This window comes from Stenotrophomonas sp. Pemsol (genome assembly GCF_003586545.1).
Classification (GTDB): Bacteria; Pseudomonadota; Gammaproteobacteria; order Xanthomonadales; family Xanthomonadaceae; genus Stenotrophomonas; species Stenotrophomonas sepilia.
On record NZ_CP025780.1, the window covers coordinates 2,091,134 to 2,147,926 of the forward strand.

51 protein-coding genes (2 of these 51 only partly in view) are annotated in these 56,793 nt (G+C 67.2%); 25 read left to right on the forward strand and 26 right to left on the reverse strand.

What is annotated here, in order from left to right; translation table 11 throughout:
- The 4 genes from PEM_RS09760 to PEM_RS09775 form a co-directional block, all read left to right on the forward strand.
- Positions 1-1,039, forward strand: partial view of a DUF802 domain-containing protein gene (locus PEM_RS09760; RefSeq protein WP_111129140.1) — the end only. It extends 1,226 nt beyond the left edge of the window; 1,039 of the gene's 2,265 nt are visible here — the last part of the coding sequence; the start codon falls outside the window, past its left edge; the stop codon is at positions 1,037-1,039.
- Positions 1,036-1,674, forward strand: a complete 639-nt coding sequence (locus PEM_RS09765) for an OmpA family protein (protein WP_111129142.1) — start codon at positions 1,036-1,038, stop codon at positions 1,672-1,674. The genes PEM_RS09760 and PEM_RS09765 overlap by 4 nt, the downstream gene beginning before the upstream one ends.
- Positions 1,664-2,041, forward strand: coding sequence for a DUF2894 domain-containing protein (locus PEM_RS09770; protein ID WP_111129144.1), 378 nt, complete (start codon positions 1,664-1,666; stop codon positions 2,039-2,041). The genes PEM_RS09765 and PEM_RS09770 overlap by 11 nt, the downstream gene beginning before the upstream one ends.
- A 186-nt stretch (positions 2,042-2,227) precedes the next feature.
- Positions 2,228-2,749, forward strand: a complete 522-nt coding sequence (locus PEM_RS09775; protein WP_240431618.1) for a YrhA family protein — start codon at positions 2,228-2,230, stop codon at positions 2,747-2,749.
- Positions 2,750-2,850: 101 nt separating this feature from the next.
- Here the strand turns inward: PEM_RS09775 and PEM_RS09780 are convergent, their stop codons facing one another.
- From PEM_RS09780 to PEM_RS09820, 9 genes are all read right to left on the reverse strand, one after another.
- The gene (locus tag PEM_RS09780; RefSeq protein ID WP_095377098.1) at positions 2,851-3,609 is read right to left on the reverse strand and encodes a 2,3-dihydro-2,3-dihydroxybenzoate dehydrogenase; all 759 of its coding nucleotides are present in this window, start codon (positions 3,607-3,609) and stop codon (positions 2,851-2,853) included.
- The gene (locus tag PEM_RS09785; RefSeq protein ID WP_111129149.1) at positions 3,600-7,490 is read right to left on the reverse strand and encodes a non-ribosomal peptide synthetase; all 3,891 of its coding nucleotides are present in this window, start codon (positions 7,488-7,490) and stop codon (positions 3,600-3,602) included. Before PEM_RS09785 ends, PEM_RS09780 begins: the two co-directional genes overlap by 10 nt.
- Positions 7,487-7,744 (reverse strand): phosphopantetheine-binding protein, encoded by a 258-nt coding sequence (locus tag PEM_RS09790; protein WP_019659922.1) that lies wholly within the window; start codon positions 7,742-7,744, stop codon positions 7,487-7,489. Before PEM_RS09790 ends, PEM_RS09785 begins: the two co-directional genes overlap by 4 nt.
- Positions 7,744-8,376 carry an isochorismatase family protein gene (locus tag PEM_RS09795; RefSeq protein WP_005416909.1) on the reverse strand — a complete coding sequence of 211 codons (633 nt, stop codon included), beginning with the start codon at positions 8,374-8,376 and terminating at the stop codon, positions 7,744-7,746. The genes PEM_RS09790 and PEM_RS09795 overlap by 1 nt, the downstream gene beginning before the upstream one ends.
- On the reverse strand, positions 8,376-10,028 hold the full coding sequence (locus tag PEM_RS09800; RefSeq protein ID WP_111129151.1) for an AMP-binding protein: 1,653 nt from the start codon (positions 10,026-10,028) through the stop codon (positions 8,376-8,378). The genes PEM_RS09795 and PEM_RS09800 overlap by 1 nt, the downstream gene beginning before the upstream one ends.
- Entirely contained in the window at positions 10,025-11,218 is a 1,194-nt protein-coding gene (locus tag PEM_RS09805; protein WP_111129153.1) for an isochorismate synthase, read from the reverse strand. The genes PEM_RS09800 and PEM_RS09805 overlap by 4 nt, the downstream gene beginning before the upstream one ends.
- Entirely contained in the window at positions 11,215-12,411 is a 1,197-nt protein-coding gene (locus PEM_RS09810; protein WP_111129155.1) for an MFS transporter, read from the reverse strand. The genes PEM_RS09805 and PEM_RS09810 overlap by 4 nt, the downstream gene beginning before the upstream one ends.
- A 154-nt stretch (positions 12,412-12,565) precedes the next feature.
- Entirely contained in the window at positions 12,566-12,877 is a 312-nt protein-coding gene (locus tag PEM_RS09815; protein ID WP_005416915.1) for a DUF3817 domain-containing protein, read from the reverse strand.
- A 177-nt stretch (positions 12,878-13,054) separates the two neighbouring features.
- A complete protein-coding gene (locus PEM_RS09820) occupies positions 13,055-13,990 on the reverse strand; it encodes a TIGR03571 family LLM class oxidoreductase (RefSeq protein ID WP_111129156.1) in 936 nt (311 codons plus the stop codon).
- Between the two features lie 66 nt (positions 13,991-14,056).
- Between PEM_RS09820 and PEM_RS09825 the strand changes: the two genes are divergently transcribed.
- The 5 genes from PEM_RS09825 to PEM_RS09845 all read left to right on the forward strand — a co-directional run bounded on the left by PEM_RS09825 (position 14,057) and on the right by PEM_RS09845 (position 18,099).
- Positions 14,057-14,506 (forward strand): GNAT family N-acetyltransferase, encoded by a 450-nt coding sequence (locus PEM_RS09825; protein ID WP_111129166.1) that lies wholly within the window; start codon positions 14,057-14,059, stop codon positions 14,504-14,506.
- A 96-nt stretch (positions 14,507-14,602) separates the two neighbouring features.
- Positions 14,603-16,123 (forward strand): thioredoxin family protein, encoded by a 1,521-nt coding sequence (locus PEM_RS09830; RefSeq protein ID WP_111129158.1) that lies wholly within the window; start codon positions 14,603-14,605, stop codon positions 16,121-16,123.
- A 439-nt stretch (positions 16,124-16,562) separates the two neighbouring features.
- The gene (locus PEM_RS09835; protein ID WP_111128010.1) at positions 16,563-17,192 is read left to right on the forward strand and encodes a superoxide dismutase; all 630 of its coding nucleotides are present in this window, start codon (positions 16,563-16,565) and stop codon (positions 17,190-17,192) included.
- Entirely contained in the window at positions 17,189-17,767 is a 579-nt protein-coding gene (locus PEM_RS09840; RefSeq protein ID WP_053498541.1) for a flavin reductase family protein, read from the forward strand. The genes PEM_RS09835 and PEM_RS09840 overlap by 4 nt, the downstream gene beginning before the upstream one ends.
- Positions 17,764-18,099 carry a tetratricopeptide repeat protein gene (locus PEM_RS09845; protein WP_053498539.1) on the forward strand — a complete coding sequence of 112 codons (336 nt, stop codon included), beginning with the start codon at positions 17,764-17,766 and terminating at the stop codon, positions 18,097-18,099. Before PEM_RS09840 ends, PEM_RS09845 begins: the two co-directional genes overlap by 4 nt.
- 5 nt (positions 18,100-18,104) lie before the next feature.
- Here the strand turns inward: PEM_RS09845 and PEM_RS09850 are convergent, their stop codons facing one another.
- Together PEM_RS09850 and PEM_RS09855 are read right to left on the reverse strand one after the other, a co-directional pair.
- Positions 18,105-19,253: an acyl-CoA desaturase gene (locus PEM_RS09850; RefSeq protein WP_005416924.1), complete on the reverse strand. Its 1,149-nt coding sequence runs from the start codon at positions 19,251-19,253 to the stop codon at positions 18,105-18,107.
- Positions 19,254-19,264: 11 nt separating this feature from the next.
- Positions 19,265-20,335, reverse strand: coding sequence for a ferredoxin reductase (locus PEM_RS09855; RefSeq protein WP_069138334.1), 1,071 nt, complete (start codon positions 20,333-20,335; stop codon positions 19,265-19,267).
- A gap of 92 nt (positions 20,336-20,427) precedes the next feature.
- Here PEM_RS09855 and fabR point away from each other — a divergent pair, with 92 nt between their 5' ends.
- The 3 genes from fabR to PEM_RS09870 all read left to right on the forward strand — a co-directional run bounded on the left by fabR (position 20,428) and on the right by PEM_RS09870 (position 24,058).
- On the forward strand, positions 20,428-21,084 hold the full coding sequence (gene fabR / locus PEM_RS09860; RefSeq protein ID WP_111128007.1) for an HTH-type transcriptional repressor FabR: 657 nt from the start codon (positions 20,428-20,430) through the stop codon (positions 21,082-21,084).
- A gap of 276 nt (positions 21,085-21,360) precedes the next feature.
- Positions 21,361-23,520 carry a TonB-dependent receptor gene (locus PEM_RS09865; protein ID WP_111128006.1) on the forward strand — a complete coding sequence of 720 codons (2,160 nt, stop codon included), beginning with the start codon at positions 21,361-21,363 and terminating at the stop codon, positions 23,518-23,520.
- On the forward strand, positions 23,510-24,058 hold the full coding sequence (locus PEM_RS09870; protein ID WP_065179192.1) for a thioredoxin-like domain-containing protein: 549 nt from the start codon (positions 23,510-23,512) through the stop codon (positions 24,056-24,058). Before PEM_RS09865 ends, PEM_RS09870 begins: the two co-directional genes overlap by 11 nt.
- Before the next feature lie 78 nt (positions 24,059-24,136).
- Here PEM_RS09870 and mntR read toward each other — a convergent pair whose 3' ends face one another.
- Positions 24,137-24,601: a manganese-binding transcriptional regulator MntR gene (gene mntR, locus PEM_RS09875; protein ID WP_005416934.1), complete on the reverse strand. Its 465-nt coding sequence runs from the start codon at positions 24,599-24,601 to the stop codon at positions 24,137-24,139.
- A gap of 117 nt (positions 24,602-24,718) precedes the next feature.
- Here mntR and PEM_RS09880 point away from each other — a divergent pair, with 117 nt between their 5' ends.
- Positions 24,719-26,050, forward strand: coding sequence for an Nramp family divalent metal transporter (locus PEM_RS09880; protein WP_111128004.1), 1,332 nt, complete (start codon positions 24,719-24,721; stop codon positions 26,048-26,050).
- A gap of 90 nt (positions 26,051-26,140) precedes the next feature.
- Here PEM_RS09880 and PEM_RS09885 read toward each other — a convergent pair whose 3' ends face one another.
- The 4 genes from PEM_RS09885 to PEM_RS09900 all read right to left on the reverse strand — a co-directional run bounded on the left by PEM_RS09885 (position 26,141) and on the right by PEM_RS09900 (position 30,407).
- Positions 26,141-26,467 (reverse strand): thioredoxin family protein, encoded by a 327-nt coding sequence (locus PEM_RS09885; protein ID WP_005416939.1) that lies wholly within the window; start codon positions 26,465-26,467, stop codon positions 26,141-26,143.
- Entirely contained in the window at positions 26,439-26,906 is a 468-nt protein-coding gene (locus tag PEM_RS09890; protein WP_080375118.1) for a flavodoxin, read from the reverse strand. The genes PEM_RS09885 and PEM_RS09890 overlap by 29 nt, the downstream gene beginning before the upstream one ends.
- Positions 26,907-26,931: 25 nt before the next feature.
- Positions 26,932-27,972 (reverse strand): ribonucleotide-diphosphate reductase subunit beta, encoded by a 1,041-nt coding sequence (locus PEM_RS09895; protein WP_111128003.1) that lies wholly within the window; start codon positions 27,970-27,972, stop codon positions 26,932-26,934.
- 71 nt (positions 27,973-28,043) lie between these two features.
- Entirely contained in the window at positions 28,044-30,407 is a 2,364-nt protein-coding gene (locus PEM_RS09900; RefSeq protein ID WP_111128011.1) for a ribonucleoside-diphosphate reductase subunit alpha, read from the reverse strand.
- A 433-nt stretch (positions 30,408-30,840) separates the two neighbouring features.
- Here PEM_RS09900 and PEM_RS09905 point away from each other — a divergent pair, with 433 nt between their 5' ends.
- The 3 genes from PEM_RS09905 (at position 30,841) to PEM_RS09915 (ending at position 34,985) form a co-directional block, all read left to right on the forward strand.
- Positions 30,841-31,818: a zinc-binding dehydrogenase gene (locus tag PEM_RS09905; RefSeq protein ID WP_065179191.1), complete on the forward strand. Its 978-nt coding sequence runs from the start codon at positions 30,841-30,843 to the stop codon at positions 31,816-31,818.
- A 45-nt stretch (positions 31,819-31,863) separates the two neighbouring features.
- On the forward strand, positions 31,864-32,190 hold the full coding sequence (locus PEM_RS09910; RefSeq protein WP_095377111.1) for a hypothetical protein: 327 nt from the start codon (positions 31,864-31,866) through the stop codon (positions 32,188-32,190).
- Between the two features lie 167 nt (positions 32,191-32,357).
- Entirely contained in the window at positions 32,358-34,985 is a 2,628-nt protein-coding gene (locus PEM_RS09915) for a TonB-dependent receptor (protein WP_111128001.1), read from the forward strand.
- Between the two features lie 66 nt (positions 34,986-35,051).
- On the opposite strand, the gene betT is transcribed toward PEM_RS09915, so the two are convergent.
- From betT to PEM_RS09935, 4 genes are all read right to left on the reverse strand, one after another.
- On the reverse strand, positions 35,052-37,031 hold the full coding sequence (gene betT, locus PEM_RS09920) for a choline BCCT transporter BetT (RefSeq protein WP_005416952.1): 1,980 nt from the start codon (positions 37,029-37,031) through the stop codon (positions 35,052-35,054).
- Between the two features lie 196 nt (positions 37,032-37,227).
- A complete protein-coding gene (locus tag PEM_RS09925) occupies positions 37,228-37,608 on the reverse strand; it encodes a VOC family protein (RefSeq protein WP_021204273.1) in 381 nt (126 codons plus the stop codon).
- Between the two features lie 96 nt (positions 37,609-37,704).
- Entirely contained in the window at positions 37,705-38,028 is a 324-nt protein-coding gene (locus tag PEM_RS09930; RefSeq protein WP_111128000.1) for an SMR family transporter, read from the reverse strand.
- Positions 38,028-38,381 (reverse strand): SMR family transporter, encoded by a 354-nt coding sequence (locus PEM_RS09935; protein ID WP_069138326.1) that lies wholly within the window; start codon positions 38,379-38,381, stop codon positions 38,028-38,030. Before PEM_RS09935 ends, PEM_RS09930 begins: the two co-directional genes overlap by 1 nt.
- A 160-nt stretch (positions 38,382-38,541) precedes the next feature.
- Here PEM_RS09935 and PEM_RS09940 point away from each other — a divergent pair, with 160 nt between their 5' ends.
- Complete coding sequence (locus PEM_RS09940) at positions 38,542-39,393, forward strand: LysR family transcriptional regulator (protein WP_005416961.1); 852 nt, start codon at positions 38,542-38,544, stop codon at positions 39,391-39,393.
- A 33-nt stretch (positions 39,394-39,426) separates the two neighbouring features.
- Here the strand turns inward: PEM_RS09940 and PEM_RS09945 are convergent, their stop codons facing one another.
- Positions 39,427-40,347, reverse strand: coding sequence for a M14 family metallocarboxypeptidase (locus tag PEM_RS09945; protein ID WP_111127998.1), 921 nt, complete (start codon positions 40,345-40,347; stop codon positions 39,427-39,429).
- A 131-nt stretch (positions 40,348-40,478) separates the two neighbouring features.
- Here PEM_RS09945 and PEM_RS09950 point away from each other — a divergent pair, with 131 nt between their 5' ends.
- The 3 genes from PEM_RS09950 (at position 40,479) to PEM_RS09960 (ending at position 45,213) form a co-directional block, all read left to right on the forward strand.
- Positions 40,479-42,560 (forward strand): TonB-dependent siderophore receptor, encoded by a 2,082-nt coding sequence (locus PEM_RS09950; RefSeq protein WP_111127997.1) that lies wholly within the window; start codon positions 40,479-40,481, stop codon positions 42,558-42,560.
- 62 nt (positions 42,561-42,622) lie between these two features.
- A complete protein-coding gene (locus PEM_RS09955; RefSeq protein WP_194441940.1) occupies positions 42,623-44,395 on the forward strand; it encodes a chloride channel protein in 1,773 nt (590 codons plus the stop codon).
- A 101-nt stretch (positions 44,396-44,496) separates the two neighbouring features.
- Positions 44,497-45,213: an MgtC/SapB family protein gene (locus PEM_RS09960; RefSeq protein ID WP_005416969.1), complete on the forward strand. Its 717-nt coding sequence runs from the start codon at positions 44,497-44,499 to the stop codon at positions 45,211-45,213.
- 73 nt (positions 45,214-45,286) lie between these two features.
- Here PEM_RS09960 and PEM_RS09965 read toward each other — a convergent pair whose 3' ends face one another.
- Positions 45,287-45,694 (reverse strand): MerR family transcriptional regulator, encoded by a 408-nt coding sequence (locus PEM_RS09965; protein ID WP_111127994.1) that lies wholly within the window; start codon positions 45,692-45,694, stop codon positions 45,287-45,289.
- Between the two features lie 63 nt (positions 45,695-45,757).
- On the opposite strand from PEM_RS09965, the gene PEM_RS09970 reads away from it, so the two are divergent.
- The gene (locus PEM_RS09970; protein WP_111127992.1) at positions 45,758-46,585 is read left to right on the forward strand and encodes a class I SAM-dependent methyltransferase; all 828 of its coding nucleotides are present in this window, start codon (positions 45,758-45,760) and stop codon (positions 46,583-46,585) included.
- A gap of 80 nt (positions 46,586-46,665) precedes the next feature.
- Here PEM_RS09970 and PEM_RS09975 read toward each other — a convergent pair whose 3' ends face one another.
- The 4 genes from PEM_RS09975 to PEM_RS09990 form a co-directional block, all read right to left on the reverse strand.
- Positions 46,666-46,956: a hypothetical protein gene (locus tag PEM_RS09975; RefSeq protein ID WP_111127991.1), complete on the reverse strand. Its 291-nt coding sequence runs from the start codon at positions 46,954-46,956 to the stop codon at positions 46,666-46,668.
- Between the two features lie 121 nt (positions 46,957-47,077).
- On the reverse strand, positions 47,078-47,914 hold the full coding sequence (locus PEM_RS09980) for an OmpA family protein (protein ID WP_111127989.1): 837 nt from the start codon (positions 47,912-47,914) through the stop codon (positions 47,078-47,080).
- A 61-nt stretch (positions 47,915-47,975) separates the two neighbouring features.
- Positions 47,976-53,210, reverse strand: coding sequence for a YadA-like family protein (locus tag PEM_RS09985; RefSeq protein WP_119706099.1), 5,235 nt, complete (start codon positions 53,208-53,210; stop codon positions 47,976-47,978).
- 235 nt (positions 53,211-53,445) lie between these two features.
- Positions 53,446-54,426 (reverse strand): helix-turn-helix domain-containing protein, encoded by a 981-nt coding sequence (locus tag PEM_RS09990; RefSeq protein WP_069138320.1) that lies wholly within the window; start codon positions 54,424-54,426, stop codon positions 53,446-53,448.
- 692 nt (positions 54,427-55,118) lie between these two features.
- Between PEM_RS09990 and PEM_RS09995 the strand changes: the two genes are divergently transcribed.
- The 4 genes from PEM_RS09995 to cpaB all read left to right on the forward strand — a co-directional run.
- Positions 55,119-55,307, forward strand: a complete 189-nt coding sequence (locus PEM_RS09995) for a Flp family type IVb pilin (protein WP_005416979.1) — start codon at positions 55,119-55,121, stop codon at positions 55,305-55,307.
- A gap of 89 nt (positions 55,308-55,396) precedes the next feature.
- On the forward strand, positions 55,397-55,942 hold the full coding sequence (locus PEM_RS10000; RefSeq protein ID WP_111127986.1) for a prepilin peptidase: 546 nt from the start codon (positions 55,397-55,399) through the stop codon (positions 55,940-55,942).
- A complete protein-coding gene (locus tag PEM_RS10005) occupies positions 55,939-56,415 on the forward strand; it encodes a TadE/TadG family type IV pilus assembly protein (RefSeq protein WP_111127985.1) in 477 nt (158 codons plus the stop codon). The genes PEM_RS10000 and PEM_RS10005 overlap by 4 nt, the downstream gene beginning before the upstream one ends.
- A gap of 25 nt (positions 56,416-56,440) precedes the next feature.
- On the forward strand, positions 56,441-56,793 hold the beginning of the coding sequence (gene cpaB / locus PEM_RS10010; protein WP_111127983.1) for a Flp pilus assembly protein CpaB. The gene runs 685 nt beyond the window's last position; only the first 353 of its 1,038 coding nucleotides appear in the window; its start codon is at positions 56,441-56,443; its stop codon lies beyond the right edge, outside the window.

Below are 56,793 nucleotides of genomic sequence, written 5' to 3' on the forward strand. Positions count from 1 at the left end.
GCAGCAGGCGTTGATCGCCGCCAGCGAACATCTGGATGCGCGTGCGCAGGCGCTGCTGCAGGCACTGGAACAGCAGCACAGCGCCAACCAGTCACTGCTGCAGGATCATGAAGCGCAGCGCTCGCAGCAGTGGCAAGCCGCCCAGGCTGCCGCCGCGACTGCGCACGCCGAACTGCAGGCCAGCCTGGACAGCCGCGAACAGCAGCGCCAGGCGCGCTGGGACGCGGTCAGCGCCGAACTCCAGCAGGCCCACGCCACTCTGCATGCGCAGCTGCAGGCTGGCGACGAACAGCGCCTGCAGCGCTGGAGTGATGCCCTGCAGCACGTTTCCACCGAGCTGGCCGAGCGCCTGCAGGCCAATGGCGAACGCCTGGCTGCACAGCAGCAACAGGTCTGCGACACGCTGGCGGCGACCGCACAGCAGATCGGCGAGAACGGTCGCGCGCAGGCCAGCGCCACGCTGGCCGAAGTGTCCACCCTGCTGCAGACCGCGGCAGCGGCACCGAAAGCTGCTGCCGACGTCATCAACGAGCTGCGCAGCACGCTCTCTGAAAGCCTGGTGCGTGACAACGCGATGCTGGAAGAGCGCGGTCGCCTGCTGGCCACCGTGCAGACCCTGCTGGATGCAATCAACCACGCATCGCACGAACAGCGCACCGCGGTGGACGCACTGGTTGGCGGTTCGGCCGAGCTGCTGGAGCGTGTCGGCAACCGCTTTACCGACCATATCGCGGCCGAGACCGGCAAGCTGGATGGCATTGCGGCAGCACTCACCGGCAGCGCGGGTGACGTCGGCCAGCTGGCCGGCGCCTTCGGTGAAGCGGTCGCGCAGTTCAGCAACGCCTCCACCGAGCTGTCCGGCCGTCTGGAACAGATTGGCGGCGCGCTGGATGCCTCGCTGGCCCGTAGCGATGAGCAGCTGGCTTATTACGTGGCGCAGGCGCGCGAGGTGGTCGACCTCAGCCTGCTGTCGCAGAAGCAGGTGATGGAAGAACTGCAGCAGCTGGCCACGCGCCGCGGCAAGGCCGGTAGCGCATGAGCGACGAGCTGGAGGTCGATGGCGGCTCGCACGCACCGATCTGGGCCGCCTTCGGCGACCTGATGTCGGTGCTGCTGGGTGCGTTCGTGCTGATCCTGGTGGGTGTGGTCGCGGTGCAGCTGGAGCTGTCGCAGCGGCTGGACCAGGAAATGAAGCAGCGCCAGGCCGAAGCCAAGCGCCTGCAGACCCTGGAACAGGCGCTGGCCGGCCCACTGGCCGCCGGTCGCGTGACCCTGGTCGATGGCCGCATCGGCATCAGCGGCAGCGTGCTGTTCGCACTGAACTCGGACCAGCTGCAGCCGGAGGGCCAGGAGCTGCTGCGCAGCCTGGCCGCACCGCTGGCCGCCTATCTGGGCAGCCGCGAAGAGATCCTGATGGTCAGCGGCTTTACCGATGATGCGCCGGTGCGCGAAGGCAACCGCCGCTTCGCCGACAACTGGGAGCTGTCCGCGCAGCGTTCGCTGACCGTGACCCGCACCCTGATCGCCGATGGCGTACCGGCTGACGCCGTGTTCGCCGCCGCGTTCGGCAGCGAGCAGCCGGTCAGTTCCAACGCCAATGAGGAAGGCCGCGCGCGCAACCGTCGCGTGGAGATCGCGCCGATTCCCAAGCCCAAGGCCCCGGATGCCAAGTAAGCCGCCCGCGCTGGAAGGCCTGCGCGCATTGGTGCGTGACCTCAATGCGGGGTCGCGCTCGCTGCCGTATTACCCACAAGTGCCGATGCTGCAGCAGGTGCAGCGCGAGTGGTCGGAGCTGCGCAGCGAACTGCAGGTGCGCCGCTCGCTGCGCGCCGAGGCCCCGGCCGATGGCGGCCCGCTGAACTCGGCGGTACTGGTGCAACGCATGCTCGACACGATGCAGGCCACCAGCCCCGGCTACCTGCGCCACTTCATCGACTATGTGGACACCTTGTCCTGGCTGCAGGCGCTGCAGGATGGCGCCGCCAGCGGCGGTGAGACCGCAAGGCCGAAACGGACACGAAAGCCGCGCAGCGCGGGTTGAACACATTACGCCGACCTCGTTCGGCGCCCCTTGGACACGACAATCCTGATCCACGCTGCTGGTTACGCCAACATTGCTTGGCGCTTATCGACTCCCAGCAGCGCTGCTGTCCAATCGCTACCGCGAGCCAACCACGTCAATGGTTGACCAACTTGAACAGCTTGGGGCGACTGCCATTGACGTCGAATGACGAATTCCACAGTGTCTGACTGCCCTCATTGCACACGAATTCAATCTCAACAAATGCAGCCTTCAGTAGAAGCCAGACTTCTCAAGCTCCGCGCGAATCTCAACGAAGCCGAGATGTACCTTGGCCCTCCACTTGGACGTTCTGACGTCGACGCGCTCCAGAGCTTGGTGCTTTCTACGCTAGGTATCACCCTGCCGGAGTCCTATCTGGGCTTTCTTTCACGCCACGATGGCTTGGCAGCAGCGGGAGTCTTCCTCTACTCGAGCACTTCACGCTCATACCGCGATGGCGGGTCAGCGCTTGCTTTGGTGGAAATGAACCTTCTCGCTTGCGACCAGGGATCCATGGGCGGCTATGTAGAACTCGGAGAGAGCGATATGGATTGCTACGTCTTTGAATTCGCAACAGGGCGGTACCAGGTCCGTGACAAAGTAGCGTTCGATAATGTCTACGAAGAATTCACTTCATTAGATGGCCTACTCTGTCACATCATCGGTTTGATCGAACAGCATTGCTGAACAAACAGATTCAAGAATGCCCATGCCACGCCGGGTTGGCATTCACAGCTACACCGGCTGCCTTCTGAATCAGCCGAGTCATGGGTTCGGCTCTGAGGACCTCAGCCGCGCAGGGTGGCGCCGCCGTCCACGTACAGGTCGCTCATCGCTACGTGCCCGGCCTGCTCGGAGAGCAGGAACATCACCGAATGGGCGATATCCTCCGGGGTGGCGAGCTTGCGCAGTGGGATGCCGGCCTTGTAGGTCTCCAGGTTGCCGGCGATCACCCGTTCGGCGCCGTGCTCGTCCTGCCACATGCCGGTCTGCATCGGGGTCAGCGTCGAGCCCGGGGCGACGATGTTGCAGCGGATGCCCAACGGCGCCAGCTCCAGCCCGAGGCAGCGGGTGAACATCGTGGCGGCGGCCTTGGATGCCGCATAGGCGGCCATGCCATGCCTTGGCACACCGGCTGCATTCGAGCTGACGGTAACTATCGCGCCCTGCCCGCGCGGCGACATCACCCGCGCCAGGGCACGCCCGACATGGAACACCCCGTCGGTGTTCACCGCGAACACCCGGCGCCAGTCGTCATCGCCGGTCTCGGTCACGCCGCCCACATGCAGCACACCGGCTACGCTGGCGGCCAGCATGATCGGCCCGATGCTGGACTCGACCTGATCCACCAGGCCGTCCACGGCGGCACTGTCGGTCACGTCGAGCGCAAAGGTGTGCACACGCACATCGGCCGTAACAGGCGCCTCGCGATCGGTCGCCACTACGGTGCAACCGGCCTCGGCCAGCAACCGCACCAGTGTCTCGCCGATGCCACCGGCAGCGCCGGTCACCAACGCCACGCGGCCTTTGAAACCGGTCAACTGCATGTTGCGATCTCCTGTTGTTCGTCCCATTGGCGCAAGCGTGCCGACAACCACGGCGCCAGCTGCGCCACTGCATCGCGTCCGGTCAGCTCTGCGTGCAGGAATGGCAGTTCCAACGACTGCACCCTGCGCGCGTGTGCCCGCCACAACGCCGACCGCAACTGTGGCCGCGCCTGGTGATCTCGACCGGCACGCACATGCACCAGCGTGCCATCGAACGGCCGGTGGATATGTTCACGGATCAGTCGATTGGTGCCGGTCACGGCGCGCACCACGCCATCCAGCACGACATCCGGCAGGCTACCCAGCGCACTGCCGCCACGACGCAGGAACGCGAGAATGCGTTCCCGGCTGTCCAGTTCCGGATGCGCATCCGGGTCATGACCGGCAATCGCCAGCAGTGCCCGCAATGCGGCGATGGCATCGGGCTCCGGCTCGGCCCGCCAGCACTCGCTGGGATAGGCGTCCAGCAGTACGAGTTCGCCGACCTCGCGCCCGATCTCATGCAGTCGCACCGCCATCGCCTGGGCGAGGATGCCACCCACCGACCAGCCCAGCAGATGCACCGCCCCCGTCGGCTGCAATGCGACCACACGCTGTACGTAGTCGTTGACCATCGCCTCGATACTGCTCGGCAGCGGCTGCCGCGCGTCCAGTGCCGGCGACTGCAGGCCATATACCGGGCGTGCCGGCTGCAGTGCCCGGGCCAGGGCGCGGTAGTTCCAGGCGATGCCGCCGGCCGGGTGCAGCACGAACAGCGGCGTAGGCCCGGCAGCGTCGGTCGCGGCCAGCGCGATCACCGGCCCCAGTGCGTGATCGGCCAGCGCCGGCGGCTCGGCAATACGAACCGCCAGCGCGGCCACGGTGGGCTGGGCAAACAAGGCCCCCAGACCGAGATCGCAGCGCCAGCGCTGTTCGATCGCCAGCAGCAGGTGCACCGCCGACAGTGAGTCACCGCCGAGACTGAAGAAATCCGCATCCACCGCCACCGGCGCTTCTCGCCCCAGTGCCTGGGCAAACAGCGACGCCAGCTCCTGTTCCAACGGCGTGCGCGGCGCCAGCCCGGCGATCTCCTGCCGCGGTGGTACGGGCAGCGCGTTGCGATCCAACTTGCCGTTGGCGGTCACCGGCCAGTGATCCACGCCAACGAAGGCGGACGGCACCATGTAATCCGGCACGCGTGTGGCCAGATGACTGCGCAGCATGCTGGCGTCGGCCAGTGCCGACGGCACATAGGCTACCAGCCGGGCATCGCCGGGTGCGTCGTGGCGCAGGAGCACTTCCACCCGCTCCATGCCCGGCAGTTCGCGCAAAGCCGCCTCGATCTCGCCCAACTCGATGCGCAGGCCGCGCAGTTTCACCTGATGGTCGCTGCGGCCCAGGTACTCCACCGCGCCATCGCTGCGCCAGCGCGCTATGTCGCCGGTGCGGTAGATGCGCTCGCCCGCCAGGAAAGGATCGGCAAGGAAGCGTTCGGCAGTCAGGTCCTCGCGACCGAGATAGCCACGCGCCAGCTGCGCACCGCCCAGATAAAGATCACCGGCCACACCGACCGGCACCGGCTGCATCCGCGCGTCCAGCACGTAAAGGCGGGTATTCCAGACCGGGAAGCCGATCGGCACCGGCCGCGATCGATCCTGCGCCGACGCCGGCCAGTAGCTGACGTCCACCGCGGCTTCGGTCGGGCCGTACAGGTTGTGCAGCTCGGCGTGCATGCGCGCGTGGAAGCGGTCGCGCAACGCGGCGTCCAGCGCCTCGCCACTGGTGAATACCCGTCGCAGCTGCAGGCCTTCGGAGGCCGGTGCAGCGAGGAAGGCATCGAGCATCGACGGCACGAAATGCGCCGTGGTGATGCCATGCCCGCGGATCAGCCGCGCCAGTTCGGTGGGGTCGCGATGCGCATCGGGCCCGGCAACCACCAGCGTGGCCCCGCACAGCAACGGCAGGAAGAACTCCCAGACCGAGACATCGAAGGTGGCCGGGGTTTTCTGCAGCACGCGGTCATCGGCGCGGATGCCGTAGTGCTCGCGCATCCACAGCAGGCGGTTGACGATGGCACGGTGTTCGACGACCACGCCCTTCGGTTCCCCGGTCGAACCGGACGTATAGATCACATAGGCCGCATCGCTGGGCGCCGGATCGGACCACGGCGCGGCGAAGCTCAGCGCGGTCCACTGCTCCGGCGCGAGCACCGGTACGCCGGCCGTGCGCGCCGAAATCTCCGCCGCAGCCAGAACGCACACCGGCTGCGCCGAGGCGAAGATGCGCGCCAGCCGCTCATCGGGATGGGCAAGGTCCAACGGAAGATAGGCCGCGCCTGCACGCAGCACCGCGACCAGCGCGATCACCAGCTCCAGCGAGCGCGGCAATGCCACCGCCACCACGCTGCCTGGGCCGACATCCATTGCACGCAGCTGTGCCGCCAGCGCGAAGCTGCGCGCTTCCAGCGTTGCGTAGTCCAGCGTAGTGTCGCCGAACACCAGTGCCGGCGCGTGCGGGTCCCGATCCATGCCCTGCTGCAGCAATTCAACCAAGGTGGTCTCAGGAAGCGCGTGCGCGGTGGCGTTGAAACCCTGCAGCAGCTGCTGCGCCTCCGCGGGCGTCGCCAGGGGCACGGCGGCGATATCGTCAGCCTGCAGCGCCGCCGACACGAAATGCAGCAGCCTCACCGCGTGCGCCTCGACATCCTCGCGACTGTACAGCGCGGGATTGGCCTCGATCTCCAGATCCAGCAGGCGCTGGCCATCGCCACGGAAACCCAGCGCCAGGTCATCCACCGGCCCGGTGCACAGCACCTCCAGCGCCGCCTGCACGCCAGTCAGCGCCAGCGGCCTGTAGAACGGCTGCACATTCACCAGCGGGCCGTGCAGGCGCTGCTGCGTGCCGACCAGGCCCAGGTCCCGGCGCAGCTGCTCGCCCCGGTAGCGGCCGTGCCTGCGGCCTTGACTGAGCTGGCGACCCAGGCCCCGGGCAAAGGCCTCGACGCTGCCCTCGCCGGCCGCCACGCGCAGCGGCAACACATTCATCACCATCGCCGGCACCCGCGCCGACGCGTTGCCCAGCCGCCCCATGTAGGGCACGCCCAGCACCACTTCATCGGCGCCACTCATCCGCCGCAGGTACTCGGCCGCCAGCGCGACCAGCACATCCGGCCAGGGCTGCAGCCAACGCACCGAAGCCTGCAGCAACAGCTCACGGAATGCCGCATCGAGCGGCTGCACCCAGCGCAGCGCGTCGTCACTGGCCGCGAGCGTGCCGGCCAGGCCTGCGCCTGCCGGTGCGCCCTGCATGTGCTCACGCCACCACTGCCCGGCCTGCACGCGGCGCGGATCGGCACGAAACGCGGCATCATCGGCCAGCACGCCCGCCAGCCCCGGCAGTGACTCACCGGTACGACCGGCATACAACGCGCACACCCGATCAGTGAACAGCGCCATGCCGTAGCCATCGGCCGCCAGATGATGCACGCGCAGGTACCAGACCCAGCGCAGGCCACCCAGATCGAACAGCACCTGCTGGCTGATCCGGTCCCGGGTGGGATCGACCGCGCTCAGCCGGTCGGCGTGCATCAGGTTGCGTGCCGCAGCGGCGGGATCCGCCTCGGCAGACACATCGCGTACCGAAAGCAACGGCACGTGTACCGGGTCATGCCACTGCAGCGGCTGGCCATCGGCACCTTCGGCAAAGCGCAATGCGAAAGCCTCGGCCTCGCGCGCAGCCTGGTCTGCGGCTGCGACGAACGCGTCCACGTCCAGCGGGCCGTCGATCCATACCGCGTGCGCGGTATTGAATGACGGATTGTCCGGTGCCAGCCGCTGTGCGAACCACAGCCCCGCCTGGGCCTCGGTCAACGCCACCGGCGTGGCCAGCGCTGCGGCGTTCATGCGTTCTGCGCGGCCTGCAGTTGCTGCACCACACCCCACCACTGGCGCAGCGTGGTGTGCTCGGCCAACTGCGAGAACTCCAGCGGCAGGCCAGTGTTGCCCCAGGCCAGGACCAGGCCGAGCATGCGCATTGAATCCAGGTCCAGGTCGATCAGGTTGTCGTCGTCACCGATCTCGGCCGGCGTGCACTCCAGCACGCGCGCCACGTCGGCGCGCATCCGCTCCAGATCCAGCGCCTCACCCATGGCAGCCATCACAGCACCTCCAGCAGCTGATCGGTGGTCATCGGCACACCACAGGTGCGCGCGATCCAGTGCAGCGCCTGATCGTGATCGGCACGCGAGAAGTCCGCCACCGCATCAGCGGCGATGAAGGCCTCGATATCACGCTGGAAGGCATCGACCACGGTCGCGGTGCAGCCGATATGGGCGTACACGCCGGTCACCAGCAACTGGTCGCGCCCACGCACCCGCATCAGCGTCTCCAGGTTGCTGCGCTGGAATGCGCTGTAGCGGTGCTTCACCAGCACGTGCTCGCCCGGTTGCGGTGCCAGCGCCTCGATGATCGGCTCATGGTCGGCGCTGCGACGCATGCCCGGCCCCCACAGGTCGGCCTGCAGGCCACGGTCGCGACGGTCCTGGTCACCATGCTGGGCGGTGTAGAACACCGGAATGCCCTGCGCACGGCAATGCGCCAGCAGGCGCACGATGTTGTCCACCGCAGGCCGCAAGGGCGTACTGCCGGCGTCGAATGCGGCCAGGAAGTAACGCTGCATGTCATGCACCAGCAGCGCGACACGATCGCGCCGGGGACGCCACGGTCCGCGCGCCTGCGGTAGCTCAGCGGCGGTCGGCAAGGGGTAATCGGTGATACGGGGCAGCGCCATCAGCGCGTTCCTCCTGTCTGTTGCAGATGACGCGCACGCAGCTGCGCACGCAGTTCGCGGCGGCTGATCTTGCCGACCGCAGTGGTATCGAAGCTGTCGACGAACACGACCTGATCGGGCACCTTGAACGCCGCCAGGCCGCGCCCGCGCATCCAGGCCTTCAGTGCCGGCGCCTTGAACGGCTCGCCCTGCGCGATCACAAAGGCGCAGCTGCGCTCGCCCAGATACTCATCGGGAATGGAGACCACGGCGGCATCAAACACGCCGGGGTGCGCCAGCAGATGATCTTCGATCTCTTCGGCGGAGATTTTCTCCCCGGCACGGTTGATGTGGTCACCGGCGCGGCCCTGCACCACCAGGTAGCCTCCGGGCAGCTGCTGCACACGGTCGCCGGTGCGATAGAAGCCGTCGTCGGTGAACGAGCGCGCATTGGCCACCGCATCGTTGTGGTAGCCACGGATGGTGTACGGGCCACGGGTGAGCAGATGCCCCACCTCGCCTTCGGCCACCGGCTGGTCATGGTCATCGACCACGCGCACTTCGTCGTCCGGACTGATCGGCCGGCCCTGGCAGGCCACGAGCAGGTCCTCCGGATCATCCAGCCGTGTGTAGTTGACCAGGCCTTCGGCCATGCCGAACACCTGCTGCAGCGTGCAGCCAAGGCCGTCGATCACCCGCCGTGCGGCTTCCGGCACCAGTTTGGCGCCGCCCACCTGCAGTACCCGCAGGCTCGACAGGTCATGCTTGCCGGTAGCGGCGGCCTGCGCCCACAGCAGCGCCAGCGGCGGCACCAGGCCGCAGCAGGTCACCTTTTCGCGGGCGATCAGCGGGAATGCGGCCTCCGGCCCGGGGCCGGGGCTGAGCACCACGCGGGCACCAGCGTACAACGCGCCGAAGAAGCCCGGCGAGCTCATCGGGAAATTGTGCGCGGCCGGCAGCGCGACCAGGTAGACGCTGTCGCGGTCGATGCCGCAGATTTCATTGCTGGCACGGAATGAATAGATGTAGTCGTCGTGCGTGCGTGGAATCAGCTTGGACAGCCCGGTGCTCCCACCGGAAATCTGCAGGAACGCCACAGACTGCGGGTCCGGATCGGCCGGCAACCGGCTGCGATCGCCCTGCAGTGCCTCCAGCCCAATGAACTCCGCCGCATCGCCGTCGATCACTACATGGCGAACCGCCGGCACGTCGGCCTGCAGCGCCCGCGCCAGTCCGCGATGGTCGAAGCCATCATGCAGCCCGGTGGTGATGTAGGCACTGGCTTCGGCCTTGCTGGCGAAGTGCACCAGCTCGGTGATGCGGTGTGCCGGCAACGCGTACACCGGCACCAGTCCGGCGCGGAACAGACCACAGACCGTTGTGACGAAGCCTGCCGTGTTGCCCAGCTGCACCAGCACCCGCTCCCCTGGCTGCAGGCCGAGCGTCAGCAGGCCGGCACCGATCCGCCCGGCCTCGTGCCACAGCTGCGCATAGCTCAGGCGCACGTCGCCGGCGACCACCGCAATGTCATCGGCATAGCGTTCTGCACGTTCGCGCAGGAACCCCGGGAAGGTCTCGCCACGCCAATGCCCAGCCTCGCGATAGCGTGCCATCAGGTCATCCGGCCACACCTGCTGCAGTGCCAGGCGGGAAGCGTCAGTGGAGGTAGTCATGCGGCAGGCTCGATCGCAGGCGCGGATTCATGGACACCCAGCGCATTCAGCAGGGCGGCGAACTTCGCAGCGGTCTCGGCCACCTCGGCCTCGGGCTGCGAGTCGGCAACGATGCCGGCGCCGGCGAACAGGCGCAGCTGCATTCCCTGCAGGCGTGCGCAGCGGATTGCCACATACCAGTCGCCGTCACCCTGCGCATCCAACCAGCCCACGGCGCCGGCATAGAAGCCGCGCGGCACCGGTTCCAGCTCGCGGATGCGCTGCAGCGCCGCCAACCGCGGCGTACCGCAGACGGCCGGCGTGGGGTGCAGCTGCGCCAGCAGCTCGGCGGCCGACGTGTGCGGATCCTTCAGCGTGGCATGGATGCGTGTGCCCAGATGCCACATGCTGGCGGTGGCATGCAGCGCCGGCCGCGGCTGTGCATCGATGTGGCTGCAATACGGCGCCAGACCCTCGACGATCGCCTCGACCACATGACGGTGCTCGTCATGGTCCTTGGTCGAGGCCAGCAGGTCCTGCGCGGCGCGCTCGTCCTCGGCAGCGTCGGCGCAGCGCCGCGCAGACCCCGCCAGCGGGTGCGACAACAGCTCGGCGCCACGCTTGCGCAGGAGCAGTTCCGGGGTCGCGCCCACCAGCCACGCTGGCGCCTGACCCACTTCCACCGGCAGCGGAACCGCATAGGTCGCCACCGAAGGATCCGCGCCCAGCCGTGCCAGCAGCACGTCCGGAGACAGCGCCCGGTGGGTGCGTGCCACCAGGCTGCGCGCCAGCACCACCTTCTGAAGGTCCAGTTCGGGCGCGCGCAGTGCCTGCACCGCCGCAGCCACCGACGCCGCGTACGCCTGCGCCGAAGGCTCGGCCTGCAGGGCACCCTCCAGCGCTGGCGCGGCCTGTGGCTGTAGTGCCAGCGCTGGCAGCAGGCGCTCGGGCTGGTACAACGCGTCGTCGGCACGGGGTTCGAATGGGACTGCGCCGACCAGCAGGCCCGGGCCGCCGCGCTGCTGGGCAAAGAACACCGAAACGCGTTCCGCCAATGTCGCCAGCGCACCTGCCGGCAGCGTGGCGCGGCAACCGCGTGCGTGCACGTGCTGGCCAGCGTGCTGCAGCAGGAACAGCGTCGCGTCGTCGCTGCTCTCCTGCGGCGCTGGCGCAGCCTCCGGCCACGCGCCCTGCATCAGGGAATCGTTCATGGGGTCTCCTTCATCCGATGCACTGCGGCCAGCGCGCACAGCAACAGCAGCAACGCGCCGACCAGGAGGTATGGCAGGCTGGGCCCGCCGCGATACACCAGCGTGCCGAGCATCGGCCCGGCCACCATGCCCAGTCCCTGCGCGGCAGCGACAGTACCGGCGGCGGCGCCCTGCTCGTGCGCCTCCACCGCGTCGGCGGCCAACGCCTGGAACGAAGGGAATACGAAGCCCATGCCGAATGCAGCCAGTGCGTAGGCCGCAGGCAGTTGCCAGGCCTGCTGCACGCCCGCCACCGAAGCAAAGCCGATGCCTGAGATCACGGCGCCGAGGACGATCCAGCGCCGCGGATGAACCTCCAGCTTCATCACCAGCGCCTGCGCCAGGATCAGGCCAACGCCGACCGCCGTCAGCGCGATGCCGGCCATGCGCGCACCGGCCGCCGCATTCAGGCCCAGGCGATCAATCGCGAAGAAGCCAACCGTGACCTGCGCGATGGTCACGGAAACCATGGCGATGAACGCCGCCAGCTGCGGCAGGCGCAGGCGCGGGTCGAGGCGGCTCATCGGCGCGCGGCGCTGGGCGGAAACGCCCATTACAGGCGGTGTGGCCGGCAGTCGCCAGGCCAGCAGCGCCAACGCCAGCAGTGGCAACAGTGCGGCCACGTACAGCGCCAGCGACAGGTTCGTATAGGCCAGCCAACCCGCGGCAGCCGGGCCCAGCACCATGCCCAATGCGTTGGCGCTGCCCAGGCGGGCGAGGAACTTCGCACGCTGCCCGGTCGGTGCCTTGTCGGCGATCAGCGCAGCTGCGGTAGGAGGCACCGCTGCGTAGAACAGGCCGATCAGGCCGCGCGCAGCGACCAGCACCAGCACTGACACCAGCACCGGCGGCACCGCCTGCAGGGCCACGTCGATGAACACCGCCAGCGCGATGTAGACCACGGTGTAGGCACTCATCGCCAGCATCAGCACGCGCTTGCGGCCGATGCGGTCGCTGAGCTGGCCCCAAGGGCGCGCGGCCAGCATCCACAACACGCCTGCGGCGGTGACTGACAGCCCGGCATGCCACTCGGACAAACCGAGCATGCGGACCACCGGGCCGATCACGGCGACGAAGGACATCATCGCCATGGTGCCAATCAGGGCAGCCAACACCAGCGCCGGCAAGCCGGGAACGACGGGACGTGCGTGCATGAAACACCAGCCGTAACAGGAAAGGATTGGCCGGGCGCGCCTGCGCGCCCCACCCGGCACCGACCCTGCTCAGGGCCAGATGCCACCCTCAAATGATAACGGCTCGTATTTGCATTTGATACCCATTCTCTTGAATGGGCGCGCAACACTGGGTTCAGCGCATTGCACGCAGGCCGAGCAGGCCACGGCGCTTGAACCACCACTCCAGGGGCAGCGTCACCAGCGGCGGGATCGCTGCCAGCAGGGCCAGGGCACTGGCCCACCACGGCCAGCGCAGGCGCACCGCCGCGAGCAGCGTCACCGCCACATACACGAGGAAAGCCACGCCGTGCAGCGGCCCGAACACCTTCACCAGGGCCACGTTGGCCATCGGGCCGTACTTCATCCACATGCCGATGAGCAGGCCGGCCCAGGTCACGGCCTCGATGAAAGCGACCGCAGCGAACAGGCGTCCGGTCGGGTGCATGGGGGAACGTTGGGTCACGTGGGGCTCCGGCATCGGGGTATCAAATGCGAATGATACGCAGATGCACGCTGCATGTAGAGTCGAGCCGTGCTCGACTGCTTCTGCCTCGGCCACTGCAGGAAACACTCAGCAGTTCAGCGGGCGCAGCGGCGAGAGCGTGTCCACCAAGGTGGACACCTACCCGGGCATATCCGGCAGAACCTGCTCCCCGATCTCGCGCAGCACGTCATCCATCGTCCGCCCGTTATCGATCAGGTTGAACATCACGTGCGCCACGCCCTGCGCATGCACGCGCAGCAGATACTCACGCAGGCCATCGCGGCCGACCTTCAGGCCCAGCGGCAGCGGCTCGGGCGGCGCCTGCGGATCTGCCTGCAGGTCCAGCAGCATCGACTGCACGAACGGCTTGCCTGGCCCGCCACGCTGCGCCAGCGCCTGCTGCCACAGGCCGATGCGCCCTTCCTGCGCGGCCTCTTCGCGGTGATAGGTGGCCCAGCCTTCGGCCTCACGCGCTATCCACTGCAGGCTCTGCCGCGCGGTACCCACCACCAGCATCGGAATGCGGGTTGCCGGCGCTGGCAGCACGTCGAAGCCACCAGTGGCCTGCAATTCGGCGGTGCGCTCATCGGCGGCCGGTGACAGCGCCGCCCGCAACAACGTCCAACGCTCACGGAAGGTCGCCGCCCTGCCCTCCAGATCCTCGCCGAATGCGGCGAACTCTTCCGGGCGGTCACCCGAACCCAGGCCCAGTACGAAGCGTCCGCCGCTGATCCGGTCCAGGCTCAACGCCGACTTCGCCACCTGCAGCGGCTGGCGCAATGGCAGCACGATGGCCGCGGTGCCGATCACGATGTGCCCCGTCGCGGCCGCCAGCATGCCCAGCCACAGGAACGGATCGTCCAGCGCACTTGCTGTCGCGTCCGGACCCTGCGGCACCATCAACGGCACGTCGCGCGCCCACAACGCGGCGAAACCAAGATCGTCGGCCAACCGCGCGATGCGCCGCGCCTGATGCGGATCGGCCAGCCCCTGCGACGCCACCGGCGTCATCAGGCCCAGGCTCAAGCCCTGCCCTGGAAACAACGCAGCGTACGCGGGATTGAAATCACTCATGCCTGCAGCTTAGCGTGCAGGCACGGGGCAGCGATGACGCGCAGCCCGCCACGGGAAGAACACTGCATGCCGAACATCCGCCCTGCCCGCGTCGATGACCTGCCCGCGATCAGCGCGGTGTGCCTGGCCGCGTTCACTGCGGCGGTGGCGCCCTCGCTCAGCGCAGCCGGCATCGCCACGTTCGGCAATGTCGCCGCCGCCGATGCGTTCGGTGAACGCCTGCACGGCGACAACCATATCCTGGTGGCCGAGCAGGACGGCCGTATCGTCGGCGTGGTCGAGCTGAAGGAAGGCCGCCACCTGGCGATGCTGTTCGTCGATCCCGGCTGCCAGGGACAGGGCATCGGCCATGCACTGTTCGAGGCGGTGCTGCCGCAGGTACGCGAGCCGGTCCTGACCGTACGCGCATCGCTCAATGCTGTGCCGACCTATCTGCGCTATGGCTTCGTGGTTGACGGTGAGGCCGGCGAGTTCAACGGCCTGGTCTACCAGCAGATGGTGCGGGCGGCCGCCTGAAGGCAGCGGGTGTCATGCCCAGCTGCCCAGCCGATATAAGCAAACTGAATCAGCACACTCCCCGGCCATTCCTACAATGGACTGTCCCCCTTCAAGATGCCGCCGATGCGCGTCGCGCTTTCCGTGTTGCTGCTGGCTTCGGCGCTGAGTGCCTGCGCCCCGGCCCCGGTTTCCACCGCCAACTCCGCCGAGGCACCTGCGCCGGCCAAGGGAATCGCGTGGCGCCAGGGTGACGTCGATGATGCCTTCGCCGAAGCCGCAGACAGCGGCAAGCCGGTGCTGCTGTACTGGGGCGCGGCCTGGTGCCCGCCGTGCAACCAGCTCAAGGCCGGCCTGTTCAAGGACCCGGCCTTCATCGCCTTGACCGGCAAGTTCGTGCCGGTCTACCTGGATGGCGACGAGGAAGGTGCGCAGGCCTGGGGCGAACGCTTCGGGGTGCGCGGCTACCCGACCCTGATCGTGCTGGACCCACAGCGCAATGAACTTACACGCGTGGCCGGTGGCAACGACGCCGCCGAACTGACCCGGGCATTGACCGTCGCCGCCGGGCGCCGCAGTGCAATCGCTGCCACTCTGGCCACCGCCCTGGCCACGCCGGAGAAGTTGGCTGCAGAAGACTGGCAGGTACTGGGCGACTACGGCTGGGAAGTCGACGCCAACCGTCTGGCTGGCGGGCGCAGGGGCCAGGATGTACTGCGCCAGCTGTCCAAGGCCGCACCCGACGCAGCGCTGCAACGCCGCTTCGCCCTGCTGGCCTTGGCCACCGCCGACACGCCCGCCAGCTCGCCTACCGAAGTACGCGAGCTGCTGCAGGCCGTGCTGGCGCAGCCGGCCGAAGTCCGCCGCAACCGTGAGTTGCTGGGCTATGCAGGCGCACAGTTGGTCCAGCAGGCCAGCGCCGGCCCGGCCACCCGCAACACGCTGGGGCAGCAGCTGCTGGTCGCGCTGGAGCGCGCAGATGCCGAGCGCGGCGACCGCGCCGACGACGCATTGTCGCGCGCACTGACGGAAGTATCGCTGGCCCGCCAGCAGCAGCCGAAGGGCGCACTGCCCGCGCCGCTGGTTGATCGGGTCAAGCAGCGCGTGGCCGCGGCCGACGCCACCGCCACTGATGCGCATGCACGCCAGGCCACGATCAGCAGCGCGGTCTACGCACTGCGCCAGGTCGGTGACGACGCCGGTGCCGAGGCGTTGTTGCTGGCGGAGCTGAAGCGCAGCGAGCAGCCCTACTACTACATGCCCGAGCTGGCCGAACTGGCCGAGCAGCGCGGCGACACTGCCGGTGCGCTGGAGTGGTTGAAGCGTGCCTACGACGGTGCGCAGGGCCCGGCCACCCGCGTGCAATGGGGCGTGCTGTACGTGGAAGGGTTGCTGAAGCTGGCGCCGAACGACGCGCGGCGCATCGAGCAGGCCACCGCCTCGCTGATCGCCGAACTGGAGGCGCAGCCGTCGGGTTACCACCAGCGCACCCGCCAGCGTTTCGAGCGGCTGGCCGGGCAGCTGAAGGCGTGGAGCGGGAAGCACCAGGGTGCCGAGACGCTGGCGCGGTTGCAGCAGAGGATGCAGCAGGCGTGCGGTGAACAGGTGGATGGCGCGTGCAAGGACTGGTTGAGTTGAGTTGATGAAAACGCGGGCGGCTGGTTCGTCTGCCGGCGCTTTTGTTGATATCGGTTGTGGCGGGGGAAGGGGCTGGCCGGGACACGCCGCAAACCCATCCTTGGGGGCTCGATGGCGCCATCCATGGCGCCAACGGTCCCGGCCAGCCCCTCCCCCCGCCACCGGACGGTTTCCTGCGAGCGCGGGCAGCACTTCAGCGCGCCGGTGAGGTTAGAAAAGCGGGTTCTGGTAGTGCCGGCCGCTGGCCGGCAACCCGACCTTGCCGGCATGCCGGCCAGCGGCCGGCACTACCATTCCGCTCGTGCTGTCCTGCAGGAAGAATCAAAGCGATGAACGCGCACGCACCTCAATCCCGCCCCTTGACCTCAACCAATGTTGAGGTGCGATAACGATCTCCCCACGGCCAGCCCCTCTGGCCTTCCCCACGGAGATTGCTTCGATGTCGTACTCGCTTCCCCCGCTCCCCTACGCCTACGACGCCCTCGAGCCGCACTTCGATGCGCGCACGATGGAGATCCACCACAGCAAGCACCACCAGACCTACGTCAACAACCTCAATGCCGCCATCGAGCAGGCCGGCATCGCCGAGCAACCGGTCGAGGCGCTGATCGCCAACCTCGATGCCGTGCCCGAGGCGCAGCGCGGCGCGGTGCGCAACAACGGCGGCGGCCACGCCAACCACAGCCTGTTCTGGACCGTGCTCAACCCCACCGGTGGTGCACCCGATGATGAACTGGCCGCCGCCATCGACCGTGACCTTGGCGGCTTCGATGCCTTCAAGGATGCCTTCAGCAAGGCCGCGCAGACCCGCTTCGGCAGTGGCTGGGCCTGGCTGACCAGCGATCGCGATGGTCGCCTGCAGGTGGAAAGCAGCGCCAACCAGGACAGCCCGCTGATGGGTGCAGCCGTGGGCCTGTCCGGCCACACCCCGATCCTCGCACTGGATGTCTGGGAACACGCCTACTACCTGCACTACCAGAACCGCCGCCCGGACTACATCGGCGCCTTCTTCAACATCATCAACTGGGCCGAGGTCGGCCGGCGCTACCACCAGGCCCGGGCCTCATGAGCGGCGAGACACTGCCCTACGCCGGGCCGTGGGCAGGGGTGTTCCCCGCCCCGGCCCCGGTGCCATCGGTCGAGATGCCGCCGCGTGCCCTGCGGCGGCTGCTCGGCCATTTTCCGACCGGCGTGGCCATCGTCTGCGCGCGCGATGCACAGGGCAAGCCGGTCGGCCTGACCATCAACTCGTTCGTACCGGTCTCACTGCAGCCACCGTTGGTGCTGTGGAACCTGGCGTTGCACGCACAGAGCCTGTCCACCTTCCAGCGCGCCACGCGCTTTGCGCTCAGCGTGCTGGCGGCCGACCAGGAAGCACTGGCCCGGCGCTTCGCCGATCCGCAGGTCCGCAACCGCTTCGACGGCCTGGCATTGCTGGATGACGACGAGGACGCCCCACCCCGCATCACCGGTGCGGTCGCCCATCTCACCTGTACCCGCCACGCGCAGTGGCCGGTGGGCGATCACCTGCTGCTGGCCGGCCGCATCATCGAAGTGCACGAGAACGGCGGCGCGCCACTGCTGTTCCATCGCGGCCGCTTCCAGCCCGGCCCGGCCGAGCTGCTGGCGGAGGTACGCGGATGAACATCGAAGCTCTGGAATGCATGCTTGCCGCCGGCAAGGACGGCGCGCTGCTGCGCTTCGGCCTGGGCAAGGGCTGGCTGGATGCCGGCAACCCGGTACGCGCGGCAACCCACCTGGGCCGTTGCGTGGTGCTTGATCCGCAGTACTCGGCGGCCTGGAAGCTGCTGGGCAAAGCCTGGCTGGCCAGTGGCCAGCCACAGGCGGCCCGTGAGGCGTGGCAGCGCGGCTTGAGCGTGGCCGGCAGCAAGGGCGACCAGCAGGCACGCAAGGAAATGCAGGTGTTCCTGCGACGCCTGGACCGCGAGCAGGCGGCCCTGGCGAAGGCGGGCTGAGTCGATCAGCCCGCGTTGGCCGATGCCGGTGCGGACATGATGTCCGGCATCGGCAGGCGGCGCGGCTTACTCGGGAATGCGTGGCGCAGGATGCGCCAGACCACCTGGCCGAACTGGCGCGGCAGCGAGCCGTTGTTGTAGTGCTGGCCGTAGCGGCGGCAGATGTCCTTCACTTCCTTGGCGATGGCCGCATAGCGGTTGGCCGGCAGATCCGGGTAGAAATGGTGCTCGATCTGGTGGCTGAGGTTGCCCGACAGCACGTTGATCAGGAACCCACCGCTGATGTTGGACGAACCGCGCAGCTGGCGCAGGTACCAGTGGCCGCGCGACTCATTGCGCAGGCACTCCTTGGGGAAGGTTTCCGATTCGGCGGTGAAGTGCCCGCAGAAGATGATCACGTAGGTCCAGATGTTGCGCAGGCCGTTGGCGACCAGGTTGCCCAGCATCACGGTGAGGAAGAACGGACCCGCCAGCAGCGGGAAGAACACGTAGTCCTTCAGCACCTGGCGCAGCATCTTGCGCGCCACCGGGCGGGTCTGCAGCCACATCGCACGGGCACTCATGCGGCCCTTCAGCCAGCGGCCAAGGCGAAGGTCCTGCGCGGCCACACCCCACTGGAACAGCAGTGCGAAGATCGGCGCGATGATCGGCTGCAGCAGGTAGAACGGCTTCCAGCGCTGTTCGGGGAAGATGCGCAGCAGGCCATAGCCGATGTCATCGTCCATGCCACGCACATTGGTGTAGGTGTGGTGGCGGAAATTGTGGGTCTTGCGCCAGTTGTCGGCGGTGGCAACGATGTCCCACTCGTAGGTGTTGCCATTGAGCTTGGGATCACCGGTCCAGTCGAACTGGCCGTGCATCACGTTGTGGCCCAGCTCCATGTTCTCCAGGATCTTCGACAGCGCCAGCAGCAGCGTGCCGGTGATCGCGGCCGGCCACAGCAGCGGCATCCAGAACAGCGGCGAAAACGCTGCCAGGAACAGCAGGCCACGGCCACCCACGCCGAACCAGCGCACGGCGGCGGCCACGCGGCGGATGTAGCGGGTATCGGAGGCGCCGAGGCTGCCGATCACACGGTCGCGGATCGCGTCGAGTTCCTCGCCGAAGGCATGCATCTCGGCAGTACTCAGGGCACGGTCGGTGGCGCGGGTCATGGCAGGCGTCCTCAGAGATCCAGGGTCAGGTCGGTGGTCGGTGCGCTCACGCAGATCCGCACCGGCTGTGCCGATTCGGACTGCAGGTCGCCGGTGCGCAGGTGGCGGGTGGCGCCACTGACACGGTCACAGCTGCAGGTATTGCAGATGCCCATGCGGCAGCCATGCTTGGGCTTGATGCCATGGGCTTCGAGGCTTTCCAGCAACGAGCGGCCGCGCGGCACGCTCAGCTGGCGGCCACTGCGGGCAAGGGTCAGCGACACTTCGCCTTCGCTGCTGGCGTCACGCAACGGCGCTGGCGGAGTGAACGCTTCCGCCTGGAAACCCGCAACCTGGTGCGCCAGGCGTTCGCGCGCAGCGGCAACGAATCCATCCGGGCCACAGGCCAGCACGTGGCGCTGCGCCAACGGGGTGTCATCGCCGGCGACCTGCAGATCGTGAGTATCGATGCGTGCGGCAGGCACATCACCCTCGCGGGTGGTCAGCAGGTGCACACGCAGGTTCGGCTGGCGCGCGGCCAGCGCCTGCAGCTCATCACGGAACTGCAGCTGGGCGGCACTGCGCTCCCAGTAGAACAGGTCCACCGGCGCGGCCAGCGGGCGCTGGCAGGCGTCGCGCAGCAGGCTGCGCATCGGCGTGATGCCACTACCGGCCGCCAGCAGCAATACCGGAGCCGCGGCCGGCAACTGGAATTCTCCGAACGCAGCCTCCAGGCGGAACAGCTCACCCAGCTGTGCGTGGTTGACCAGATGCTGGCTGACCCGGCCGCCGTCGACCGCCTTGACGGTGATCGCCAGTTCGCGTGGTCCCAGCGCGGTGGGGCTGTAGCTGCGCTGCCACAGGCGTCCTTCAATCTCCACGCCGAGGGTGACGTGCTGGCCCGCGCGCATGCCGGCCCAGTGCCGGTTGGTGCGCAGGACCAGGGTCGCCGCGCCCTCGCCGGCCGGCTCGCGCCGGACCAGGCGGGCCACCGGCTCGCGCAGGGTCCACAAGGGATTGAGCTGGCCCGCCCAGAAATCGAACAGCGACGGCGAGACCCAGCGGTACGGAGAGAACAGGGATGGACGGACGACAGCGCTCATGGGCGCACTATACGGGCGCACATACACCTGTGTATACATGTGTATATTGAACCGGATTGGGTATGATTCAGCCTCGCCCCACCGGAACCGTCATGGCCGCCGCCACCGTCTTGTCGACGCCCGAAGATGCCACCAGCCCGGCCCGCCGTACGGTGAGCCGCGAAGATCTGCTGGCCGCCGCCCTGAAGCTGATCGGGCCGCACCGCAGCCTGTCCACGCTCAGCCTGCGCGAAGTGGCACGCGAGGCCGGCATCGCGCCGAACAGCTTCTACCGGCAGTTCCGCGACATGGACGAACTGGCCGTAGCGCTGATCGACGCAGCCGGCCGCTCGCTGCGCACCATCATCGGCGAGGCCCGCCAGCGCGCCACCTCCACCGCCACCAGCGTGGTGCGGGTCTCGGTGGAGACCTTCATGGAACAGCTGCGCGCCGACGACAAGCTGCTGCACGTGCTGTTGCGCGAAGGCGCGGTCGGCTCGGACGACTTCAAGCACGCAGTCGAACGCGAGCTGCATTATTTCGAGGAAGAGCTGCAGCACGACCTGGTGCGCCTGGCCGCACTGGATGGCGCCGTACTGCATGCCCCCGAACTGGTGGCCAAGGCCATCACCCGGCTGGTGTTCGCGATGGGTGCCACCGCCATGGACCTGCCGCCGGAGAAGGATCCGGAGCTGGTCGAACAGATCTCCACGATGATCCGCATGATCATCGTCGGCGCCCGCACGCCCGCCGCATTCCGCCGCGGCTGACGATCGCGCCCTGGGGTCGGATCCCTTTCCAAAGGAAAGGGCTCTGACCCCAACCTCACTGCCCACACGGCAACACCAACCTCCGTGCATGACCACAGGCAGGGTTGCGGCTGCCAAATGTAATGTTATAACGCCACCATGATCTGGCTCGGTCGGCGTTCCGCTCGGAATGACTGCGGCTTCCTTATATAGCGTTTGCTATCTTGATAAGCCGCTGCTTTCATATGTCAGCCAGGTCGCCCTCGCCGCCTTTCTTCCCCCAAGGACGACGCCCTCATGTGCTCTATCCCCCACCGCTTCCGAAGGTTGCCGCTGGCCGCCGCCATTGCCCTGGCCCTGCCGCTGCCTGCACTGGCTGACACTCCGAAACCGACCGAACTGGACCGTGTGCAGGTCAAGGTCAGCACCGCCACGCGCAGTGAACGCCTGCTGTCGGACGTGCCGATCCGCACGGAAGTGCTGCGCAAGGAAGACATCGCGCTGCGCGCGGCCACCGACTTCTCGCGCGCCGCCGAGCTGATCAACGGCCTGCGCGTGGAGAGCAACTGCCAGAACTGCAACACCAGCGAAGTACAGCTGCTGGGCCTGCCCGGCGCCTACAACCAGCTCCTGTTCGATGGCATCCCGCTGCTGTCCACGCTGGGCAGCGTGTACGGCCTGGAACAGATCCCGGCCGGGTTCGTCGACCGCATCGAAGTGGTCAAGGGCGGTGGATCGGCGCTGTACGGACCGGGCGCGGTTGCCGGTGTGATCAACCTGATTCCGCCGCTGCCGGCGCGCAGCGGTGGCCATGTGCAGGCCGGCGTGGATGTGCTGGAGGGTACACCTCAGAAGAACGCCGACGTTCGACTGGACCTGGTCGCCAAGGACGCAGACGCCGGCCTGTCGGTGATTGCCCAGCGCAACTGGAACAGTGGCATCGACTACAACGGTGACGGCTACACCGAGATCACCCGCAAGAACCTCAAGGTCGGCGGGCTGCAGGCCTGGTACGCGCCCACGCCGGGCACGCGGCTGCGCCTGGACCTGCAGGTGACCGATGAAACCCGCCGCGGCGGCAATCGCCTGGACCAGCCAGAGTACCTGGCCAACATCGCCGAATCGCTGGATACGAAATACCGCCGCGGCAGCGTGTCGTGGGATCAGGAAATCAATGCCGACGTCGATTTCCGCCTGGCCTACGCCTTCGCCGACATCGACCGCGAAAGCTTCTATGGCGGCCTGGGCGACGTGGTCACCGATCCCTCGGCACCCGGCTATGACCCGTTGCAGCTGGACCCCGACGTGGCCGGCAGCGCGGCCTCGCGTTCGTGGCGCCAGTACGGCCGCACCCACAACCCGCTGCACTACATCGACAGCCAGTTGAACTGGCGGCGGGGCGCGCATGCGCTGGCCTTCGGTGTGCAGTACAAGCACGAGGCGCTGCGCGACGACAACCGTACCGGTGACGGGCAGCGTCTTGCGGTACTGGAGGATGCGACCTTCCACAACCTGGGCGCCTTCATCCAGGACGAGTGGAGCCTGCGCGACAACGTCGACCTGGTGCTGGGTGCACGCGTCGACAAGAGCTCGGAGCTGGACAATGCAGTGTTCTCGCCACGCATCGCGCTGGCCTGGCAGGCGACCCCGAACCTGAAGTGGCGCGCCGGCATCGCCACCGGCTTCCGTGCCCCGGAGATCTTCGTCGAGGATGTGCACGTCGATACGCTGGGCGGCGAACAGGTGCGCGTGCGCAACACGGACGGTCTGAAAGAGGAACGCGCGTTGACCACCCTGTTCGGCTTCGACTGGCGTTCGGACCCGGCCAATCCGGTGTGGAGCTGGGATGCCACCGCCTCCTATGCACGCATCCGCGACACCTTCGCGCTGGGCGAGATCCAGCGCGGCGATGACGGCCAGCTGAGCCAGCTGCGCTACAACGCCTCCGGCTCCAACGTGCTGGGTGCGGAAACCAACCTCGGCTGGCAGCCGTCGCCGCAGTGGCGCCTGACCGCCGGTGCCTCGTGGTACCGCTCACGCTTCCGCGAACCGCAGCGCATCTTCGATGACACCGGCGACGGCGGTGACACCGTGATCGAAAGCCGCGACTACCTGAAGACACCGCGCTGGACCGGCCTGGCACAGCTCAGCTGGATTCCGGCCGAACCGTGGGAGACCTTCGTCGCGCTGCGCCATACCGGGCCGATGTCGGTGCTGAACAACCGGCTGGGCGAGCTGCACCGCACACGTTCGTTCCTGGTCACCGACCTTGGTGCGCGCTGGCACCGGCATCTGGGCGCACAGGCGCAGCAGGAAGTGTCGGTAGCTGCGGGCGTCAAGAACGTATTCGACCAGCGCCAGAAGGACCTCGAAGTGGGCGCGCTGCGGGACAGCGACTATGTCTACGGGCCGCGCTTCGCGCGTTCGTGGTACGTCAACCTGCGCTATGCGTTCTGAAGCACTGCGGACGCTGTTGCTGACCGGCGCGCTCCTGCTGGCCGTACCGGCGATGGCGGCAGACCTGCACGCGCAGGTCGCCGCCTCGTTGATGCGGCCAGAACAGCGGTCACTGCGGCCCATGCAATGGTCGCCGCCACCGAAGCTGGTGGCGCTGTACTTCGGCGCCGACTGGTGTGCACCGTGCCATGCCTTCGTACCCACGCTGCGCAGTGTGCGCGACGCGTTGCGCGAGACCGGCGCCGATACCGAAGTGGTGTACGTCAGCCTGGATGAGAGCGAGGCTGCATTGCGGCGCTACATGCACGCGCAGGACATGCCGTGGCCGGTACTGGACCCGCGCCGCGCCGCGCGCATGCCCGCACTGCAGGCACTGGCTGGGCTGGGACCACCGAACCTGGTGCTGATCGATGCGGATGGGAAGGTGCTGGCCAACGGATGGCAGGGCCGGCGCTATGAAGGCCTGCAGCCAGTGTTGAAGGAATGGACGAAACGCGCGTGCGCGCAACAGCAGGCGCGCTGCCCGCCTGGATTGTAGATCCACGCCATGCGTGGATGCTCCCTGTCATCGCGCGAACAGCAGCCGAGCATGGCTCGGCTCTACAGGAAACGTGGCTCAGCCGCCCTCGGCCCTGCGCACGAATGCCTCGAACAACGCCAGCGTCTGTTCGCTGACATGGTGCTCGATGCCCTCCGCATCGCGCCGCGCGGTGTCTGCGTCCACGCCCAGCGCCAGCAGGAAACGCTCCACGGTCTGGTGCCGCTGGCGGCTGGCATGGGCCAGCGCCTCGCCTTCCGGGGTCAGGAACACGCCGCGGTACGGCCGCTGCACCACCCAGCCGTCACGGGCCAGGCGCCGCAGCATCTTCGCCACGGTGGGCTGGGCCACACCCAGGCGCGTGGCAATGTCGACCTGGCGGGCCTCGCCGCCATCGGCCAGCAGGTCCGAAATCAGCTCGACATAGTCCTCCACCAGTTCCATCCGGTGCGCCTCGCGCACTTGCCGGAAGCTCTCGACCTGGCGCTCGGCCTCGATCAAGGGGGTGCTTTTCAGCGATGTCGAATCGTCGGTCTTGCCCACGCCTGCGCCTGTCCTTCCGGGGTGATCCAGTGTTGAACCTGAATTCTGGACCAGTAACGCGATAAAGACGATTGTTTCACATTGCTAATGACTATAGCAGGAGCTATATTCGGGCCCATGAACACCCTGGCGCCCCGCGATCCTTCGGCCTCCACTCCGGCCAGCCTGGGCGCGCTCAACGCCTCGGTGGCGGTACCCGACAAGGGTCACTGGTGGTTCCGCCTGCTGGCCTTCCTCGGCCCGGGCTACATGATCTCGGTCGGCTACATGGACCCTGGCAACTGGGCCACTGACCTCGCCGGCGGTTCGCGCTTCGGCTACCTGCTGCTGTCGGTCATCCTCATTTCCAACCTGATGGCGGTGATCCTGCAGGCGCTGTCGGCGCGGCTCGGCATCGCCACCGGCATGGACCTGGCGCAGGCCTGCCGCGCGCGCTACCCCAAGCCGGTGAACCTGGCGCTGTGGGCGCTGTGCGAGGCGGCGATCATCGCCTGCGACCTGGCCGAGGTGATCGGCACCGCGATCGCGCTGAAGCTGCTGTTCGACCTGCCACTGCTGTGGGGCGCGGTGATCACTGCGCTGGATACGCTGCTGGTCCTGCTGCTGATGAACCGCGGCTTCCGTGCGCTGGAAGCCTTCGTGATCGCGCTGCTGATGGTGATCTTCGCCTGCTTCATGGTGCAGATCGCGATGGCTGCGCCGCCAGTGATGGCGGTGCTGGGCGGCTTCATTCCGCGCGCGCAGGTGGTGACCGATCCGCACGCGCTGTACATCGCGATCGGCATCATCGGTGCCACGGTGATGCCGCACAATCTCTACCTGCATTCGTCCATCGTGCAGACCCGCGCCTACCCGCGTACCAATGAAGGCCGTCGCAGCGCGCTGCGCTGGGCGGTGACCGACAGCACCCTCGCGCTGACGCTGGCACTGTTCATCAACGCCAGCATCCTGATCCTGGCGGCGGCGGTGTTCCATGCCAATGGCCGTTTCGATGTGGAAGACATCGAGCAGGCGCACCAGCTGCTGGCGCCGATGCTGGGCGTGGGCGCGGCGGCGACGTTGTTTGCGATCGCGTTGCTGGCCTCCGGCCTGAACTCGACGGTGACCGCGACGCTGGCCGGCCAGATCGTGATGGAAGGTTTCCTGCACCTGCGAATGCCGCCGTGGCTGCGACGGCTGATCACCCGCGCACTGGCGATCATTCCGGTGGTGGTGGTGATCCTGCTGTTTGGCGACCAGGGCGCGGTGAAGCTGCTGGTGCTGAGCCAGGTGGTGCTGTCAATGCAGCTGCCGTTCGCGATCATCCCGCTGGTGCGGATCGTGACCGACAAGGTGACGATGGGGGCGCTGGTGGCACCGCGCTGGCTGGGCGCGATCGCCTGGGTGATCGCGCTGGTGATCGTGGTGTTGAACGTGAAGCTGCTGGTGGATACCTTCAACGGCGCCTGATGCCGAACCACGGACCCTACCCCGGTAGATCCACGCCATGCGTGGATGGCTTCTCGCATCGCGCGGAGAGCAGCCGAGCATGGCTCGGCTCTACAGATGCAGCGCGATCGCGGCTTCGATCTGCTGCGGCGACTGGAACCCGGCCAGGCGCGTGCGTTCGTTACCATCACGGAACAGGGACAGCGTCGGCGTCTGCCGCAGCCCCAGTTCCCTGAAGAACGCCTCACCCAGCACTTCCAGCTGCACGCGAAGCAAGGTGGTGCCCTGCCCCGCCACGCTGTTGGCCACGCGGTGCAGCGACACTTCCAGCATCCGGCACCCGGGGCACTGGTCCTTGTGGAAATCCACCAGCACCCGCGGGTGCTCGGCCAGCAGCTGCTGGAACTGCTCAGGCGTGGTGGCGTCGATGATCTGCATCGTGGTTGCTCCAGTAGTGGGCCAGGACCGCATCGGTCCAGGCGTCGATGGCTTCGGCATGACGCTCGCCATGCGGCATCTGTTCGATCTCCAGCGGCGGGTAGTCGCTGCGGAAATAGCGGATCAGCCGGTGCACGGCACCACAGTAGTACTCCTGCCCCCACTGCGTTTCGCCGGTGCCGAACACCGCCAGCTGGCGTGGCTGCTGACCGCGCTCGGCAATGCCAGCCACCCACGCCTTCATCTCCGCTGGCGTGCGCCCGGCGTTGTCGGTCCAGCAGCCCAGCAGCACCAGGTCGGCCTCGCCGGCAGCCAGCGGCGGCGCCTGCCGCAGGTCGTCGGCCTCCTGCCAGTGCACCGCATGACCTGCGGCGCGGCAGCGCTCGGCGATCTGCCGGCCGAGCTCGCGGGTGTTGCCGCTCAAGGAGGCGACCACCATCAGGATGCTCAGCGCGGTGCCGGGCTCAGAGGTCGTCGAAGCCGTTGTCGACGTTGGTCTTCTTGTAACTTGCATTGCGCATCTCGAAGAAGTCGGTCTTGGTCTCGGTGAAGTTGTCGGCGTAGGCCCTGATCCAAGGCATCACGTTGTCGGTGGTGTCGCTGTACAGGCGCTCGATGCCGAGCATGCCGGCCATCTTGTTGGCGCGGTACTTCACGTAGCGCACCATCTCGTCCACGTCGATGCCATCGATGCCATCCAGCACCTCTGACGACCACTGCGTCTCAAGTTCGATGGCATGTTCGAATGACTGGTGCACATAGGCGGTCAGCTCGTTGGTCTGCAGCTCCGGGTTCTCGCCGATGATGGCGCGGATCAGCTCACTGATGAACTTGGTATGCGCCAGCTCGTCGCGATTGATGAAGCTGATGATCTTGCCGGTGCCGTTCATGCGGTTCTGCCGCACCATGTTGTAGAAGTAGGCGAAACCGGAATAGAAGTTGATGCCTTCCAGGATCGAGGACTGGATCAGCGACTTGAGCAGGGTCTCGGCGGTCTTCTCGCGCATGAAGTCGTCATACGCGCCCATGATCGGGGCATTGCGCTTGATGATGGTCGGGTGGGTGCGGGCGATCTCGAAGATGCGGTTCTGGTTCGGCAGGTCGGTGATCGAGGCCAGTACGTAGCTGTAGCTCTCGTTATGGATCACTTCCTGCTGGCCGATGATCGCCGCATTGGCATGCGCGGCCGGGTCGGTGATGTACTCGGCGACGTTGTAGATGAAACGGGTCTGCGGTGAGTCGAGCGTGGCCAGCAGGCCGATGATCGAATCGTAGGCGTTCTTTTCACGTGCGTTGAGCTCGCCGTACTGGCGGGCATCGAGCTTCATGTCGACCTCGTCGGGAATCCAGAAGTTGGTCGACAGCTCCTTGTAGGCCCGATAGAACGACGGGTACGGGATATCGTTCCAGTTGAGGATGCCGCTGGTCTGGCCGTTGATGATGCCGGTGCTGCGGTTGGGATGGCGCGGTTCGAGGATCTTGATGCGGTCGAGGGGGGTTGCCATGGGCTTCTGCCTTCGTTCTCTTTCTATCGTGTTGCCGGCCAGCGGCCGGCACTACCGTGGGTCGCCGGTGGTCAGCTGGCGCACCACTCGCATTCGCTGATGTCGATGTCGTTGGAGCGCACGTAATAGGTGGTCTTCAGGCCTTCGCGCCAGGCGCTCAGGTGCAGCTCCAGCAGCGTGCTCGCACGGATGGTGCTGGGCACGTACAGGTTGAAACTGATCGACTGGTCGACATGCCGCTGGCGGCGCGCGTTCTGGCGCACGCTGGCGAACTGGTCGACCTTGTAGGCGCCCTTCTCGTAGTACGGCCAGGTCTCCAGCGACAGTCCCGGTGCTGCCACCGGCCGCCGGAAGTCCTTCTTCTCCTCGTAGTAGAACGCGCTGTAGATCGGGTCGATCGATGCGGTGGAACCGGCAATCTGCGCGGTGCTCATGTTCGGCGCGACGGCCAGCAACCAGCCGTTGCGCAGGCCATGCGTGGCGACCTCGCGGGCCAGGCTGTCCCAGGCCGCGCCGCTGTAGCCGCGGTCACTGAAATAGCGTCCGTTGTGCCAATCGCTGCCGGCGAACATCGGATAGCTGCCCTTCTCCTGCGCCAGTTGCGCGCTGGCCTGGATGGTCAGGAAGTTGATGCGTTCGTAGAGATGGTCGGCCAATACTTCGGCATCCGGAGATTCCCACTGGATCGCCTGCTGCGCCAGCAGGTGGTGCCAACCGAACGTGCCCAGGCCGATGGCGCGGTACTTGCGGTTGGTGATCGTGGCCTGCGGCACCGGCAACGCGTTGAGGTCGATCACGTTGTCGAGCATGCGCACCTGGATCGGGATCAGGCGCTCCAGCACATCGGTGGCCAGCAGGTCATCAGGTGCACTGATCGCCCGGCCGAGGTTGATCGAGGAGAGGTTGCAGACCACGAAGTCACCGGCACGGCGCGTGGTGACGATCTGGTCGCCGCTGACGATCTCCTGGATCATCCGCGTCGGGCTCATGTTCTGCAGGATCTCGGTGCACAGGTTGCTGGAATAGATCATGCCCGCGTGCTTGTTCGGGTTCCTGCGATTGACCTCGTCGCGGTAGAACAGGAACGGGTTGCCGGTTTCCAGCTGGCTGAGCATGATCCGCTTGAACAGATCGATGGCCTTCACCGTTCGGCGGCTGATGCGCTCATCGGCCACCAGCTCGGCATAGCGGTCGCGGAAGCTGCCCGAACCGCGCTTCTCATCGTAGAAGTCCTGCAGGTACCAGCCCTTGGCCTGCTTCACCTCGTGCGGGTCGAACAGGTACCAGTCGGCGCGGCGCTCGACCGCTTCCATGAACAGGTCGGGTACGCACACCGAGGTGAACACATCGTGCGCGCGCAGGCGCTGGTCGCCGTTGTTGAGGCGCAGGTCCATGAAGGCTTCGATGTCGCGATGCCAGATGTCCAGGTACACCGCCACTGCGCCCTTGCGCTGGCCAAGCTGATCAACCGACACCGCCGTGTTGTTGAGCTGCTTGATCCACGGCACCACGCCGCCGGAGGAGTTGGCCACGCCACGGATCGGTGCGCCGCTGCTGCGCACGTAGCCCAGGTAGGCACCGACGCCGCCGCCGTGCTTGGACACGCGCGCGATATCGGTGTTGGAGTCATAGATGCCCTGCAGGCTGTCGTCCACCGTGTCGATGAAGCAGCTGGACAGCTGGCCGCCCACCTTGCCGGCATTTGCCAGCGTCGGCGTGGCCACGGTCATGTACAGGTTGGACAGCGCCCAGTACGCCTCGCCAACCAGCTGCATGCGGCGTTCGCGCGGCTTTTCCTCCTGCATCAGGTACAGCGCAATGGTCAGCCAGCGCTCCTGCGGCAGTTCATAGACCTCGCGGCTGCGGTCGCTGGCCAGATAGCGCGTGGCCAGCAGGTACAGGCCGTTGTAGGCGAACAGGCGGTCGCGTTCCGGATCGATCATCTCACCGGCCTGCTGCAGCTCTTCCTTGGAATAGCAGCGCAGGATGTCGTTGCTGTAGATACCACGATCGGCGAGGCTTTCCTGCAGGCCCACGTAGGAGCCGTACTTCAGGCTGACATCGTAGAAGCGGTTGCGGCTGGCACGCTTGTACAGGCGGCGCAGGTAGATGCGCGCGGCGAACTGTTCCCACTCGGGCGCGACCAGGTCCACCCGCGATTCGGCCTCGCGGATCAGCAAATCGACCAGGTCGTCGGCGCTGATACTGGGCTTGCGCTCGACCATCGCCTGCACCACGCGGCGGTAGTCGCTCACATCCAGCTGCGGGAACTCGGCATGCACCGCGTCGATGCTGCGTTGCAGGCGCTCGGCGTCGAACGGCAGGCGGCGGTTGCCGGCCTCCTTGGTGATCCAGGTCGGCACGCGCTCGCCACCAGCGCGCAAAGCGTCGCCAGCGCCGGCCGGATCGGCCACGCGGAAGGTACTGTCGGTCATGGTGGTGAAACTCCAGGCTCGCACGCGCATTGGCGGTCGATGCCATGGCGGCCCTGGACGCGATACCGGCGCACGGGGCGAACGGGTGGATTGCCAGGGTGCGGGAACGTAGGTCGTCGGCATCTGCCTGCGCCTGCGGCCGGTATCCGGGCCGTGGGGGGCGACCTGCGTCCGCACGATGGCGGCCGCGTCGACACGGCAAGCCTTCAGGGGCGGGCCGCGGGACGTTTGCTACATGTCCGGCGGCGGCGGCTGACCGGGAGTGACGGCCACAACATAGTGGGGATGACGCGCACCGTCAACACAAGATGCGGTAATCACGACATGCCGCGACGATCAGTCGCAGGATGCCGTGTTGCAGCGGCGACGCCTTGTCGACATGCCCTGCGTCCCCAGTTCGGTACAACATCCACTTTCCCCGGAACACCGCCCCATGCGCGCTGCCCAGTACTCCTCCTTCGGCAACCCGGCCGACGTCCTCGCCATTGCCGATGCCGCCCTGCCCGAGCCCGGCCCCGGCGAGGTGCGCATCCGCACCGTGCTGGCCTCGATCCACAACCACGACCTGCTGACCGTGCGTGGCCTCTACGGGTACAAGCCGACATTGCCCGCGATCGGTGGCAGTGAAGCACTGGGCGTGGTCGATGCACTCGGCGATGGCGTGGACGGCCTGCAGATCGGCCAGCGGGTGGCCGCCGCCTCGGTGCACGGCACCTGGGCCGAGGCCTTCGTCGCACCGGCACGCATGGTGATTCCGATGCCGGAGGCGATCCCGGACGAGATGGCCGCACAGTTGATCGCGATGCCGCTGAGCGCGCTGATGCTGCTGGAATTCCTGCACGTCCAAGCAGGCCAGTGGATCGTGCAGAACACCGCCAACGGCGCGGTCGGCAAGTCGCTGGCGATGCTGGCAAAGGCGCGCGGCGTGCACGTGGCCAACCTGGTGCGCAATGCCGCGGCCGTAGCGCAGTTGCAGGCGCTGGGCATCGATCATGTATTCGACACCTCGGTGGACGGCTGGAAGGATCGCGTGCGTGAAGCGACCGGCGAAGCACAGGCCGCGGCCGCGGTGGATTCCATCGGCGGTGATGCCAGCGGTGACCTGGTCGACCTGCTCGGCCACCACGGCACGCTGGTGTCGTTCGGCGTGATGAGTGGCGAGCCGATGCACATTCCAGCCGGCGGCCTGATCTACAAGGAGGCCACGGTGAAGGGCTTCTGGGGCAGCAAGGTCAGCCAGGCGATGGCGGTGGAGGACAAGCGCCGGCTGGTCGGCGAGCTGCTCAAGCGCGCGGCCAGCGGCGAACTGACCTTGCCGGTGGAGCAGATCTTCGCGCTGGACGATATCGCCCAGGCAGCGAAGGCCGGTGCTGGGTCGGGACGCAATGGCAAGGTGCTGCTGCGGCCGTGATGCTAGGCACTGGATCCGGCGGCGCCGCGCGCCGCCGTCATCCCAATGGATAATGTCTACATCGTCTTTGCTGAAGAAGGAATCACGTTGAGCGGAATGAATGGTCGGAAGGTGCTGCTGGCGACCTTTCTCGGGAGCAAATCCCCTCCTGACGATGTTCGGCCCTCCGAAGACTACTGGAGGTTGATCGGTACCAACGGGACCATTGTTCTTGAGGAATCCCAGACTTCCATGACCAGGCATCAACGTGGCATGAGGGTGCTGGTCCAGTTTCCTGAAAGCATCACGGATATGGGGCTTGCTTGCCACAACGACATACCGGACAGCCTCTGGATTTTCGTCTCCGACCTGATAATTCACCCAGTCGATTGAATGGATCGGGGTTGAATGCAGTAGCGGCGCCCGGATACGGTCCGCCGCTGCCTGTTCCGGTCGTTAAGAACCTGTGATGTATAACTGAATGCGCTTTCGTCATTGGAAGGCGCAAGTACCTGCATGCGGTACTGACGGCTCCTCCCCCGTTCGGCGTTGCCGCTTCCATGTACCGCACCACCCTGAACCTGCTTGCCGGCGCGATCGCGCTCGGCCTCACCGCCGGCGCTGCCGGCGCCGCTGAAACCGCCGATGCCGGCAAGGACAGCACCACCCTCGGCACCGTGCTGGTGACCGGTTCCAACATCAAGCGCAGCGATACCGCCGGGCCGAACCCGGTGCAGATCGTCAGCCGTGAACAGATCGAGCAGACCGGCCGCTCCACCCTCACCGACGTACTGCGCAACCTGTCGGCCAATGCCGGCAACAGCTTCGACGAGCAGTACACCGGCAGCTTCGCCGCCGGCTCTGCCTCGATCGGCCTGCGTGGCCTGTCACCGAAGAACACGCTGGTGCTGGTCAACGGCTACCGCGTGTCCAACTTCGGCTTCGCACTCAATACCCAGGACACTTTCGTCGACCTAAACGCGTTGCCGATCAGCGCCGTCGAGCGCATCGAAGTGCTCAAGGACGGCGCCTCGGCGGTGTACGGTTCCGATGCCATCGCCGGGGTCATCAACATCATCCTGCGCAGGAACTTCCAGGGCGTGGACGTCGGTGGCGGCTTCGGTACCGCCACCCAAGGCGGCTTGAACGAACGCAAGGCCAACCTGTTGGCCGGCTTCGGCGAACTGGAGCAGCAGGGCTGGAACGTGCTGTTCGGCTTGGACCTGCTCAAGCGTGATCGCCTCGACGCCGACCAGCGCGCCTATACCCGCAGCGGCGATTTCCGCGACAAGCCCGGCGGACGCCTGGCCGGCTGGTCCACCGCCGGTGGCAACTGGCTGTCCAACCCGCGCGCGCCGCAGCCGTTCGCCAACTGCCCCGAGGGCAGCCAGCTGCGCCCGTACAGCGACTTCGGCAGTACCCTGCCCGGCCAGGCCTGCGCCTTCAATGCGCAGCCGTTCAAGACCCTGCAACCCGGCGCCGAGCGCCTGCAGGCCTCGTTGAGTGCAACCTACCGCTTCAATGACAGCGTCGAGGCCTTCGCCGATGTGCTGTACAGCCACAACAAGGCCGACCAGATCTTCAGCGCGCCGCTGACCGTCGGCCCCGGCCTGCGCGCGTACAACCCGGCCACCGGCACGCTGATTGACGTGCCGGCGGTGCTGCCGGTCGGCCACCCGAACAACCCGGGCAGCACGCCGCTGCCGTTCGAGTACACCTTCTTCGATCTCGGCCCGCGCCTGAAGGACAACACGCAGGTGTTCTACCGTGCCCTGGCGGGCGTGCGCGGCAGCGGCGAACGCTGGGACTGGGAAGTCGCGGCGCTGACCTCGCAGAGTGCGCAGCGCGAATACGTCGACAACTTCGTCAACCGCTATGCGTTCGAGCAGATCCTCCGCGACGGCAGCTACAACTTCCTCAACCCGTCCGCCACGCCGGGCGCGCTGGATGCACTGCGCCTGCAGACCAAGCGGCCAGGCTGGTACAAGCTGCACTCGTTGAACCTGAAGGCCTCGACCTCGCTGTGGGAGCTGCCGGCCGGTGCAGTCGGCTTCGCCTGGGGCGCTGAGTTCCGCAAGGAATCATTGGATGCGCGCACCAGCGCGCAGGTGCTGTCGGGCACCGAACTGCGCCCGGCGATCAACGTGGTGAACGGCGAGCGCCAGGTCAGTGCTGCCTACGCCGAGCTGAGCGTGCCGCTGCACCGCACCCTGGAACTGCAGGTGGCCGGCCGTGGCGACCACTACGACGACTTCGGCAAGGCGTTCTCGCCGAAGGTGGCGCTGCGCTGGCAGCCACTGGACAGCCTGCTGCTGCGCGGCTCGTTCTCGCGCGGCTTCCGTGCACCGTCGCTGCCGGAAATCGCGCCGGGCCAGACCGTCAGCTACGGCTCGGTGATCGATCCGCTGGATCCGCTGCAACCCGGCGGCAGCCGTGGCGTCACCAACATCCGTACCGGCAACCCCGACCTGAAGGCCGAGCGCTCGCGCAACTTCAACGTGGGCGCGGTGTGGTCGCCGGATGCCGATACCAGCATCGGCCTGGACTGGTACCGCATCGAGCAGGACAACCTGGTCAAGCCGGACAGCGCGCAGTTCATCGTCGACAACCCGACGCTGTTCCCGGGCCGCGTGCAGCGTGACGCGCAGGGACGCATCCAGTTCATCACCAACCAGTACGCCAACCAGGGCGAACTGACCACCTCCGGCCTGGACCTGGATGCCAGCCGCACCTTCCGCACCGACGGCTGGGGCAACTTCACCGTGGCCGGCAGCTGGACCCACCTGCTCAGCTTCAAGCAGCCGCTGGTGGCCGGCCAGGCACCGTATGACGGCGCCGGCAACAACCGCCACGGCGCACTGCCGCGTACGCGCGGCACCACCTCATTGAACTGGGCGGTGGGCGACTGGAGCAGCACGCTGAGCCTGCAGTACGTGAGCGGCTACGACCAGCGCGTGGCGACGGCGACCAGCAATCCGGGGCTGCGTGACCGCGTCAAGCCGTATCACCAGCTGGACCTTTACGTGGCGTACGAGGGAATTCCGAATACCACGCTGTCGCTGTCGGTGCTGAACCTGACCGACAAGGATCCGCCGTTCGATCCGGCTGGCGGTTCCAACGGCTTCGACATCAGCCAGTACAACCTGCGCGGACAGTTCGTCTCGCTGGGTGCGCGCTATCGGTTCTGATGCGCCAACGGGGCGGCGATGGTGCGCCGCCCCGTTCGCGTTGCCGGCCAGCGGCCGGCACTACCATCACCGGCTCAGGTGCAGGAACTGCAGGTGCCGTTCGTACTGGCTGATGATGTCGTTGATGATCTGCTTGCGGCTGTAGCCCACCAGGTCGTAGTCCTGGCTGCCTTCGAACAGATGCACCTCGGCGCGGTAGTAGCGCTGGTTGCGCAGCTGCTGGGCGGCAAACGACGGGGTCAGGTAGCCGCTCAGGATCACCCGGTACAGGAAGTCCTGCTGCTCGCCGTGGTTCACCGTCAGCTCCATGTCGCCGGCCTCGAAGCGGGTGGATACATCCCAACCCTGCCCGCGCAGCTGTTCGGCCACCGCCTCCATCGCCGGCTTCACGGTGTCATCCATGAAGCGGTAGACCTGGTCGCGCACCGGGAAGTGCATGGCCTGGCTCAGGCGCTGGCGCCAGCCCTGATGATGGCGATCGTCTCCGATCAACGGCGACGGCCGGTACTGCAGCGCGCGCTTGCGGTGCGACTCGTCACTGAACGCGCGGGTCAGGCCCCACATCATCAGCAGCAGGATCGCCGAGAACGGCAGCGATGCCAGCACCACCGCCGATTTCAATGCATCGATGCTGCCGGCCAGCAACAACCCTGCGGTCAGCACCGCAATCACTGTGCCCCAGAACACGCGCAGCCAGCGCGGACCATCGTCTTCGGGTGATCCACCATGCGACGACAGCGTGGACAACACCACCGCCCCCGAATCAGCGGAGGTCACGAAGAAGATGAAGCTCACCAGCACCGTCACCGCGATCACCGTGCGGCTCCACGGGTAGCCATCCAGCAGTGCATACAACACGGTCGGTGGGTCATCCACCGCCAGCTGCGCCAGTTGCTGCTGGCCGTGGTGGAGCACCTGGTCCAGCGCGCTGTTGCCGAAGATCGACAGCCAGGCCAGGGTGAAGCCGAGCGGGATCAGCAGCACCCCGAACACGAATTCGCGGATGGTGCGGCCACGTGAGATGCGCGCGATGAACAGGCCGACGAACGGTGCCCAGCCGATCCACCAGGCCCAGTAGAACACCGTCCAGCCGCCCAGCCATTCCGGTCGGCCGCCATAGGCGTACACATCGAAACTCTTGCCGACCACGCTGCCCAGGTAGTCGCCCAGGTTCTGCATCAAGGTACTGAACAGGTACTGCGTCGGGCCGGCAAACAGCATGAACAGCACCAGCGCGATCGCCAGCAGCATGTTGATGTTGGCCATCCAGCGCACGCCCTTCTCGACGCCGGACACGGCCACGGCCACGGCCGCGCCCATCATGCTGACCACCAGGATGATCTGCACCAGGTTGGAGTGCGGAATGTCGAACAGGTGCGAGAGGCCGGCATTGAGGTGCAGCACACCGAAGCCCATGTCGGCACCGATGCCGAATACGGTGGCGACGATGCCCAGCGCATCCACGGTGTAGCCGATCGGGCCATTGATGCGCTTGCCGATCAGCGGGTACAGCGCCGAGCGCAGGGCCAGTGGCAGGTTGTGGCGATAGGCGAAGTAGGCCATCGCCATCGCCGCCAGCGCGAACACGCCCCAGCCGTGCAGGCCCCAGTGCAGGAACAGCAGCTGCATGGCCTGGCGCGCGCCAGCCTCGCCTGCGGCCGGATCGCCCTGCGGCGGCTGCAGGTAGTGGGTCAGCGGTTCGGATACGCAGAAGAAGAACAGGGTGATGCTGATGCCGGCGGCGAACAGCATGCCGGCCCATGAGAGGTAACTGAACTCCGGCTCGTCATGGTCGGCACCCAGCTTGATGCCACCGTACTTGGACAGCGCCACGCCCACCACGAACACCAGGTACAGGGTCATGGCCAGCAGGTAGTACCAGCCGACGTTGAGGGCGGCCCAGTCCTGTGCCTTGAGCAGAAGGCGGCCCGCGCCGAGCGGGAACAGGCTGACGAACAGCGCGAACGCCACGACAACGATCGCCGCGAAGGCGAACACAGGCCGAAGGGTGCGCACCGGGGATTGTTGCGGCTCCAGTACTTCCATGGGGCGGCGTTCTCCGGTAGATCAAAGGGTTAGCCGACCGATTCTGGCTGAACCGCAGTGGACAGAGCATGAAGTTGCGGCCTGTGGTCGCAGGCCCTTCCGCTCATTCCGTGGTATCACGCGCGCGCTGCGACGCACCCTTGCTTGCGCGGGCCGCGCGTACCGCCTGCGGCGCGGCCACGCGCATCCTGTCCGATCACGACATTACATGCACCGCACACAGCTTGTTGCCATCCGGGTCACGCAGATAGGCCAGGAACACCTGCCGACCGGACATGTTGCGGACGCCGGGCGGATCTTCGATGGCGGTACCACCGTGAGCCACTCCAGCTTCCTGCCAGGCACGCACAGCCTCTGCACTGCCCAGACTGAAACCGATGGTGCCACCGTTGGCATGGCACGCTGGCTGCCCATCGATCGGCGCGGTTACACCGAACATCCGTCCATCCTTGAAGTACAGCAGCCGTCCCTTCTCGTCGAATACGCCCGCACGCGCGGCCATCGCAGCGAACAGGGCGTCGTAGAAGCGACGCGCGGCATCCATGTCGTTCGTTCCTACGGTGATGTGGCTGAACATGCGGGCACTCCATGTGGAAAACCGCAGTGTCGATGAGCGCGGGCGACTTCGCAAATCGCTGCATCATCGCCGCCCCGCTCGCGACCGGGCGTGCTGCTACTTGGCGGTGCTGAGCAGCAGTACCGCCGCCGTGACCAGGGCGATGCCAACCCAGCCGATCGGCCGCAGGCGGTTACCGAACAACAGGCGGCCGCAGGTGGCGGTGCCGATCACGCCGATCGCCCCCCACATCGCATAGGCCGTGGCCAGATCCATGTAGCGTACGGCCTGGCCCAGCAGGGCGAAGGCGATCCAGACCAGGACGATCGCACCGACGCCCCAGCGCCAACGACGGAAACCTTCCGACTTGGCCACCATCATGTTGGCGGCGACGTCGGTCAGCGCCGAGCAGATCACGAAAAACAGGGCCAGGGTATTCATCAGTGCGCCTCCCCGAGGGTGACGCAGACGATGCCGGCCACGGCCAGCAACAGGCCGGCCAGCTGCTGCAGCGACAGGCTCTCGCCGAACACAGTGAGGCCGACCACGGTCAGCAGGGTCAGGCCAAGGCCTTCCCACACCGCGTAGGCCACGCCCACAGCAATGCGGCGCACCGACTGCGCCAGGAAGAAGTAGGACAGCGCCAACGCGCCGGCCATGATCAGGTAGCCGCTCCAGCCGCCGTCGCGGGCGGCATGGGCCATGAACGAGGTGCCGACCACCTCGGCGATGATCGCCACGGTCAGGCAGGCCCAGGCGGCCAGCGCGCCACGGGCGGGAACAGTACGGGACATGTGAAGCTCCTTGCAGGGCGGGGACCGCGCCGCCTCCTCAATGGGTCCACGGCATGCGTGGAGGGTCCGGAACGCCCCGCAGACAGGGGCGACGACGGCCAGTATCATCGCCTTTTACGGTGGTATCAAAATAGATCCCATCGACAGGAGCGATGGATCAATGCCCTATTCCCCTGAATCCCTGCAGGCCTTCGTGGAAGCCGCCGCGCTGGGCTCGTTCTCGGCGGCGGCGCGCCGCCTGCGCAAGACCCAGTCAACGGTCAGTACCGCCATTGCCCATCTGGAGGCCGACCTGGGGGTGAGCCTGTTCGACCGCAGCGGGCGCTACCCCCGGTTGACCGAGGCCGGGCGCCAGGTGCTCGGCCATGCCCAGGAAATCCTCGCCGCCGATGCCCGCCTGCAGCAGTTGAGTGTGCGCCTGGCCGCGCCGGTCGAAGCGCGGCTGACCGTGGTGTTCTCCGACGTGTACCAGCTCGATCCGGAGCAGCGCGTGCTGCAGCGCTTTGCCGAAGCATTCCCGGAGATCGAACTGGAATGGCTGGATGCCGAAGGCGATGACGTGCTGGAGCTGGTCGGCAGCGGCCGCGCCGCGCTGGGCCTGCTGCCGCAACAGGAAAGCTATCCGGATGGCCTGATGGCCCGGCCGTTGGCCCATCACAGCGAACTGTCGGTGTACGTGGCGCGCGAGCACCCACTGGCCAGCGCCGGCCGTCGCAGCGCCGCACAGCTGGCGCGGCACCGGCAGGTGCGATTGAGTGCGGAGGTCGATCAATCCCACATCGTCACCGGCCTGGCCTGGACCGCCACCGACTATCTGATGGTGATGGAGATGGCCGAGGACGGCATCGGCTGGGCCGAGCTGCCGCGGGCACTGGTGCAGCGTTATGATCGCGGGCGACTGGTGGAACTGACGCTGCCCGGCTGGCCGCGGCGCATCCACAGCGACCTGCTCTGGCGCCGCGACGCGCCGCCGGGACCGGCCGCACTGTGGTGGGCCGACGCGTTGGGGTGATACGAGTTGCCGGCCAGCGGCCGGCACTACCGGTCAACGATGGGCGAGCGCGTAATCCAGTGCCGCGCACACCGCGGCCACCTGCGCGTCGTTGCACTGCTGCGGGGTCGCCCGGGAGCTGTCCGGGTAGACCTCGGTGGTGGTGGTGAACTTCGCACCGGTGATGCCCGCGCACAGTCCCAGCTTCACCAGCGGATATTCGATCACGCCGTGGGCCACCAGCGGCGAACCGATGATCTCGCCCTTGTCGTCAGCCGGCGCGATGTGGGTGACCTTCTCCACCGCGGCGATCACCGCCTGCTGGAAGGCCGGCTGCGGGTTCTCGCTGTCATCCACCAGGTAGAAGCCATCGGGGATCAGGCCCGGTTCGAACGGCTTGCCGTCACGCGCGGCCAACGCCGGGCGGAACTCGCTCTCGTCGCTGTCGGTGGTCTCGTGCAGGTCGATGTGCAGCACGAACTGACCCTTGATCGGTGCGATCAGCTCGATCAACGCGGTCGACTCGCGGGCCGGGCCGTCGACACGAAAATTGCGGTTCGGGTCGATCGCATCGAAGTTCCAGCGGTTGATGCGCTCGAAGCCCCACGGATTCACGCAGGGTGCCACCAGCAGATTGGCCTTGCCGGCGTAGTCGGCGGCGTGCTTTTCGAGGAATTCCAGCGCGCCCATCACGCCGCTGGTCTCATAACCGTGCACGCCACCGGTAACCAGGGCAGCCGGCAGCGCCGGGTTCCAATCGCGGCTGCGCAGGGCGAACAGGGTGTAGGTCTCGCCAGCGTAGTCGAGCTGGCCATAGGCCACCTTGTCGAAGCGCGGGGCCAGCGCCTCGATGCGCGGCAGCACTTCCTCATCATAGCGACGCAGGCGCTGCTGGCGGCCACGCCACGTCTCCCGTTCCGCCGCTCCCCACGGCTGGCCAGGGGTTCCGACGGGGTAGAAGGCGGCTTGGGACATGGCAGATCTCAGCGAGTCAGGAAGCAATCCCCCACTCTACCACTGGGGGAACAGCGTGAACCGGCGGCGCATTCCATTGGCGAATGGAATCAGCAATAATTCTCATTTACCGCCTTCCACAGCCCGCACCGATGCCCATCCCTGCCCTGCAACCGGCCCGCCTGCCGCTGGCCGCCGCCCTTACCCTGTGCCTGCTCCCGGCCGTCACCGCCTTCGCCCAGGACGGCACCACCACGCTGGACAGCATCCAGGTCTCGGGCAGCTGGCTGGGCACCGGCCTGCATGACAGCGTGAAGAGCTTCGCCGGCGCGCGCACCGTGGTCGACCGCCAGCGCATCGAGGCCAGCGGCGCGGCCAGCCTCGGCGATGCGATGCGCCACATCCCCGGCGTGCAGGTCACCGACAACTCCGGCACAGCGGGCAGTTCGGTGTCGCTGAACATCGGCGTGCGCGGCCTCACCGGGCGCTACTCGCCGCGCTCGACCGTACTGTTGGACGGCGTGCCGCTGGCGGTGGCGCCGTATGGCCAGCCACAGCTGTCGTTCGCGCCGACCAGCCTGCCCAACATCGAGTCGATCGACGTGGTGCGCGGCGGCGGCGCGGTGCGCTACGGGCCGCAGAACGTGGGCGGCATCATCAACTTCAGCACCCGCTCCATTCCCACCAAGGCCGGTCTGCACGGCGAAGCCGGCATGCGCTACACCGCCTACGACCGTGGCGGCGGTGACAGCACCCAGTACAACGCCTTCCTCGGCGGTACCGGCGACAATGGCCTGGGCGCGGCCCTGCTGTACTCCGGCCAGGATGGTCGCGGCTGGCGCCGGGGCAGCGATGACCGCTTCAATGATCTCGCGCTGAAGTTCGCCTACGCCATCGATGCGCAGCAGGAACTGCGCGCCAAGCTGTCCTACTACGATGTGCGCTCGCTGACCCCGGGCGGCCTGACCCGCACCCAGTACGAGGCCGATCCGTTCCAGAACACCCGCCCCACCGATTTCTGGAAGGGCCACCGCACCGGCGTCGACCTGGGCTACACCAACACGCTGTCGGCCAACAGCGAGTTCGAGGTACTGGCCTATTACAACGAAAGCAGCCGAGCCAGCTCGCTGATCAACGCCGCCAATACCCAGCTGACCGTGCAGCCGCGCGACTACCGCGTGCTCGGCATCGAGCCGCGTTACACCCAGCGCCTGCACTGGGGCAGCAGCGTGCATGACATCACCGCGGGCTATCGCTTCCTGCGCGAGCGCGGCAACGACCGCAGCTACACCGTCACCCGCCGCACCGGCGTGGCCAGCGCCACCACCCGCTTCGACAACGCCACCGATGCGCATGCGTTCTACATCGACGACCGCATCGCGATCGGCCAATGGCGGATCACTCCGGGCGTGCGCATGGAATGGATCGACATGGACCGCCGCCAGGCCGGTGGCGCGGCAACCTTCAGCAGCCGCAACGACAAGGCCTTGCCCTCGCTCAACATCGCCTACCTGCTGACCCCGCAGCTGACCGTGTTCGGCAACTACACCACCTCGTTCGGGCCGGTGCAGAACATCCAGCTCAATTCGCAGACGGCCAACAACCCGCTGAACCCGGAAATCGCCAGGACCACCGAGCTGGGCGCGCGCTGGCAGGACGGCGCCCTGCGCGCGGAAGTGACCGTGTTCAAGATGCGCTTCGACAACCAGATCCTGCAGGTGCCGGGAATCACCCCGCCGACCTTCCAGAACATCGGCGCCACCGACCACAAGGGCGTGGAGAGTGCACTGGAGTACCACTTCGCCGAGGACAGTGCGCTGGCCGGGTTGGAGCTGTACGCCAACTACACCTGGACCAAGGCGATCCAGCAGTCGGGCGACAACCGTGGCCTGGACGTGCCGTTCTACTCGCGCGACACCGACAGCGTCGGCGCCCGCTACGCGCTGGCCGGCTGGACCTTCAATGTCTCCAGCACCCACCAGAGCGGCCAGTTCTCCGATGCCGCCAACACCTGGGAAGAAACCGCCGACGCGCGCGTGGGCCGCGTGCCGGGCGTGCGCCTGTGGAACGCGCAGGTGGCCTGGCAGGTGCCGGGCCTGGGCGACAGCGAGATTGCGCTGGGCGTGAACAACCTGGCCGACAAGCGCTGGTACACCCGCAACGTTGATGGCAACGCCGGCCGCATGGTGGCCGCGCCGCGCACGTTCTACGTGCAGGGCCGCTACCGCTTCTGAGGCGGTAGCCACCCGATGCGGTGACGGTGGCGCTCACGGTGGCGGCGTATCATGCCGCCACCATGTCACTGCCTGTTTCGCCATCGCGCCTGCATCTGGCCTTCCAGGGCCTGCGCCTGCGCCTGCGTGGCAGCGACCTGTGGTTCATCGCGCTGGCGTTGCTGGTCGGCTTGATCGCCGGCTACCTGACCCTGCTGCAGTCGGGCATCGCGCGCTGGCTGCAGGGCACGCTGTATGGGCTGGACGACGGTATGCGCCTGAGCTCCCTGCCCTCGCTGACATGGACCGCGCTGCTGGTGCTGCCGCTGGGTGGCCTGCTGGTCGGCCTGGTCAGCCTGGCCGCGACCCGGCTCAAGCGGCCCCTGCTCGATGCGGTGGAAGCCAATGCCCTGCATGGCGGCCGCATGTCGATGCGCGACAACCTGATCGTGCTGACCCAGACCCTGCTGTCCAATGGCTGCGGCGCCTCGGTGGGTCTGGAGGCTTCGTATACGCAGATGGGCGCCGGCAGTGGTTCGCAGCTGGGCCGGGTGATGCGCCTGCGCCGCAATGACGTGCGCATCCTGGTCGGCGCCGGTGCCGCCGGCGCCATCGCCGCCGCCTTCGGTGCGCCCTTGGCTGGTGCCTTCTACGCCTTCGAGATCGTCATCGGTGCCTACACGCCGGCCGCACTGGCACCGGTGGCAGTGGCTGCACTGGCCGGCGCGTTCGTGGCCGACCAGGCTGGCATCGAGGCCTACCTGCTGCCTGCCGCTTCGACCATCGACGTGCGCGCCGCCGACTACGCCATCTACGGCCTGCTCGGCTGCTGCTGCGCGATGGTCGGCATTGCCATCATGCGGCTGATCGCCTCGATCGAGGGCACGGTCAAGCGCAGCCCGCTGCCTGCCTGGGGTCGGCCGGTGGTCGGTGGACTGCTGCTGATACCGCTGGCCCTGGCCAGCCCGCAGGTGCTGTCGTCCGGCCACGGCGCGCTGCATCTGGACCTGACCACGCACCTGCCGCTGATCTGGATCGGCGGCCTGTTGACCCTGAAGTGCCTGGCCTCGGGCATCTCGCTGGGCTTCGGCTTCCGTGGCGGCCTGTTCTTCGCCTCGCTGTTCATGGGCACCCTGGTCGGCGCGCTGTTCGCCGGCCTGCTGGCCATGGCCACCGGCGTGCCGGTGGTCGACGCCACCTCCGCCGCGCTGGCCGGCATGGCGGCGCTGGCCGCAGCCGTGGTCGGCGCGCCGATGACCATGGCCATGCTGGTACTTGAAGGCACCCACGACTTCCTGCTGACCAGCGTGGTGATGAGTGCGGTGCTGGTGTCCAGCACGCTGGTACGGCAGTGGTTTGGTTATTCGTTCTCGACCTGGCGCATGCACCTGCGCGGGGAGACCATCAAGAGTGCCCGCGACGTGGGCTGGGTACAGAACCTCAACGCCGGGCGACTGATGCGCAAGGGCGTGGCCACCGCCCCGTCCGACCTTGACGCCGAGGCGTTCCGACAGCGCTTCCCGCTGGGCTCGGGCAGCCGGGTGATCCTGATCGACAGCGAGGGCCACTACGCCGGCATCGTGCAGATTCCGCGCGTCTACAGCGACGGCGTGAAACCGGAGACGGCGATTGGCGAGCTGGCCGAGAACCGTGACGTGTCGCTTTCGCCGTCCGCGGACGTGGTCAGCGTGATGCAGCGCTTCGACCAGACCCAGGCCGATGAACTGGCCGTGGTCGGCGCCGACGGCCAGGTGCTGGGCGTAGTGTCCGAAGCCTTCGTACGCAAGCGCTACGCCGAGGAGCTGGACAAGCGCCAGCGCGAACTGATGGGCGAGCGCGTCGACGACACCGACTGACCCCGCAAAAAGGGGACGGAGGGGATTAAGTCGCTTCTGGCACTTTCGAAATCCACGCATGGCGTGGATCTACTGTCACCTCGACCGGGTAGACTCCGGCCATGCGCTTCATTGAGACTTTCCAGGCAGGTCCCTTCGCCGACACCGTGGTCAGCCTGCTGGCCGCCTTCGTGCTGGGTACGTTGATCGGTGCCGAGCGCCAGTACCGGCAACGCACCGCCGGCCTGCGCACCAATGTGCTGGTGGCGGTCGGCGCCGCCGCCTTCGTCGACCTCGGCATGCGCATCGCCGGCAGCGCCGAGGCGGTGCGGGTGATCTCCTACGTGGTCTCCGGTGTCGGCTTCCTCGGCGCCGGCGTGATCATGAAGGAAGGCATGAACGTGCGTGGCCTGAACACCGCCGCCACCCTGTGGTGCTCTGCAGCGGTCGGCAGCTGCACCGGCGCGGACATGCTGGCCGAGGGCGTGCTGCTGACCGTGTTGATCATCGCCGGCAACACCCTGCTGCGGCCGTTGGTGAATGCCATCAACCGCATTCCGATCAACGAGGCAGCGACCGAAGCCACCTACGAGGTGCGCCTGAGCGTGGATGCCGACGCCGTGCCGCGGGTGCGCGAGCGCCTGGTCGATGCGCTGGAAGCGGCGCAGTATCCGGTGGGCGATGTGCAGGTGGTCGAGCATGCCGACGCGCCTACCGATGTGATCGCGGTGCTGGTCAGTACGGCCGTGAGTGCCGATGAACTGGACGTGGTGCTGGCACGGATGGAGCAGGTGCCGGGCGTGCTGCATGCCACGTGGGAAGTCAGTACCCGCGATTGATTCATCCACGCATGGCGTGGATCTACCGAGTTCGTGGTGCAGTAGATCCACGCCATGCGTGGATGCGCTTCTCTCACCCACCCGTCATGCGCTGCTGTGCCCGCAGCAGCTTGCGGAATGAACCGCACTGCCGCGCGTCCTGCGCTTCCGGGCAGGCCGCTGCGCGCTGCAGGTGCCGGCGCACCCGCTGCAACCGGGTGATCTGCCGCTGCAGCACCTCGGCTTGTGCCAGCAGCGCCTCGCGGTCGAGTGAGATGCACCCCTGCTGCGACGGCAGCGATGCACCGATCTGCTGCAGCGACAGCCCGGCCGCCTGGCCCAGGCCGATCAGCGCCAGCCGTTCCAGCACCTGCGCGTCGTACTGCCGGCGCAGGCCGCGGCGCCCCAGCGCCTGCAGCAACCCCAGCTGTTCGTAGTAGCGCAGGGTCGAGGCCGGCACGCCACTGCGCTTGACCACCTCGCCGATATCCAGTTCGCGCACGGGCTTGACCTCAAGTGACCTTCAAGCACCAAGCTATGGGCAACTACCCGGCGAGGCAAGGCCATGGCAAGCACATCTCCCATTGATCAGAACGCCCTGTGGAACGGCCCTGGCGGCCAGGCGTGGGTTGCGCAACAGGCTGTTCTTGACGGCCTGTTCCAGCCGATGGCTGACCTGCTGGTCACCGAACTTCCTGAGACCGCTACCGAACTGCTCGACATCGGCTGCGGCACCGGCGCCAGCCTGCTGGCCGCGGCCGCAGCGCGTCCCGCGGCACATTGCACCGGCCTGGACATCTCCGCGCCGATGCTGGCGCTGGCCCATCAGCGCGCCAAGGCGGCAGGACTGGATGCGGACTTCATCGTGGCAGACGCGCAGCGCCATCCGCTGCCGCCCGCGCACTTCGACTGGATCCAGTCGCGGCTGGGCGTCATGTTCTTCGAGGACAGCCAGGCCGCGTTCGCCAACCTGCATCGTGCCACGACACCGGGCGCTGGGCTGCGCTTCATCGCGTGGCGCAGTGCCGGGGAGAATCCGTTCATGACCACCGCCGAGCGCGCCATTGGCGATGAACTGGATCTTCCGCCCCGCGTACCCGGCGCACCGGGACAGTTCGCTTTTGCCGATGGCGAGCGCGTGCAGCGCCTGTTGCAGGCCGCCGGCTGGAATGACGTGGAAGTGGTTGCGGTGGACCTGCCCTGTTCGCTCGCCCGCGAAGACCTGCCGACCTATGTCGGTCACCTGGGACCGTTGGGACTGGCCCTGCGATCGATGCCGGAAGCCCGCGCCGCAGTGCTTCGCGAAAAAGCAGTGGCCGCATTCGCGCCGTTCATCGAAGGTGACCGCGTTCGCGTGGATGCCGCCTGTTGGTTGATCCGCGCCCACGCTTGAAAAAAGGGGACGGAGGGGATTAAGTCGCATATGCCCCGGTTGTGCCGGAAACGACTTAATCCCCTCCGTCCCTTTTTTTGCTAGAGGGCCTCGCCGGCGTCGGCCAGGCGCGATTCGATCAGTGCATACCACTGCTGCAGCACGTCGATCAGCATGTCCAGCTCGGCATCGGTGCGCTGTGCGCGGCCACTGCGCAGGCAGGCCTGGGCTTCCTGCAGCTGGGCCAGGAACCCGGCCACGGTATCGGCCTGCAGGATCAGGCCCGGCAGGCGCCGCCCGGGGATGCGCACCACGGCATGGTTGCCGAGCTGGCCATACACGCTGAGCGTAGCTTCCGTCTTCATGGAGAGGGGCAGGGATTGGGCATTCATCGCGTGCACCGTTTGGAAACCTGAGCCGCAGGCAGGCGTGGACGACGGGGGAGACGTTGCCACGCCTGCCGGCGGTCAGGGGGGACTCGGGATGCCGGGGCATCGCCCCGGCGCAGGAAGGTCAACGTGGCTGTGCCATCCCGGCGATCTGCACGCGCCGGTTCGGCGCCAGGCAGGCAATCAGCTCGCGCCGGTTGCGCTGCTCGCACTGCACGATCGGCTCGGCCGCACCGCGTCCTTCGGCACTGATGCTGGCTGCAGGCACGCCCCCCTGCACCAGGGCGTTGCGCACGGCATCGGCGCGGCGCTGCGACAGTGCCTGGTTGTAGCTGGCGCTGCCAATGCGGTCGGTGTAGCCGGTTACCTTGATCGACTGCACCTGCGCGGCCTCGCGTACCTGCGCCAGGATGCCCTGCACCGCCTGCTGGCCTTCGGCGCTGAGTACCGCGCTGTCGAATCCGAACAGCGCGTCGGCCGACAGCCGCAGGGGCTGCTCCGGCAGCGGTGCCGGTGCCAGCGGCGCTGGTGGCCGCGGCGGTTCGAGCACGGCCGCGCACGACTCCGGCTTCCAATAACCGCCCTGCGCGATGCCCTTGCTGTCGAAGCGCACCTGGAACTGGCAGGTGAAGTACTCCGCGCCCTGCGCGGTGCGGAAGTTGAACAGGTAGTTCCACTCGCGCACGCCCCACATGCCTTCATTGAAGTGCGGCGTGCCCAGCAGCGTGTACAGCTGCCGCTTGCTCATGCCCGGCGCGAAGCGGCGCAGGTCGGCGACGTCGGGATAGATGCCTTCCTTCAGCGAGGCCCTGGAGGCCTCCGGGAAGTGCACGGCGGTGGCTTCGGCAGGACCGTCGGCGGACGGCGCATGGCTGCGGCAGGCGGCCAGCAGGCCCATCCCCAGGATCAGGCCCAGCGTGGCGGCATAGTGGCCGGCGCGGGCGATGCGATGCTGTTTCATGTCGTTCCCCCTGTAGACGTTTCCGCGATGCCGGGCCGCGGGTGCGGCCCGGCGGCGGTGATCACCACTGGATGCCGGCACCGACGGCCACACCGGCCTCGCCACGGCTGTTGGTCGAACCGCTGAACTTGTAGATCCAGCGGCCGCCTTCGGAGACACCGGAGATACCGACCGCCACGCCCGATTCGCCGTTGTAGCTGCCGGCGGCGATCGAGGCCATGCTGCGGCCCGCCTCGCTCGGCTGCGGCAGCGCTGCGGTGGCCATCGCCGAAGCGATACCGGCCGAAGCACGATTGTCGGTCTTGCGCAGGTCGCGCTCGAAGCCGCCCATGCGCTCGTCGGTGTAGGCCTTGGACCAGTCCAGGGTCTGCGCCATGCCCGACTTCAACTGGTCCACATTGACCGCGTCGGTACCGGCGGTGCCGGCGGCAACGTTGCGGACCGTGGTCGGGCCGCTGCTGGTGCTGCCCAGGGTGACACTGTTGTAGTTGGTCGCGCCGTTCACCGTGGTGTCGTAGCGGATCGTGCCCTGCTGCGAAGCCTGCAGCTGGCGCACGTTGACCGCATCGGTGGCCTGCGAGCCGTCTGCCACGTTGACCACCTGGCGTTCGGCACCGGCGGCACCGACAGAGACCGTGTTGGCCCGGTTCGCGACCGAACCCGCACCCAATGCCACCGAGTTGTCGGCCTGCGCCTGCGAACCATTGCCCAGCGCGGTCGAGTTGGCACCGGCGGCGGTGGAGCCTGCGCCGCCGGCGGCCGAGTTGGCGCCGCTGGCGGACGGATCGGCCAGGTTGTTGGTGTTGTTGGCGCGGAAGCTGCCCGCCACGTTGGTGATGTTCTGGATCTTCTGGTCGGTGTACTTCTTCGACTCGTCGATGGCGTAGTTCACGCCGTTCTTCAGTTGGCCGACATTGGTCGCGTCATAGGTGTCCGAGCCATCGGCTACGTGGGTGATCTTGCGTTCGCTGCCACTGCTGCCGACCGAGACCTCACCGGCCGAATTGCTGGCACCGGTCTGCCCGTAGGCGCCGGTGTAGCCGCTCTGTGCACCGACGCTGGCGACCGAACCGGCACCCAGCGCCACGCTGTTGCCGGCACTGCTGCTGGCACCGTTGCCGACCGCCACGCTGTTCGCACCGGCTGCGCTGGCCTGCGGGCCGACCGCCACCGCTTCCGCACCAGCCGCGGTGGCTGCGGCCGCCGTTGAGTTGACCGCCAGGTACGCACTGCCACCACCGCCATTGGTGATGCGCTGGTTTAGGACCTTCAGCGAGCCGTCGACAGCGGTGAAGGCGGCGGTGACGTTGTTGTAGTCGCCGCTGGTGAAGGTGCCATCGGTGGCGATGCTGGAGATGCTGAACGTCGGCGCGGTCCACACGTTGGTGGTGCCGTTGTAGGCGGTGGTGCCGCCGAAGTAGGTGGCGATGGTGCTGTTCGTGCTGAACAGCTGGTCGCCGGTGATGGCATCACTGCTGCCAGCCAGGATGCTGCCGGCGGCGACGTTGGTGATCTTCACCGCGCCGGTGCCGGTACCCGTCAGGGTCACGCTGTTGAGCACGTTGCCACTGCCATCGACGTCGTACTTCACGGCCAGCTTGTCGATCTCGCCGGTCTGGTCGGCAACGTTGGCCAGCGAGTTGCTGACTGCATCGAACGCGGTGCCAACATCGTTGTAGCTGCCCTTGGTCACGGTGCCGTTGGCGGCGACGTTGTTGATCGAGTAGGTCGGTGCGGTCAGTACGCCGTTGGCATCGACCGCGGCACCACCGCCCAGATGGGTGGCTACCGCCTGGTTGGCGGCAAACAGCTGGGCACCATTGATGGCCTCACTGCTGGTGGCACTGACCTGGCCCGGGCCAAGGTTGCGCAGCGTGGTTGCCGTGCCGGTCTGGCCCAGCGTGGCGCTGGCGTAGTTGACACTGCCGTCGGCGTTGAGGTCATAGCGCAGCGCGCCCTGTTCCGATGCCTGCAGCTGGCCAACATTGACCGCGTCGGTCGCAGCAGTACCGGCTGCCATGTTGGTGACCTGGCGCTCGGCACCGGCCGCACCGATGGACACGCTGTTGGCACGGTCAGCCAGGCTGCCGGCACCCACCGCGATACTGTTGGCGGCAGTGGCGCGGGCGTTGGTACCGACCGCGATCGAGTCGGCGCCGGTGGCCAGCGCCTCGGTACCGGTCGAGTTCACCCGCAGGTACTTGGTGCCACCGTTGCGGATGTCGGTGATCTGCGTATTGAGGTTGACCAGCGAGCCATCGACTGCGGCGAAGGCATCGGTGGCATTCTCATACAGGCCCTTGGCGATGGCACCACCAGTGGAGATCGTGCTGATCTCGAACAACGGTGCAGTAAAGATGCCGCTGGCCGGATCGAAAGCCGCACGACCACCGAAGAAACTGGCGATGGCACTGTTGGTAGCCGCCAGCTGGCCGCCGTTGACCGCCTCCAGGCTACCGGCGGTGACCGCGCCGGCGGCAAGATTGCCGATGGTGGTGGTGCCGGTGCCTGCGCCGAGCGTGACCCGGCGATAGTTCGGGTTGCCCGAGCCGTCCAGGTCATAGGTGACCGCTGCGGAGGCCACATCGTCGATCAGACTGATGGCGCCCTTCAGCTGGGCCACGTTGACAGCATCGGTATTGGCGCTGCCCGCGGCAAGGTTGGTGATCTGGCGCTCGCCGCCACCGGCCGTGCCCACCGACACTTCGCCGGCCGAGACCTGGGGTGCGGTGAGGCCGTACGCGCTGTAGCTGGCCTGAGCGCCGCGCAGTGCAGCGGAGCGGTAACCCAGCGCGACCGAGTTGGCCTGGTTCGAAGTGGCTTCGGCACCCAGCAGGGTCTGTCCGTTGGCGGTGCCCACGGCACTGTCACCGACGACGACCGAGTGGCCCATGCGGGCGGCATAGTCGGCCGTCGGCACGCCGGTCGGATTGCTGGGATCGTTGACGCCATCGCCGGGGAAGGCGACATTGGCATCGACCTTCGGCAGTTCATGGCGTGCATTGGCACCGATCACCACTTCCTTGGACCCGTTGGCGAAGGCGCCATCGCCCATCAACACCTGGTAGTCCTGTGCCGCGTTGACCGCCCAGCAGGAAATATCGGCCAGCGCGATGTCCAGGCACTTGGCCGCCCACGCCGGCGAGTCGGTTGGCAGAAGGAGGCCCAGCAGGCCACCGGGATTGCCGTTGTTGATGTTGTAGATGTAACTGTCAGAAGTCACGCCACCGATCAGGGTCAGGTGCGAGCTGCCGCCCGTGGCTGCGCCGCCCAGGCCATTGAGCGTGCTGCCGACCGGCGACAGGTTGACTACCGGCAGGCCCAGCACATTGACCGTCGAATAGGTCTGCATGACGTTGGCGTTGCTGAGCTTGAGATTGCCGTTGCTCAGGTAGCCGTTGCCGCCGAACAGGCTGGTGGTGGTCGGCCCGATCAGCTGGCCGACATTGCCGACCAGGCCACCGGTGCCGATGATCAGGCCAGCATTCGGATCGGCCGGCGCGGGCGCCTTCGGGCTGGTTGGCGGAATCGCCGAGGGTTGGGTCAGGCCGAGGCTGCCCAGCGTGCCTCCCACCAGGCCACCCACGGCGCTGCCCAGGTTGCCGACGGTGCCATTGAGATTGCCGTTGAGCAGGTTGCCCACCGCGCTTCCGACACTGCCCAGCACGCCGCCCAGGTCGCCGGTGGGGCTGCCGGTGGTGCCGTTGAGAATGCCGCCCACGGCGCCGCCGACCTGGCCGACGGTGCCGTTCAGTGCGCCGCCCACTGCACTTCCAACGGTACCGACAGTGCCGTTCAGAGCACCGTCCACGGCGCCGCCAACCTGGCCGACTGTGCCGTTCAGAGCACCACCAACTGCGCCACCGACTGCGCCAACCGTGTTGTTGAGCGTGCCGCCCACGGCGCTGCCGACCTGGCCGGCGGTGCCGTTCAGTGCGCCGCCCACTGCACTTCCAACGGTACCGACAGTGCCGTTCAGAGCACCGTCCACGGCGCCGCCAACCTGGCCGACTGTGCCGTTCAGAGCACCACCAACTGCGCCACCGACTGCGCCAACCGTGTTGTTGAGCGTGCCGCCCACGGCGCTGCCGACCTGGCCGGCGGTGCCGTTCAGTGCGCCGCCCACTGCACTTCCAACGGTACCGACAGTGCCGTTCAGAGCACCGTCCACTGCGCCGCCGACTGCGCCTACCGTGTTGTTGAGCGTGCCTCCCACTGCGCCGCCAACCGTGCCGACTGTACCGTTCAGCGCGCCACCCACCGCGCTACCAACTGCACCCGCGGCACTGTGAAGCGTCCCACCGACAGCACCCACCGCACCACCCACCAGGTTGCCGACGCCCAGTGCGCTGTGCTGCGCCGCGACGGTCGCCTGTCCGGCCAGCTTCAGGTTGCGATCGGCCACTACCTCCTGGCCGTCCGGCGCCTGCACGCGCACCTTGCCGGCGACGCCGGCATCGAACGCGGCGCTGATGGCACGATCATGGGTTTCACCCGGCAGCTCCTCCTTGGCCGGCAGCGTGACTGCCGCCGTCGCCCGGGCCTGGCCCTGCCCTTCGATGTGATGGCCAGCGACCGCCAGATGCGTGTCGGCCTTGCCGTCGACGGTGGCTTTCAGCCCAGGCAGTGATCCGGCGGCTGCACCGCTGAGGCCGGCGGCCGCCCGGGCACCCGTATCGATCGAAGCGACCTGGCGGCCAGCGATGCCGACCTTGGCCCTGGCGCGCGCATCGGCAGCGACGCCCAGCGGCGCCTGGGCGCCGGGCGCAACGTGCGCAGCCAGCGATGCATCCACCTGTGCCGCCCTGGCCGCAGCGTTGCCCACCCCAACATTGGCGCGGACATCAGCCGCCAGCGCCGGCACGGCCACTTGCTTCGGCACGGTGTTAGCTGCCAGCTTCACCTGCACGGTGGCCGGCAACACGTCAGGTACCAGCGGCAGCGACGTGGTATTCAACTGCAGGCCCAGACGAGCATCCGCACTGATTGCGGGGCTGTTCTGCGCCTGCCGCGCGGCGGCAGCCAGGGCCACCTCCGCGTCAACCTTGACCGGCATCGGCTGCGCATACTTTGCCGCGAGTGCTTGCAGGTCACGCAGCGATTGATTGGTTTCCGAGGCCCCAGCGTGACCGCTGGCCAGCGCACACAGCAGTGCCAGCGTCAGGCCCGTGGGCATCAGCAGGAAGGCGCGCGGATCGCGTGCGGCGCTGCCGCCGCTGTCGCCGGTGGCCAGTTCCGAGGCCACAACCAGAGCATTGAGCTGGCGGTTCCATACACGCCGGTAGATGCGGTTCATGAGCATTTCCCCCGTAGGCGAACAACTGGAATGTCAGTGGACTTGCCGCTAGGCAGGTGACTGACATTTCAGCGGTTGCAACGAGGGCGGTGCACTTCAATCCGGCACGGCAATCGCGCATTCCGGCAAATCCACGGCCGGAATCGGCAGCCGGCTATGCATAAGCGGCAACACGATCGGCAAGCGGATACGCAATTCCGGCATAAACACCGCAAAAACCCTTGCCGGGCCTGGATCAGGCCGGTTGGCCGATCTGCGCGGGTGCGCGCATCAGGGTGTCGCGCGGCAGTTCGCCGAATACCTTGCGGTAGTTGTCAGCGAAGCGCGACAGGTCCCACAGCCCGCAGCTCAGGGCGATCGCCTTCACCGAGCGACGGCTGGAGTCTGCCATCGACAGGCTGCGGCAGGCCGCGCACAGGCGCAGCATGGAGAGGTAGCGGTTCGGCGAGGTTCCAAACAGGTCCTCGAACGCATAGCGCAGGCCGCGCTCGCTGACGCCGGCGGCATCGCAGATCTCGTTCATGTAGATGTTGCGACGCAGGTTGAGCCGCATGAAGTTCTCTGCACGCTGCGCGATCAGATAATGCGTGCGCCGCGCACGGGTGCAGCCCGGGCGATCCGCCGCACCGGCGCCCAGCAGGGCCTGCACATGCTCATGCAGCAGGTTCTCGGTTTCATCCGGCTGCAGCCCTGCCCCCTGTCCCAGCTGCAGGTGCAGCTGCTGGTAATGGCGCGCCAGCGGCGTGGCGTCGCTGGCCAGGTTGAACAGCGAAAGTGCCTGGCCAGCAGGTGGCGTGCTGCGCAGGCTCAGTTCGGTCAGCTTGCGCTGGACGCGGGCCACCGGCACCAGCATCAGGGTCATGTGCGTGCCCGGGCTCAGGGTGAACTCACTGATGCCCTCCGGCATGATCGTCAGCGCCATGCCCGGCGCGAGCGGCACGCCGTGGCACCAGCTCATCGTTTCATCGGTGGCGTGCAGGTACCCCAGCATCGCCCAGTCCGGCGGCAGCATGAAACGGCCACGGCAATGGAAGCCGCAGCTGATGCTGCAGAACAGGGCTTCCTCGTGCACGCGCGAAGCGAACGCCGCCCGTGGCCCGTTGCCATCCAGCAGCAGCAGTTCGACATCACAGACGCGAAGCACGCCGCTCAGCGTGGCCAGGTCTATGGACCGAAGGCCGCTGTCGTCGCTGTCCTCTACCCCACCATCGACCATGACAGTGTTGTCCCCCCGTTGATCCGCCATCCGTTGCGGCCCCCACTGCCTGACAGGGCGCGCAACGATCCAGAATCCATTTCCGTTGCCACGCCGGCGGCGCCGGCGTCGATGCGATCGTACAAATCAATGCAAGAGCTTGAATGCGAGTATGCCCAATAATCGGCAAAGGTAAACCCGCGGCCCGGCATGATGAAAATGGATACACAAGTGAAGAAAATGTCGGAGCGGCTGGCACGGTTTTCGCATGGACCACAAAGCGAATCACATTATCTGCACGACAATGAATCGTTTTGCGTGCGAACGGATTTTCGTCACAGAAACCATCTGAAATTTTCAGGCTTCCGGGGTTTCTGCCGAATTTGCATATAGGTTCCGGTTGCAGCCAACCGCCATTCAGGCAAAGTCGACATTACGGTGATCCGGCCACCTGATCTGGCCGCACCCAGGGGGACAGCATGACCACGCACGCATCACTGGATGCCTCGACCACCGGCCCCGGGCCGTCCGGTCGCGACCGTGCGGCCGATGTCCCGCCTGGAAACGATCACCCTGCTTGAGCACAGCGGGCCAGTCCCGCCGTGCCTCCTCCGCCAGGACGCGCGGAGGCCCACGGACGATCCCGGCGGAGCCGGGCCACCGCCCAACGCAGGTGTACTGCATCCGCAGACAGGTAGAGGGAGACATTGGTCATGAACGCATCGATCCGCAAATTCCTGAAGGAAGAAGACGGCGTCACCGCGCTCGAGTACGGGCTGCTGGCTGCCGTCATCGCTGGCGTCCTGATTGCGGTCGGCAACGACCAGATCAAGGGGTTCTTCGAAACGCTGTTCAAGAACCTCTCCGCACTGGCCACCAAGGCGTCGGGCTCGACGACCTGAGCGGCGACCGCGCGCGGCCGGCAGGGCCGCGACGGCGGGGCGCATGGAACCAGGCGAAGACCGTCCAGTGACGGACGATGGAGTGTGCGATGACAGTGCTGGGATTGTTGGCCATCGGCGTCTGCCTGCGGATCGCGATCAGTGATCTGTATGCCCGTCGGGTGCCCAACACCTGGCTGGTCGCCGCATGCGTGATCGCCACTTCGGTGATCGTGGTCGGCCAGTTCAGTGCGCCGCGCCAGCCGTGGCTGCCCCACCTGGCCGGCGCGGCGATCGGCCTGTTGGCGCTGCTGCCGTTCCATGCCCTGCGCTGGATGGGCGCCGGGGACGTGAAGTTCTTCGCCGTGGTGGGCCTGATGCTGGGCTGGCAGGCGCTGCTGCCGGTCTGGCTGGTAGCGAGCCTCACGGCTGGGTTGCATGCCGTGCTGGTGCTGGCCGGTCGCCGCCTGGGCGTGCTGCTGCCCGGTCACCTGCAGATGCAGGTCAATCGCACCAGCACGCAGTGGCAAGCGCATCCGGTGCTGCGTGACATGCAGGCCGCCCGCCAGGGACGGCGTGGCATTCCCTATGCAGCCTACCTGGCACTGGCCGCCATCGGCTGGGTGCTGGCCAGCATCTACGGAGGTGCACCATGAACATCCGCAGCCCACGCCTGCAACGTGGTGTCGCCAGCATCGAGTTCGCCCTGATGCTGATGCTCGGCCTGTTGCCGCTGCTGCTGTTCACCTTCTCCGGGGTGATGATCATGGCGGCGCAACAGACCCTGGCCACCGCCTCGGCCGAAGGCGCGCGCGCCTCGCTGCGCTACGGCACCGCCAGCGAACGACGCACAGCCGCCTGCGTCGCCGCACGCACCTCGATGCAATGGTTGCTGCAGTTTTCCAGGCAGAACGTGGACTGCAGCGCGGGGGGCGGCAACGCCATCGTGGTGTCGGCACAGGCGCCCTGCGCCGGTCTGGCCACGGCCCAGTGCATGACCGTGACGGTCAGCTACGACTACGCCAACCATCCCTTCCTGCCCGGCACCGCCACGCTCTACAAGTGGGTGATGCAGGCCCCCATCCGCAGCGTCGCGGTCGCGCAGCTCGATCTCGGCAGCGGCAATTGATGATCGGTACTTTGGAGACGGTTCCATGCTCAAGTTGACCCGCATCGCTGCCGTCGCCCTGATCGGCCTGGCCGTGCTGCTGGCGCTGATCGCCTTCATGATCGGGCGCAAACCCGCCGCACCTGCAACGGTCGCACCAGTCGCTCACAACGAGACGCAGGCGATCACCGTGGTCGAAGCCGTGGCACGCCTGCCTGCGGGCGAGCCGATCAGCGCCAACGGCCTGCGCCTGGCCCAGCGCACCTCACCCGTCCCCGGCGCCGCTACCAGCATTGCCGCCGTGACCGGCAAGGTGCCGGTGCAGGACATTGCCGAAGGCAGTGTGATCAACGGCAGCGCGTTGGCTCAGGGCTTCTCGCTGCAGCTGCGGCCGGGCGA

Bases quoted from the DNA above. Each gene is read 5' to 3' on its own strand.
- PEM_RS09970 (WP_111127992.1), top strand. From the start codon at position 45,758: ATGGCAAGCACATCTCCCATTGATCAGAACGCCCTGTGGAACGGCCCT.
- PEM_RS09775 (WP_240431618.1), top strand. From the start codon at position 2,228: ATGACGAATTCCACAGTGTCTGACTGCCCTCATTGCACACGAATTCAA.
- PEM_RS09935 (WP_069138326.1), bottom strand. From the start codon at position 38,381: ATGTCCCGTACTGTTCCCGCCCGTGGCGCGCTGGCCGCCTGGGCCTGC.
- PEM_RS09800 (WP_111129151.1), bottom strand. From the start codon at position 10,028: ATGACTACCTCCACTGACGCTTCCCGCCTGGCACTGCAGCAGGTGTGG.
- PEM_RS09930 (WP_111128000.1), bottom strand. From the start codon at position 38,028: ATGAATACCCTGGCCCTGTTTTTCGTGATCTGCTCGGCGCTGACCGAC.
- PEM_RS09955 (WP_194441940.1), top strand. From the start codon at position 42,623: ATGTCACTGCCTGTTTCGCCATCGCGCCTGCATCTGGCCTTCCAGGGC.
- PEM_RS09895 (WP_111128003.1), bottom strand. From the start codon at position 27,972: ATGGCAACCCCCCTCGACCGCATCAAGATCCTCGAACCGCGCCATCCC.
- PEM_RS09940 (WP_005416961.1), top strand. From the start codon at position 38,542: ATGCCCTATTCCCCTGAATCCCTGCAGGCCTTCGTGGAAGCCGCCGCG.
- PEM_RS09830 (WP_111129158.1), top strand. From the start codon at position 14,603: ATGCCGCCGATGCGCGTCGCGCTTTCCGTGTTGCTGCTGGCTTCGGCG.
- PEM_RS09825 (WP_111129166.1), top strand. From the start codon at position 14,057: ATGCCGAACATCCGCCCTGCCCGCGTCGATGACCTGCCCGCGATCAGC.
- PEM_RS09890 (WP_080375118.1), bottom strand. From the start codon at position 26,906: ATGGTGGTCGCCTCCTTGAGCGGCAACACCCGCGAGCTCGGCCGGCAG.
- PEM_RS09765 (WP_111129142.1), top strand. From the start codon at position 1,036: ATGAGCGACGAGCTGGAGGTCGATGGCGGCTCGCACGCACCGATCTGG.
- PEM_RS09810 (WP_111129155.1), bottom strand. From the start codon at position 12,411: ATGCACGCACGTCCCGTCGTTCCCGGCTTGCCGGCGCTGGTGTTGGCT.
- PEM_RS09790 (WP_019659922.1), bottom strand. From the start codon at position 7,744: ATGGCTGCCATGGGTGAGGCGCTGGATCTGGAGCGGATGCGCGCCGAC.
- PEM_RS09795 (WP_005416909.1), bottom strand. From the start codon at position 8,376: ATGGCGCTGCCCCGTATCACCGATTACCCCTTGCCGACCGCCGCTGAG.
- PEM_RS09885 (WP_005416939.1), bottom strand. From the start codon at position 26,467: ATGCAGATCATCGACGCCACCACGCCTGAGCAGTTCCAGCAGCTGCTG.
- PEM_RS09990 (WP_069138320.1), bottom strand. From the start codon at position 54,426: ATGGTCGATGGTGGGGTAGAGGACAGCGACGACAGCGGCCTTCGGTCC.
- PEM_RS09865 (WP_111128006.1), top strand. From the start codon at position 21,361: ATGTGCTCTATCCCCCACCGCTTCCGAAGGTTGCCGCTGGCCGCCGCC.
- PEM_RS09975 (WP_111127991.1), bottom strand. From the start codon at position 46,956: ATGAATGCCCAATCCCTGCCCCTCTCCATGAAGACGGAAGCTACGCTC.
- PEM_RS09985 (WP_119706099.1), bottom strand. From the start codon at position 53,210: ATGAACCGCATCTACCGGCGTGTATGGAACCGCCAGCTCAATGCTCTG.
- PEM_RS09960 (WP_005416969.1), top strand. From the start codon at position 44,497: ATGCGCTTCATTGAGACTTTCCAGGCAGGTCCCTTCGCCGACACCGTG.
- PEM_RS09785 (WP_111129149.1), bottom strand. From the start codon at position 7,490: ATGAACGCCGCAGCGCTGGCCACGCCGGTGGCGTTGACCGAGGCCCAG.
- PEM_RS09915 (WP_111128001.1), top strand. From the start codon at position 32,358: ATGTACCGCACCACCCTGAACCTGCTTGCCGGCGCGATCGCGCTCGGC.
- PEM_RS09945 (WP_111127998.1), bottom strand. From the start codon at position 40,347: ATGTCCCAAGCCGCCTTCTACCCCGTCGGAACCCCTGGCCAGCCGTGG.
- PEM_RS09815 (WP_005416915.1), bottom strand. From the start codon at position 12,877: ATGCACCCGACCGGACGCCTGTTCGCTGCGGTCGCTTTCATCGAGGCC.
- PEM_RS09910 (WP_095377111.1), top strand. From the start codon at position 31,864: ATGGATAATGTCTACATCGTCTTTGCTGAAGAAGGAATCACGTTGAGC.
- PEM_RS09870 (WP_065179192.1), top strand. From the start codon at position 23,510: ATGCGTTCTGAAGCACTGCGGACGCTGTTGCTGACCGGCGCGCTCCTG.
- PEM_RS09840 (WP_053498541.1), top strand. From the start codon at position 17,189: ATGAGCGGCGAGACACTGCCCTACGCCGGGCCGTGGGCAGGGGTGTTC.
- fabR (WP_111128007.1), top strand. From the start codon at position 20,428: ATGGCCGCCGCCACCGTCTTGTCGACGCCCGAAGATGCCACCAGCCCG.
- PEM_RS09770 (WP_111129144.1), top strand. From the start codon at position 1,664: ATGCCAAGTAAGCCGCCCGCGCTGGAAGGCCTGCGCGCATTGGTGCGT.
- PEM_RS09980 (WP_111127989.1), bottom strand. From the start codon at position 47,914: ATGAAACAGCATCGCATCGCCCGCGCCGGCCACTATGCCGCCACGCTG.
- PEM_RS09995 (WP_005416979.1), top strand. From the start codon at position 55,119: ATGAACGCATCGATCCGCAAATTCCTGAAGGAAGAAGACGGCGTCACC.
- PEM_RS09900 (WP_111128011.1), bottom strand. From the start codon at position 30,407: ATGACCGACAGTACCTTCCGCGTGGCCGATCCGGCCGGCGCTGGCGAC.
- PEM_RS09905 (WP_065179191.1), top strand. From the start codon at position 30,841: ATGCGCGCTGCCCAGTACTCCTCCTTCGGCAACCCGGCCGACGTCCTC.
- PEM_RS10000 (WP_111127986.1), top strand. From the start codon at position 55,397: ATGACAGTGCTGGGATTGTTGGCCATCGGCGTCTGCCTGCGGATCGCG.
- PEM_RS10005 (WP_111127985.1), top strand. From the start codon at position 55,939: ATGAACATCCGCAGCCCACGCCTGCAACGTGGTGTCGCCAGCATCGAG.
- PEM_RS09780 (WP_095377098.1), bottom strand. From the start codon at position 3,609: ATGCAGTTGACCGGTTTCAAAGGCCGCGTGGCGTTGGTGACCGGCGCT.
- PEM_RS09835 (WP_111128010.1), top strand. From the start codon at position 16,563: ATGTCGTACTCGCTTCCCCCGCTCCCCTACGCCTACGACGCCCTCGAG.
- PEM_RS09855 (WP_069138334.1), bottom strand. From the start codon at position 20,335: ATGAGCGCTGTCGTCCGTCCATCCCTGTTCTCTCCGTACCGCTGGGTC.
- betT (WP_005416952.1), bottom strand. From the start codon at position 37,031: ATGGAAGTACTGGAGCCGCAACAATCCCCGGTGCGCACCCTTCGGCCT.
- PEM_RS09880 (WP_111128004.1), top strand. From the start codon at position 24,719: ATGAACACCCTGGCGCCCCGCGATCCTTCGGCCTCCACTCCGGCCAGC.
- PEM_RS09845 (WP_053498539.1), top strand. From the start codon at position 17,764: ATGAACATCGAAGCTCTGGAATGCATGCTTGCCGCCGGCAAGGACGGC.
- PEM_RS09820 (WP_111129156.1), bottom strand. From the start codon at position 13,990: ATGAGTGATTTCAATCCCGCGTACGCTGCGTTGTTTCCAGGGCAGGGC.
- PEM_RS09805 (WP_111129153.1), bottom strand. From the start codon at position 11,218: ATGAACGATTCCCTGATGCAGGGCGCGTGGCCGGAGGCTGCGCCAGCG.
- PEM_RS09850 (WP_005416924.1), bottom strand. From the start codon at position 19,253: ATGACCCGCGCCACCGACCGTGCCCTGAGTACTGCCGAGATGCATGCC.
- PEM_RS09925 (WP_021204273.1), bottom strand. From the start codon at position 37,608: ATGTTCAGCCACATCACCGTAGGAACGAACGACATGGATGCCGCGCGT.
- PEM_RS09950 (WP_111127997.1), top strand. From the start codon at position 40,479: ATGCCCATCCCTGCCCTGCAACCGGCCCGCCTGCCGCTGGCCGCCGCC.